The 57,671-nt window shown below is 35.1% G+C and carries 54 protein-coding genes (1 of these 54 running past the window's edge); 30 read left to right on the top strand and 24 right to left on the bottom strand.

Going from position 1 to position 57,671, the window contains the following annotated elements:
• Positions 1-221, bottom strand: the start of a protein-coding gene (locus EGH73_RS13315) for a bestrophin family protein (protein WP_123282250.1). Its footprint begins 661 nt before the window's first position; the window shows 221 of its 882 coding nt (coding positions 1-221); the start codon lies at positions 219-221; its stop codon lies beyond the left edge, outside the window.
• 100 nt (positions 222-321) lie between these two features.
• Here EGH73_RS13315 and EGH73_RS13310 point away from each other — a divergent pair, with 100 nt between their 5' ends.
• From EGH73_RS13310 to EGH73_RS13295, 4 genes are all read left to right on the top strand, one after another.
• A complete protein-coding gene (locus EGH73_RS13310) occupies positions 322-1,854 on the top strand; it encodes a helicase HerA-like domain-containing protein (protein WP_123282249.1) in 1,533 nt (510 codons plus the stop codon).
• Between the two features lie 60 nt (positions 1,855-1,914).
• Complete coding sequence (locus tag EGH73_RS13305) at positions 1,915-3,138, top strand: 3'-5' exonuclease (RefSeq protein ID WP_123282248.1); 1,224 nt, start codon at positions 1,915-1,917, stop codon at positions 3,136-3,138.
• 220 nt (positions 3,139-3,358) lie between these two features.
• On the top strand, positions 3,359-4,558 hold the full coding sequence (lysA, locus tag EGH73_RS13300) for a diaminopimelate decarboxylase (protein ID WP_123282271.1): 1,200 nt from the start codon (positions 3,359-3,361) through the stop codon (positions 4,556-4,558).
• Positions 4,559-4,613: 55 nt separating this feature from the next.
• Complete coding sequence (locus tag EGH73_RS13295; RefSeq protein ID WP_089770962.1) at positions 4,614-5,114, top strand: energy transducer TonB; 501 nt, start codon at positions 4,614-4,616, stop codon at positions 5,112-5,114.
• A 176-nt stretch (positions 5,115-5,290) separates the two neighbouring features.
• Here EGH73_RS13295 and EGH73_RS13290 read toward each other — a convergent pair whose 3' ends face one another.
• Together EGH73_RS13290 and surE are read right to left on the bottom strand one after the other, a co-directional pair.
• A complete protein-coding gene (locus EGH73_RS13290; RefSeq protein WP_123282247.1) occupies positions 5,291-5,860 on the bottom strand; it encodes a Crp/Fnr family transcriptional regulator in 570 nt (189 codons plus the stop codon).
• 12 nt (positions 5,861-5,872) lie between these two features.
• Positions 5,873-6,637 carry a 5'/3'-nucleotidase SurE gene (gene surE, locus EGH73_RS13285; protein ID WP_123282246.1) on the bottom strand — a complete coding sequence of 255 codons (765 nt, stop codon included), beginning with the start codon at positions 6,635-6,637 and terminating at the stop codon, positions 5,873-5,875.
• Between the two features lie 172 nt (positions 6,638-6,809).
• Here surE and EGH73_RS13280 point away from each other — a divergent pair, with 172 nt between their 5' ends.
• Positions 6,810-8,930: a carboxy terminal-processing peptidase gene (locus EGH73_RS13280; protein ID WP_123282245.1), complete on the top strand. Its 2,121-nt coding sequence runs from the start codon at positions 6,810-6,812 to the stop codon at positions 8,928-8,930.
• Positions 8,931-8,984: 54 nt separating this feature from the next.
• Here the strand turns inward: EGH73_RS13280 and htpG are convergent, their stop codons facing one another.
• Positions 8,985-10,874 carry a molecular chaperone HtpG gene (gene htpG, locus EGH73_RS13275; RefSeq protein ID WP_123282270.1) on the bottom strand — a complete coding sequence of 630 codons (1,890 nt, stop codon included), beginning with the start codon at positions 10,872-10,874 and terminating at the stop codon, positions 8,985-8,987.
• Positions 10,875-11,186: 312 nt separating this feature from the next.
• Between htpG and scpA the strand changes: the two genes are divergently transcribed.
• Entirely contained in the window at positions 11,187-13,313 is a 2,127-nt protein-coding gene (gene scpA / locus EGH73_RS13270) for a methylmalonyl-CoA mutase (protein ID WP_089770203.1), read from the top strand.
• A gap of 3 nt (positions 13,314-13,316) precedes the next feature.
• Here scpA and EGH73_RS13265 read toward each other — a convergent pair whose 3' ends face one another.
• A complete protein-coding gene (locus tag EGH73_RS13265) occupies positions 13,317-13,607 on the bottom strand; it encodes a c-type cytochrome (protein ID WP_089770243.1) in 291 nt (96 codons plus the stop codon).
• Positions 13,608-13,695: 88 nt separating this feature from the next.
• Between EGH73_RS13265 and meaB the strand changes: the two genes are divergently transcribed.
• On the top strand, positions 13,696-14,682 hold the full coding sequence (gene meaB / locus EGH73_RS13260; RefSeq protein ID WP_123282269.1) for a methylmalonyl Co-A mutase-associated GTPase MeaB: 987 nt from the start codon (positions 13,696-13,698) through the stop codon (positions 14,680-14,682).
• Here the strand turns inward: meaB and EGH73_RS13255 are convergent, their stop codons facing one another.
• Entirely contained in the window at positions 14,683-15,198 is a 516-nt protein-coding gene (locus tag EGH73_RS13255; RefSeq protein WP_089770205.1) for a DUF4251 domain-containing protein, read from the bottom strand.
• Between the two features lie 82 nt (positions 15,199-15,280).
• Positions 15,281-16,378: a glycosyltransferase gene (locus tag EGH73_RS13250; RefSeq protein WP_123282244.1), complete on the bottom strand. Its 1,098-nt coding sequence runs from the start codon at positions 16,376-16,378 to the stop codon at positions 15,281-15,283.
• 391 nt (positions 16,379-16,769) lie between these two features.
• Here EGH73_RS13250 and EGH73_RS13240 point away from each other — a divergent pair, with 391 nt between their 5' ends.
• Positions 16,770-19,304 carry an ATP-dependent Clp protease ATP-binding subunit gene (locus EGH73_RS13240; RefSeq protein ID WP_123282243.1) on the top strand — a complete coding sequence of 845 codons (2,535 nt, stop codon included), beginning with the start codon at positions 16,770-16,772 and terminating at the stop codon, positions 19,302-19,304.
• Positions 19,305-19,337: 33 nt separating this feature from the next.
• On the opposite strand, the gene EGH73_RS13235 is transcribed toward EGH73_RS13240, so the two are convergent.
• The gene (locus tag EGH73_RS13235; protein WP_123282242.1) at positions 19,338-19,862 is read right to left on the bottom strand and encodes a hypothetical protein; all 525 of its coding nucleotides are present in this window, start codon (positions 19,860-19,862) and stop codon (positions 19,338-19,340) included.
• A 112-nt stretch (positions 19,863-19,974) separates the two neighbouring features.
• Between EGH73_RS13235 and mnmA the strand changes: the two genes are divergently transcribed.
• Together mnmA and EGH73_RS13225 are read left to right on the top strand one after the other, a co-directional pair.
• Positions 19,975-21,162: a tRNA 2-thiouridine(34) synthase MnmA gene (mnmA, locus tag EGH73_RS13230; protein WP_123282241.1), complete on the top strand. Its 1,188-nt coding sequence runs from the start codon at positions 19,975-19,977 to the stop codon at positions 21,160-21,162.
• Between the two features lie 209 nt (positions 21,163-21,371).
• On the top strand, positions 21,372-21,632 hold the full coding sequence (locus EGH73_RS13225; protein WP_148041712.1) for a hypothetical protein: 261 nt from the start codon (positions 21,372-21,374) through the stop codon (positions 21,630-21,632).
• A gap of 109 nt (positions 21,633-21,741) precedes the next feature.
• Here the strand turns inward: EGH73_RS13225 and EGH73_RS13220 are convergent, their stop codons facing one another.
• From EGH73_RS13220 to EGH73_RS13205, 4 genes are all read right to left on the bottom strand, one after another.
• On the bottom strand, positions 21,742-22,488 hold the full coding sequence (locus EGH73_RS13220; protein ID WP_123282239.1) for a LytR/AlgR family response regulator transcription factor: 747 nt from the start codon (positions 22,486-22,488) through the stop codon (positions 21,742-21,744).
• A 103-nt stretch (positions 22,489-22,591) separates the two neighbouring features.
• The gene (locus EGH73_RS13215; protein WP_123282238.1) at positions 22,592-22,894 is read right to left on the bottom strand and encodes a 2TM domain-containing protein; all 303 of its coding nucleotides are present in this window, start codon (positions 22,892-22,894) and stop codon (positions 22,592-22,594) included.
• Positions 22,881-23,180 (bottom strand): 2TM domain-containing protein, encoded by a 300-nt coding sequence (locus EGH73_RS13210; RefSeq protein WP_123282237.1) that lies wholly within the window; start codon positions 23,178-23,180, stop codon positions 22,881-22,883. Before EGH73_RS13210 ends, EGH73_RS13215 begins: the two co-directional genes overlap by 14 nt.
• A gap of 12 nt (positions 23,181-23,192) precedes the next feature.
• Entirely contained in the window at positions 23,193-24,518 is a 1,326-nt protein-coding gene (locus EGH73_RS13205; RefSeq protein WP_123282236.1) for a 2TM domain-containing protein, read from the bottom strand.
• A 157-nt stretch (positions 24,519-24,675) separates the two neighbouring features.
• Here EGH73_RS13205 and EGH73_RS13200 point away from each other — a divergent pair, with 157 nt between their 5' ends.
• The 3 genes from EGH73_RS13200 to menD all read left to right on the top strand — a co-directional run bounded on the left by EGH73_RS13200 (position 24,676) and on the right by menD (position 27,964).
• Positions 24,676-24,870: a hypothetical protein gene (locus EGH73_RS13200; protein WP_123282235.1), complete on the top strand. Its 195-nt coding sequence runs from the start codon at positions 24,676-24,678 to the stop codon at positions 24,868-24,870.
• Between the two features lie 203 nt (positions 24,871-25,073).
• Complete coding sequence (locus tag EGH73_RS13195) at positions 25,074-26,114, top strand: PA0069 family radical SAM protein (protein ID WP_089770220.1); 1,041 nt, start codon at positions 25,074-25,076, stop codon at positions 26,112-26,114.
• 185 nt (positions 26,115-26,299) lie between these two features.
• A complete protein-coding gene (gene menD, locus EGH73_RS13190; RefSeq protein ID WP_123282234.1) occupies positions 26,300-27,964 on the top strand; it encodes a 2-succinyl-5-enolpyruvyl-6-hydroxy-3-cyclohexene-1-carboxylic-acid synthase in 1,665 nt (554 codons plus the stop codon).
• A gap of 93 nt (positions 27,965-28,057) precedes the next feature.
• Here menD and EGH73_RS13185 read toward each other — a convergent pair whose 3' ends face one another.
• Positions 28,058-28,684: an aminotransferase class IV gene (locus tag EGH73_RS13185; protein WP_123282233.1), complete on the bottom strand. Its 627-nt coding sequence runs from the start codon at positions 28,682-28,684 to the stop codon at positions 28,058-28,060.
• Positions 28,668-29,642, bottom strand: a complete 975-nt coding sequence (locus EGH73_RS13180; protein ID WP_123282232.1) for an aminodeoxychorismate synthase component I — start codon at positions 29,640-29,642, stop codon at positions 28,668-28,670. Before EGH73_RS13180 ends, EGH73_RS13185 begins: the two co-directional genes overlap by 17 nt.
• Positions 29,643-29,739: 97 nt before the next feature.
• Between EGH73_RS13180 and EGH73_RS13175 the strand changes: the two genes are divergently transcribed.
• From EGH73_RS13175 to EGH73_RS13160, 4 genes are all read left to right on the top strand, one after another.
• Positions 29,740-30,447 (top strand): DUF2189 domain-containing protein, encoded by a 708-nt coding sequence (locus tag EGH73_RS13175; RefSeq protein WP_123282231.1) that lies wholly within the window; start codon positions 29,740-29,742, stop codon positions 30,445-30,447.
• Positions 30,448-30,517: 70 nt separating this feature from the next.
• Positions 30,518-31,261, top strand: coding sequence for a beta-carotene 15,15'-monooxygenase (locus EGH73_RS13170; RefSeq protein WP_123282230.1), 744 nt, complete (start codon positions 30,518-30,520; stop codon positions 31,259-31,261).
• A gap of 17 nt (positions 31,262-31,278) precedes the next feature.
• On the top strand, positions 31,279-32,367 hold the full coding sequence (locus tag EGH73_RS13165; protein ID WP_123282229.1) for an AI-2E family transporter: 1,089 nt from the start codon (positions 31,279-31,281) through the stop codon (positions 32,365-32,367).
• A 9-nt stretch (positions 32,368-32,376) separates the two neighbouring features.
• Entirely contained in the window at positions 32,377-32,631 is a 255-nt protein-coding gene (locus EGH73_RS13160) for a DUF3820 family protein (protein WP_123282268.1), read from the top strand.
• Between the two features lie 36 nt (positions 32,632-32,667).
• Here the strand turns inward: EGH73_RS13160 and uvrB are convergent, their stop codons facing one another.
• Entirely contained in the window at positions 32,668-34,659 is a 1,992-nt protein-coding gene (gene uvrB, locus EGH73_RS13155; RefSeq protein ID WP_123282228.1) for an excinuclease ABC subunit UvrB, read from the bottom strand.
• Positions 34,660-34,860: 201 nt separating this feature from the next.
• On the opposite strand from uvrB, the gene EGH73_RS13150 reads away from it, so the two are divergent.
• Together EGH73_RS13150 and EGH73_RS13145 are read left to right on the top strand one after the other, a co-directional pair.
• Positions 34,861-35,901 (top strand): GMP reductase, encoded by a 1,041-nt coding sequence (locus EGH73_RS13150; RefSeq protein ID WP_123282227.1) that lies wholly within the window; start codon positions 34,861-34,863, stop codon positions 35,899-35,901.
• Between the two features lie 22 nt (positions 35,902-35,923).
• Positions 35,924-36,598, top strand: coding sequence for a DUF6843 domain-containing protein (locus EGH73_RS13145; RefSeq protein WP_123282226.1), 675 nt, complete (start codon positions 35,924-35,926; stop codon positions 36,596-36,598).
• A gap of 31 nt (positions 36,599-36,629) precedes the next feature.
• Here EGH73_RS13145 and EGH73_RS13140 read toward each other — a convergent pair whose 3' ends face one another.
• From EGH73_RS13140 to EGH73_RS13110, 7 genes are all read right to left on the bottom strand, one after another.
• The gene (locus EGH73_RS13140) at positions 36,630-37,202 is read right to left on the bottom strand and encodes a 5'-methylthioadenosine/S-adenosylhomocysteine nucleosidase family protein (RefSeq protein WP_123282225.1); all 573 of its coding nucleotides are present in this window, start codon (positions 37,200-37,202) and stop codon (positions 36,630-36,632) included.
• Positions 37,203-37,271: 69 nt separating this feature from the next.
• Positions 37,272-38,015 (bottom strand): 3-oxoacyl-[acyl-carrier-protein] reductase, encoded by a 744-nt coding sequence (gene fabG, locus EGH73_RS13135; protein WP_089770232.1) that lies wholly within the window; start codon positions 38,013-38,015, stop codon positions 37,272-37,274.
• 46 nt (positions 38,016-38,061) lie between these two features.
• A complete protein-coding gene (locus EGH73_RS13130; protein WP_089770233.1) occupies positions 38,062-38,727 on the bottom strand; it encodes a hypothetical protein in 666 nt (221 codons plus the stop codon).
• A 37-nt stretch (positions 38,728-38,764) separates the two neighbouring features.
• Positions 38,765-39,088 (bottom strand): hypothetical protein, encoded by a 324-nt coding sequence (locus tag EGH73_RS13125; protein ID WP_089770234.1) that lies wholly within the window; start codon positions 39,086-39,088, stop codon positions 38,765-38,767.
• The gene (locus EGH73_RS13120) at positions 39,076-39,297 is read right to left on the bottom strand and encodes a DUF2683 family protein (protein WP_089770235.1); all 222 of its coding nucleotides are present in this window, start codon (positions 39,295-39,297) and stop codon (positions 39,076-39,078) included. Before EGH73_RS13120 ends, EGH73_RS13125 begins: the two co-directional genes overlap by 13 nt.
• A 47-nt stretch (positions 39,298-39,344) precedes the next feature.
• On the bottom strand, positions 39,345-40,019 hold the full coding sequence (gene rsmI, locus EGH73_RS13115) for a 16S rRNA (cytidine(1402)-2'-O)-methyltransferase (protein ID WP_123282224.1): 675 nt from the start codon (positions 40,017-40,019) through the stop codon (positions 39,345-39,347).
• Positions 40,020-41,231 carry a hypothetical protein gene (locus EGH73_RS13110; protein ID WP_123282223.1) on the bottom strand — a complete coding sequence of 404 codons (1,212 nt, stop codon included), beginning with the start codon at positions 41,229-41,231 and terminating at the stop codon, positions 40,020-40,022.
• A 123-nt stretch (positions 41,232-41,354) separates the two neighbouring features.
• Here EGH73_RS13110 and EGH73_RS13105 point away from each other — a divergent pair, with 123 nt between their 5' ends.
• The 6 genes from EGH73_RS13105 (at position 41,355) to EGH73_RS13080 (ending at position 49,960) form a co-directional block, all read left to right on the top strand.
• Positions 41,355-41,951: a thymidine kinase gene (locus tag EGH73_RS13105; RefSeq protein WP_123282222.1), complete on the top strand. Its 597-nt coding sequence runs from the start codon at positions 41,355-41,357 to the stop codon at positions 41,949-41,951.
• Positions 41,952-41,968: 17 nt separating this feature from the next.
• On the top strand, positions 41,969-44,413 hold the full coding sequence (locus EGH73_RS13100; protein WP_123282221.1) for a bifunctional UDP-N-acetylmuramoyl-tripeptide:D-alanyl-D-alanine ligase/alanine racemase: 2,445 nt from the start codon (positions 41,969-41,971) through the stop codon (positions 44,411-44,413).
• Positions 44,414-44,416: 3 nt separating this feature from the next.
• Positions 44,417-46,576, top strand: a complete 2,160-nt coding sequence (locus EGH73_RS13095) for a patatin-like phospholipase family protein (RefSeq protein ID WP_123282220.1) — start codon at positions 44,417-44,419, stop codon at positions 46,574-46,576.
• Between the two features lie 4 nt (positions 46,577-46,580).
• Positions 46,581-46,997 (top strand): rRNA maturation RNase YbeY, encoded by a 417-nt coding sequence (ybeY, locus tag EGH73_RS13090; RefSeq protein WP_123282219.1) that lies wholly within the window; start codon positions 46,581-46,583, stop codon positions 46,995-46,997.
• A gap of 196 nt (positions 46,998-47,193) precedes the next feature.
• Positions 47,194-49,056, top strand: a complete 1,863-nt coding sequence (gene mnmG, locus EGH73_RS13085) for a tRNA uridine-5-carboxymethylaminomethyl(34) synthesis enzyme MnmG (protein WP_123282267.1) — start codon at positions 47,194-47,196, stop codon at positions 49,054-49,056.
• A gap of 82 nt (positions 49,057-49,138) precedes the next feature.
• The gene (locus EGH73_RS13080; RefSeq protein WP_123282218.1) at positions 49,139-49,960 is read left to right on the top strand and encodes a class I SAM-dependent methyltransferase; all 822 of its coding nucleotides are present in this window, start codon (positions 49,139-49,141) and stop codon (positions 49,958-49,960) included.
• A gap of 222 nt (positions 49,961-50,182) precedes the next feature.
• Here the strand turns inward: EGH73_RS13080 and EGH73_RS13075 are convergent, their stop codons facing one another.
• Positions 50,183-51,373: a phosphoglycerate kinase gene (locus tag EGH73_RS13075; RefSeq protein WP_123282217.1), complete on the bottom strand. Its 1,191-nt coding sequence runs from the start codon at positions 51,371-51,373 to the stop codon at positions 50,183-50,185.
• An 821-nt stretch (positions 51,374-52,194) separates the two neighbouring features.
• Between EGH73_RS13075 and rpiB the strand changes: the two genes are divergently transcribed.
• From rpiB to EGH73_RS13050, 5 genes are all read left to right on the top strand, one after another.
• On the top strand, positions 52,195-52,626 hold the full coding sequence (gene rpiB, locus EGH73_RS13070) for a ribose 5-phosphate isomerase B (protein ID WP_123282216.1): 432 nt from the start codon (positions 52,195-52,197) through the stop codon (positions 52,624-52,626).
• Positions 52,627-52,848: 222 nt separating this feature from the next.
• Positions 52,849-54,999 (top strand): ribonuclease R, encoded by a 2,151-nt coding sequence (gene rnr, locus EGH73_RS13065; protein WP_123282215.1) that lies wholly within the window; start codon positions 52,849-52,851, stop codon positions 54,997-54,999.
• 169 nt (positions 55,000-55,168) lie between these two features.
• Positions 55,169-55,846, top strand: coding sequence for a LysE family translocator (locus EGH73_RS13060; RefSeq protein WP_123282214.1), 678 nt, complete (start codon positions 55,169-55,171; stop codon positions 55,844-55,846).
• A 265-nt stretch (positions 55,847-56,111) separates the two neighbouring features.
• On the top strand, positions 56,112-57,044 hold the full coding sequence (locus EGH73_RS13055) for a S66 peptidase family protein (protein ID WP_123282213.1): 933 nt from the start codon (positions 56,112-56,114) through the stop codon (positions 57,042-57,044).
• Between the two features lie 12 nt (positions 57,045-57,056).
• Positions 57,057-57,425 carry a YraN family protein gene (locus EGH73_RS13050; RefSeq protein WP_089769892.1) on the top strand — a complete coding sequence of 123 codons (369 nt, stop codon included), beginning with the start codon at positions 57,057-57,059 and terminating at the stop codon, positions 57,423-57,425.
• A 65-nt stretch (positions 57,426-57,490) separates the two neighbouring features.
• Here the strand turns inward: EGH73_RS13050 and EGH73_RS13045 are convergent.
• Positions 57,491-57,671, bottom strand: a 181-nt coding sequence (locus tag EGH73_RS13045) for a superoxide dismutase family protein (protein ID WP_148041711.1), incomplete at its 5' end; no start/stop codon positions are given.

Here is a 57,671-nt window from a genome sequence, read left to right as displayed (position 1 = left end):
ACCAACAACAAAGACAAAACGAATCCGAGCAAGGAATGAATCATTCCGATATTACTGATGGACGATTTAGAATTCAGATGCAGATATTCTACTTCCAAATAATAAACCCCATAACAATAGATACCAACCAACAATATCGTTGGGAACAGGATTTTCAAGGTGTCAGTTTTGTGAAGACTGACGAGGATTTTTAGAAAATTTTTGGTGTTGTAAGCTCGCATAGATGAGAATCTTATTTGCAAAGATAAGTGTTAGAAATTTTAATTTCCGGATAGATTTCAAGGAATTATTTTTAAATTTAAGCGTTAAAAAAACCAATCGATGTCCAATAAAGAGAAATTCATCACCGACCTCAACGCAAAATACAATCCAAAAGGAGAACATATTATTCTGGGAAAAGGAATGCTTGACGGCGAAGTTGTTCCGGAAGTTAATGTTTCGATTCCGTTGAAAACTGTTAACAGACACGGATTAATAGCAGGAGCAACAGGAACTGGAAAAACCAAAACACTTCAGGTTTTTGTAGAGCAATTATCACACGCAGGAATCCCGACTTTGGTAATGGATATCAAAGGTGACCTTTCTGGAATTGCGGAAGCCGGAACTGAAAATGACAATATCAAAGACCGTTACGCGAAAACGCAATTGCCCTATTCACCACAGAATTTTCCGGTAGAATTGATGACCATTTCCGGCGCAAAAGGCGTGAAACTTCGAGCAACAGTTTTGGAATTTGGACCGATTTTGTTGAGTAAAATTCTTGATTTGAATGACACTCAGCAAAGCATTATGTCGATTGTTTTCAAATATTGCGATGACAAAGCTTTACCGCTTGTTGACTTGCAGGATTTGAAAAAAGTTTTGCAATATGTAACTGATAATCCGATTGGCAAGAAAGAATTAGCAGACAATTACGGCTCGATTGCTCCCGCATCTTTGGGAGCCATTCTCAGAAGTATTGTCGCAATGGAACAACAAGGCGCTTCTACTTTCTTTGGAGAACCAAGTTTTGATGTTGAAGATTTGCTAAAAACCAGAGACGGAAAAGGCGTTGTTAATATTTTCCGAGTGGATGATATTCAAAACAAACCTAATCTTTTCTCGACCTTTATTTTATCATTGTTTGCCGAGATTTATATGACTTTTCCCGAAGAAGGCGACAGTGGAAAACCGAAGTTAGTTTTATTTATTGATGAAGCGCATTTACTTTTTAACGAAGCTTCGAAAACCTTGCTTTCTCAAATCGAAACGATGGTAAAACTGATTCGTTCCAAAGGAATCGGAATTTATTTTATTACTCAAATTCCTGGCGATGTTCCGGAAAATATTTTGAGCCAGTTAGGGTTGAAAATCCAACACGCTTTAAGAGGTTTTACTGCGAAAGACAGAAAAGAAATTGACAAAGCGGTAGAAAATTATCCAACGACAGAGTTTTACAAAGCCAACGAACTCATTCAAAATCTTGGAATTGGAGAAGCTTTTGTAACCGCATTGGATGAGAAAGGAATTCCAACACCTTTGGTTCAAACGTATTTGATTTCGCCGGAAAGTAGAATGGATATTTTAACTGCATCAGAAATTGATGAACTGACAAGAAATTCTGACCTTGTCAAAAAATACGAACAAGACCTCGATAAAGAAAGTGCTTACGAAATTCTGACCAAAAGAATCGAAGAACATACACAAACTGCCATTCCAACGCCGACAAGAGGAAGAACAGCGCAACCAAAAGAAGAGGCAGGAATGTTTGAGCAAGTCATCGAAAGCCGAGCCGGAAAAACTTTCCTGAATACTTTAGCAAGAGAAGGTGCGAAGTTTATTTTGGGAATGTTCAGTATGAAAAAAAGAAGGTAATAATACCAGCTGAAATTTTAAAAATGAAGTTTCTTAAATTTGTAGAACGAAAAAATGTAGATGTACACGGTAATAGACATAGAAAGTAACGGAGCGCCTTTTCGGAAAGAAAGCATTATAGAAATTGCCATCTATCGATTTGACGGTCACGAGATTACAGACCAATTTATCTCACTCGTGAATCCCGAAAGTGATATTTCTGCTTTTGTTCAAAAGTTGACAGGAATCACTTCGAAAATGGTTTTGACGGCTCCGAAATTTCACGAAATAGCAAAACGTGTGGTTGAAATCACGCAGGATTCTATCTTGGTTGGACATAATATTGATTTCGATTACAGGATGCTTCGCCAATCGTTCAAGCGCCTTGGTTACGAATTTAAAATCAACACTTTAGACACAATTCCTTTGGCTAAAAAATTGATTCCGGATGAGAAAAGCTATTCGTTGAGTAAACTTTGCAAATCGATTGGAATTCCTTTGAGTGAAGCGCATCGTGCGAGTGGCGATGCAAGAGCGACTTTGGATTTGTTCAAATTATTGATGATTAAAGACCAAAACAACGAAATCATCCAATCTCAACAAGAGGAAAATCACGCCAAGAATTATATTAATAAAATTCAGGTTCTGACAGAAGACCTCCCTAACGAACGCGGAATCCTGTATTTCCAAAACTCGGAGGGAAAAATCATTAGTTCCGATGTTGTAGAAGACTTATATAAATCTGCCAAGAAAATTTTCGATTCTGATAAAGCGAAGTATAAAAAAATCCAGGAAGAGACAGAAAAAATCTCCTACGAACTGACTGGAACTGATTTGATTGCCAAACTAATGATGCAAAACAAAGGCTTCCACAAAAGGCAACAACTGACTTTCGGGTTGTTTTACAGAAAGGACAAATATATTCTTGAGAAAATTAAGCTTCAGGAAGATAAACCTTTACTGAGATTCAAGAGTTTTACGCAAGGATTGAAGGCTATCAATTACATCAAATCCCGAGAAGAATTGAAAGATTTGGTAGAATTTACTCAGAAAATTAATATCAAGGGAAGAAATGAAATCTGGTTTTCATCCGGAAGAACTTTGGGCGAAAAATCGTTTTTGGTTTTGGAAAAAGGCAAATTAATTGGATTTGGTTTTTACGAATTGTATCATCAGATTCAGTCTTTGGAGAAAATTAAAAAGCTGATGTTGCCTGTGCCTAGATTCACTCAGGATTTGCAAAATGATTTGCAGTTGGCTCTTTTGAGGAATGAATATGAGGTTTCTGCGCTTCCTAAAAAATAAAAACCAACACAAAACATTGCAGGATTTACAGATAAACTCTAATTTTGCAAAAAATTTTAACAAAAGCAATGCAATATTTTAAACAAAGCAAAATCGGAAAAAAGGGAGCTGTAAGGTTCTCTAAGGTTTGGAATGTATAAAGAGTTGCGTGCATAAGATATCTATTGCGGCAGACTCTTTTGATAAAGAATCTGCCTTTTTATTTTTAAAAATCTACCTTATGACAAATCAGGATTTGCTAAGTATAGCAAAAGAATTCGGGACACCCGTTTATGTGTATGACGTTAATTCGATACGCGAACAATACGAAAAACTGACTTCTTCTTTCTCGAAGAACACAAGATTTTTCTACGCAGCAAAAGCTTTAACCAATATCAATATCCTGAAATATGTCGAAAAATTGGGCGCTTCTCTGGATTGTGTTTCTATCAACGAAGTTAAACTAGGTTTGAAAGCGGGTTTCTCCAATGACAGAATCCTTTTTACTCCAAACTGTGTTGACCTTGTAGAAATCGAGGAAGCCATGTCTCTGAATGTTCATATCAATATCGATAATATTTCGATTTTGGAACAATTTGGAAATAAATTCGGAGGTTCTTATCCGATTTTTGTGAGAATCAATCCACATATTTTTGCCGGAGGAAATTATAAAATCTCAACCGGTCACATCGATTCCAAATTCGGAATTTCTATTCATCAGCTTCGTCACATCGAGCGTGTTATGAAATCGACCAACATCAATGTTGAAGGTCTTCATATGCATACGGGGAGCGAAATTAAAGATCCAGATGTTTTCCTACAAGGTCTGGAAATTATGTTTGAATTGGCAGAACATTTCCCAAATCTGAAATATCTGGATATGGGAAGCGGTTTCAAAGTTCCTTATCAAGATGGCGATTTGGAGACAGACGTGAAATCTCTTGGGAAAAAAGTTAATGCTGCGATCAAAAAACACGAAGAATCTACAGGAAAAAAATTCCAACTTTGGTTTGAACCGGGGAAATTCTTGGTAAGTAAAAGCGGACATTTCTTGGTAAAATCGAATGTTATCAAACAAACAACAGCGACTGTTTTTGTGGGTGTTAATTCTGGTTTTAATCATTTGATTCGTCCAATGTTTTACGATTCTTATCACATTATTGAAAATCTTTCTAATCCAAAAGGTCCCGAAAGAATCTACACGGTTGTTGGAAACATCTGTGAGACAGACACTTTTGCTTGGGACAGAAAAATTAATGAAGTGAGAGAAGGCGATATTATTGTTTTCAGAAATGCCGGAGCTTATGGTTTTGAAATGAGTTCGAACTTTAACTCAAGATTAAAACCAGCAGAAGTAATGTTCCTAGACGGAAAAGCGCATCTTATCAGAAAAAGAGATGAGTTTGAAGATTTATTAAAAAATCAGATTGAAGTTTTGTAAAAAGGCTGCTACGATAGGGTACAGATTGTCTCAAATTTAGATTAAAATCTACTATATGAAATCATTACTATTCTCATTGTGTTTATTAACCAGTGCTTTAGCTCTCGCACAAGTTGATATTGAAGAAGGTATGGACAATATTCCGATGATCGAGAATACTTCCAGTGCCGTAGTTTATAATGTTAGAGGAATCTATCAAGTAAGTGATAAAAACTGCAATGCATCTCAGTTTAAAAGTCTGGTTTATCCCGGAGGTTCTGCTGCTTATATAAAAGATCTAAAGGAAAAACTTCAGCAAAATGTTAACTGGAATACCTACGTCATCAACGGATTATTTTTTGTAAAGTTAGACATCAATAAAAACGGTGTACTTACAAATGCAGAAGCCGGTCCTAAAGTAGCAAACGGTGATCTGTTTCTCAAAGATCTGAAAAATGCCGCCATGAAAGCCAATAAAATCTGGAAACCTGCCACATGCAACGGAAATCCTGTAGATTCTAAAGCTATTCTGAAAATCGATTTTTCATCAATGACTTATGACAATGCTTTTAATTAATATAAAAACAGAAACCGCTAAATTAATTTAGCGGTCTTTTTTAGTTTATACCCATCTTCCATTAAAAAAAGCATCTAGATTTCGCCAGACGCTTTCTTCCATCATTCGGATTTTTTAATCAGAATTGATTTTAGGCAAAAGTATAGTTTAAATAGTTCAAATAAAATGAACCATGGTTAAGAAATACGCTTTCTTATTCTGCTAAGTGCCTGTGGCGTAATCCCCATATAAGAAGCAATATGCTTAAGTGGAAGCCGTTGAAAAAGATCGGGTTGTTCTTTCATAATTTTAAGATATCGCTCTTCTGCAGTTTCACTTAGTAAAGAAAACTCTCTGTTAAGTTTTTCTACATATAATTTTTCTACAGTAAGTCTTCCGATCAGATTTCCAACAGAATGTGTTTTGTAAAGCATTTGTAAATCATCATAATGCACTCTCCACACCACCATATCCGTAAGAGCCTCCACATCACATCTGGATGGAGTTCTTTGCGTAAAAGAATCGTAAACTGTAAGATACTGATATTCAAAGACAAATCGGATTGTCAAATCTTTATTCTCTTTTTCAATAAAAAGTCGGGCAATACCATTTTCTACAAAAGATAGATAATTTTCTACTTCACCTGCTTTTAATATAAGATCTTTCTTTTTAAACTCTGTCCGAATATTTTTTTGGGCAAATTCTCCCCACTTTTTTTCGTCCAGAGGAATGTTTTTGGAAAGCAGATACTGTTTAACAAACTCCATTCATTAACACTTTTATTGATAAACAGAATTCAGCTCGTTTATATATTCATAAGCTGTCAAATCAAATTTCACAGGTACAATACTGATATAACCATTTGTCAAAGCCGTTTCGTCTGCATCTTCAGATTCATCCATATTGTTGAAATAACCAGTCAGCCAATAATATTTTCTGCCGTGCGGATTAGTCCTTTCGTCAAAACTTTCTTCCCATTTGGCGTTGGCTTGTTTACAAACTTTGATTCCTTTTATATCTTCTTTAGGTAGTTTAGGAATGTTTACATTTAGCACTACTCCTTTGGGCATTGGATTTTCGAGCGTTTTAAGAATGATATCTTTGATAAACTCTTCCGCTTGGTCAAAATCAGCATCCCATTTCAAATCAGAAAGTGAAAACCCAATCGCTTGCAAACCTTCTACTCCAGCTTCCACAGCCGCAGACATTGTTCCGGAATAGATAACATTAATGGAAGAATTTGCACCGTGATTAATTCCCGAAACTACCAAATCCGGTTTTCTTGGAAGAATTTTATCTAATGCCATTTTCACACAATCTACAGGTGTTCCGGAGCAAGAAAAATCTCTCTGAGGACCATCCAAGTTGAGTTCTTCGAAGCTTAAAGTTGAGTTAATGGTAATAGCGTGGCCTTTTCCACTTTGAGGCGAATTAGGTGCTACAACAATTACGTCTCCAATTTCGTTTACAATGCTGATTAATTTTCTGATGCCAGGCGCAGTAATTCCGTCGTCATTGGTTACCAGTATCAATGGTTTACTCATAAAATTTTCTTTATTTTTTGTCGCTTTTTGCTATATTTTCATAATTCTTTCAAAAATAACCAATTTATAATACTTTAATTAAAATAAGGTGTTAAATTTGGTTTCGTTTTTGAATATCATCGTAACTTTCAAAACAGAAAAAATACTAATCAAAGTACAGATTTAAAAATATATGTTTAAAAAAATCAAGTTCAAGAAACTTCTGATGTTTGCGCCTTTGATGACGCTGATGTTCTGTTTCAACGCTCCACAAAATGATGATGAAAAAATGCAAACCATTATGGTAAGCGTAAAAAACACTCTTTCTTATCTTCATTATAGTCCCAAACCAATCAATGATGCTTATTCTCAGGATGTTTATGACAAATATTTTGAAAGCGTAGATGCGTCCAAAAGATACTTTCTACAGTCCGATATGGATGAGTTCAAAAAGCATTACACAAAACTGGATGATTATCTTAATCAAGGAAATCTTGTTTTCTACAAATTGACGATTGACAGACTTTATCAGCGTGTAGATGAGATTGATAAAATGACTCACGATATTCTTTCCAAACCAATTAATTTGGATGAAAATGACGAATTGATTCTTGAACCAAAGAAGAGAGTGAACCCAATTGATTCTAAACAACAGCGCGAAGAATGGAAAAAATACATCAAGTACAATATCCTTCAGGAAATTGAAACATTGACCAGCAAGGAAGAGGCTCAGAAAAAGAAGAAAGACTCTGTCGTGAACAACAAACTTCCAGACACGATAAAATACGCACCAACAACAGCGGAACAGAAGCGTGTCAAAGCGACGGCAGAAGTTAAAGATCTGATTACAGATTCTTTCAGAAGATTCAAAAAGAGAAAGAAAATGGACTGGTTCACAGTTTATATGAATGCTTATACCGAAGTTTTTGACCCGCATACCAATTATTTCTCTCCGAAAAACAAAGAGGAATTTGATATGCAATTCACTGGAAAAGTGATTGGCATAGGGGCTTTGATTCAGGAAAAGAAAGGTTATTTATATCTTGGTGAATTGACCATTGGTGCACCAGCTTGGAAATCAAAACAATTAACTGCAGGTGACAAAATCCTGAAAGTAAAATCCAAACCAAACGAAGAACCTGTGAACGTTGTCGGAATGTTGTCTGACGAGGCTGTTAGATTGATTCGTGGGGAAAAAGGAACTCCCGTAACTTTGACCGTTGAGAAAAAAGATAAAACCATCAAAGAAGTAACAATGATTCGTGAGGAAGTGGCTATAGAAGACACTTTTGCAAGAAGTATTGTTGTTAATTCTAAAAATGGTAAGAAATACGGATTCATTTACCTTCCAAGTTTCAACGTCGATTTTGAAGACCCGAAAGGAAGAAATGCTTCTGACGATATCAAAGCAGAATTAATCAAACTTAAGAAAGAAAATGTAGAAGGAATCATCCTTGACCTTAGAAGCAATGGTGGAGGTTCTTTGACCGAAGTTGGCGATATTATGGGATTATTTATGAATGCTGGTCCTTATGTTCAGGTAAAAGACAGCCAAGGAAAAATCCAGGTTCTAAGTAATAAATCGAATGAACCAATTTGGACAGGTCCGCTTGTGGTGATGCAAAACGAATTATCTGCTTCCGCATCAGAAATCCTTGCAGGTGCGTTCCAAGATTATGGAAGAGCGGCTGTAATTGGTTCTCCAAATTCTTTCGGAAAAGGAACAGTTCAGACTTTTGTGGAATTGAACAGATTCCTAAATACGAATGACGATTTTGGAGCTTTGAAATTGACGATTCAAAAATTCTACAGAGTTTCCGGAGAATCGACTCAGAGAAAAGGAATCGAGGCAGATATCAAAATGAAAGACTTCTTCTCATACGCAGAAGTGGGCGAAAGATTTGACCAATATGCTTTGCCTTGGGACAAAATCGAAGCAACTTCTTACAAAAAAATGAACGGGCTCAACATTCCTCAATTAAAGGCAGAAGTAGAAAAACAAATTGCTGAAAGCCCGAGCTATAAGCTATTGCAACAATCTGCGGAATGGAAAGAAGCTTTGGATAAAGAAGAAACAATTACATTGAATCAAGCTAAATTCAATGAGTTGATGAAAGCCCGTAAAGCTCAGATTGACAAGTTCAAAGGTTTGGACAAATTCAATAACGGATTGAAATTTACCCTTCATACAGACGAAGCGGAAAGAATCAAAAAAGACGAAGCATTTGCTAAGAAAACCGAAAACTGGAGAAAAAATCTTGAACGAGATTTCTATCTGGAAGAAACGGTAGATGTACTTTCGAAAATTAAATAACAAAAAAGGAACTCAAAATTGAGTTCCTTTTTTGTTTTCATTAATATCTAAATTTTACTTCAAACTTTCAAAACTACGCTTGATAAAATCCGTCAGTTCTTTTCCTTTCAAAAGATTCTGAGACAATTTTGCCAAATCTAAAGCTTGATTTATCATCGCTTTTTTCTCTTCAGCATTTTCTTTTTTCAGTAATTCACCAGCGAAATCAGAATTAGAGTTCACAACCAAATTATACATCTCAGGGAAACCGCCCATTGCGAACATTCCGCCTCCGCCAGTTGCCTGCATATCTTTCATTCTTCTGAAAAACTCCGGCTGAGTCAAAGTAAATGGCGCATCTGTAGAATCCAGATCTTCCAACTGAACGGTGAACTTCTGGTCGTTAATCGATTCTTCGATTTGTTTCTTCAAAACTTCTTTATCCGAATCATTTAGTTTAGCAATTTTTGGCTCATCTTTTTTGATTAAGTTATTGATGTGGTCTGCATCCACTCTCGCAAAAGAAACATTCTCTTTGGAAGCTTCCAATTTCTGAATGAGATGCGGAACAATCGGCGAATCCAACAAAAGAACTTCGTAGCCTTTTTCTTTTGCAGACTCAATGTAGCTGTGTTGTTCATCAGCATTGTTAGCATAAAGAATCACCGTTTTTCCGTCTTTGTCGGTTTGAGTTGGTTTGATTTTATCAATCAGTTCATTCCAAAGATAATAATTGTTATCCGTCGTTGGGTAAAGCGCAAATTTGTCCGATTTTTCATAAAATTTATCTTCCGAAATCATTCCGTACTCGATAACGATTTTGATGTCATTCCATTTTTTATCGTAATCTTCTCGGTTTTCATTAATCAAAGAAACCATTTTGTCCGCCACTTTTTTCGTGATGTAAGAAGAGATTTTCTTCACCGCACCGTCTGCCTGCAAATACGAACGGGAAACGTTCAAAGGAATATCCGGAGAATCAATAACTCCACGAAGCAGCATCAAGAAATCAGGAACAATTCCCTTAACCTCATCCGTTACAAAGACTTGATTTTGATAAAGCTGAATCTTATCTTTCTCAATATTCAGGTTATTTCCCAATTTCGGAAAGAACAAAACACCTGTCAAGTTGAACGGATAATCCACATTTAAATGAATGTGAAACAATGGGTCTTCAAACTGCATCGGATACAATTCTCTGTAGAAATTGTTATAATCTTCGTCTTTCAATTCAGATGGTGATTTTGTCCAAGCCGGATTGGTGTTATTGATGATATTATCAACCTCAACCGTTTCTGGTTTTGCGTCTTCCGCAGAACCTTCCGGTAAAGGCAAAGTCTCAGTTTTCGTCCCGAATTTGATCGGAATTTGATTAAACTTATTATACTTCGTCAAAAGTTCACGAATTTTAGATTCCTCCAAAAACTCCGTAGAATCTTCCGCAATATGAAGCACGATTTCCGTTCCTCTGTCAGATTTTTCCGTTTCCTCAAGTGTATATTCTGGACTTCCGTCGCAAATCCAACGAACTGCTTTTGCATCTTCTTTGTAAGATTTAGTCAAGATTTCAACTTTTTCCGCCACCATAAACGCAGAATAAAATCCAAGACCAAAATGTCCGATTATCCCCGCATCTTTTGCAGAATCTTTATATTTTTCTAGGAATTCTTCGGCGCCAGAAAAAGCCACTTGGTTAATATATTTCTCAACTTCCTCACCAGTCATCCCGATTCCTTGATCTTTGATAGTGAGCGTTTTTGCATCCTTATCAATTTTCACTTCAATCATCGGATTGCCGTATTCAACTTTCGCTTCACCGATTGTTGTGAGGTGTTTCAACTTCGTCGTTGCATCAGTCGCGTTAGAAATGAGCTCACGCAAAAAAATCTCGTGATCGCTGTAAAGAAACTTTTTAATCAGCGGAAAAATATTCTCCACCGATACATTAATACTTCCTGTTGCCATATTTATATTATTTTTTGTTTTAAATTTTGAAACACAAATCTCAAAAAAAAGACCATCCAAAAATTAATGACAAATTGTCGCTTCAAGTAAAAAGTCTTCGACTCCGCTCAGACTGACACTTTTAAATTCTCAAGAGTAAATTAGAGTTGTCACATTGAGCGAAGTCGAAGTGCTCCAATAAAAAACTTTTGTGTTCTTAATAACCATTTAGTATTAACTCAACCTAACTTAAGTGTAAAAAACTTTTGTGCCTTTTGTGGTTCACCACATTTTCAAAATTTATTACATTTACTTTAATAAGATAAAAGGAAAATGCGCCACAAAATAAAAAACCAAAACCCTGATTTTCAAAATATTGACTTCAATTCGAATTCAGAAAATTACATTTTTGAAAAAGACGGTTTGGAACTAAAATCGAAATACACAGCAGAAGACGTCAAAAACAAAAGGATTTTGAACGGTTCCGCAGGAATTGCGCCTTTTCTCCGCGGTCCATATTCCACGATGTATGTTCAGAAACCTTGGACCATCCGTCAATACGCAGGGTTTTCAACAGCCGAAGAATCAAATGCCTTTTACAGACGAAATCTGCAAGCGGGGCAAAAAGGTCTTTCCGTAGCTTTTGATTTGGCAACTCATAGAGGCTATGATTCCGATCACGCAAGAGTGGTTGGTGATGTTGGAAAAGCGGGCGTTGCAATTGATTCGGTTGAGGATATGAAAATCCTTTTTGATCAAATTCCGTTGGATGAGATTTCGGTTTCTATGACGATGAATGGCGCCGTTTTACCAATTTTATCTTTCTATATTGTTGCTGCAGAAGAGCAAGGTGTTTCTCAGGATAAATTGTCCGGAACCATTCAGAATGACATTCTGAAAGAATTTATGGTTAGGAACACATATATCTATCCGCCAACGCCATCAATGAAAATCATCGCAGATATTTTCGAATACACTTCCAAGAATATTCCGAAATTCAATTCCATTTCTATTTCCGGCTATCATATGCAGGAGGCCGGAGCAACGCCAGTTTTAGAAATGGCTTATACGCTTGCAGACGGATTAGAATATGTAAGAACGGGAATCAAAGCCGGGATGAACGTCGATGATTTTGCTCCAAGATTATCATTTTTCTGGGCCATAGGAATGAATCACTTTATGGAAATCGCAAAAATGCGTGCCGCTCGATATATTTGGGCCAATCTACTGACACAATTTAATCCTCAGAATCAAAAATCTTTAGCTCTCAGAACACACTCTCAAACTTCTGGCTGGTCTTTAACAGAGCAAGAACCGTTCAATAATATCACAAGAACTGCTATTGAAGCATTGTCATCAGCTTTAGGTGGAACTCAGTCTCTTCACACGAATGCTTTGGATGAAGCGATTGCTCTTCCAACAGATTATTCTGCAAAAATTGCCAGAAATACCCAAATCATTCTTCAACAGGAAAGCGGAATTTGTAATGTGGTCGATCCAATGGGCGGAAGCCATTTAGTGGAATCATTAACACAACAAATGATTGATGAAGCAATGAAATACATCGATGAAGTAGAAAAAGAAGGAGGTATGACAAAAGCCATCGAAGCCGGAATCCCAAAAATGAGAATCGAGGAAGCTGCTGCAAGGAAACAAGCCAAAATCGATAGTGGAGAAGAGTTCATCATCGGTGTTAATTCCTTCAAATCCAATCTAAAACAAACCGACATCGACATTCTTGACATTGATAATACAGAGGTTCGCAGAAAACAAATCGAAAGATTAGACTCGATTAAATCAAATCGTAATGCAGAATCTGTCGAAGAAATTTTAAATAGAATCCGCGAAACCGCGAAAACTGGCAACGGAAACCTTCTGGAACTTTGTATAGAAGCGGCAAGAAGAAGAGTAACACTTGGCGAAATGAGCGATGCGATGGAAGAAAGTTTCGGACGTTATAAAGCTAATATCAGAACCATATCAGGAGTTTATGCTATGAATGCAGGAAAAAATGAATACTTTGAAAAAGCAGTTTCTTTAAGTCAGAAATTTGAAGATGCGGAAGGAAGGCGACCAAGAATTATGGTGGCGAAAATGGGACAAGATGGTCACGACCGAGGTGCAAAAGTCGTTGCGACAGCTTTTGCTGATATGGGATTTGATGTCGATGTTGCGCCATTGTTCCAAACGCCGGAAGAGGTGGCGAAACAAGCTGTGGAAAATGACATTCATATTTTAGGCGTTTCTTCTTTGGCTGCTGGTCACAAAACACTTGTTCCACAAGTTGTGGAAGAACTTAAAAAACTCGGAGAAGACGATATCACTATTGTTGTTGGCGGCGTTATTCCGCAACAGGATTATGAGTTTTTATATGCCAATGGCGCCGATTTTATTTTCGGTCCTGGAACCAATTTGCCAAAATGTGCTGTGGAGATTTTGGAGAAATTTTTAGAGAATTAATTATTATTTCTTAGCATTAGCATTCACGTAAGCCAAAACCCAATTGGTTTCTTCCGCATTTAGTTTAGCTTTTGGTGCCATTCTTGCGATGATTTTGCTCCATTGTTCTGCGGTGTGGTCAGAAGCGTCCGGAAGACCGTGGCATCTGCCACAACTTTCATCAAATACGGTTTTACCTTTAGTTTCATATTCTTCGCTAGTGTTGCTAGAAGCTGTGGAAGTTGCAACGGTTTTTGTAGTACACGAGTAGATAATTGCACCTACAAAACACAAGGCATATATCGTTTTTTTCATATTTTTGGATTTTTTTCTTATCAAAAATAGAAAATATAAGAATCCGAAAATTACCTTAAGCCCAATTTGTAACAATTCCAAATTCCCAATGACAAAACGACTCAGCTTGCAGGATTACATCTCCGGAATCAAATCTTCTGACAAAAGGATTTTGGGAAAAGCCATTACACTTATCGAAAGCAAAAAGCCTGAACATCGGGTAATTGCGGATCAATTATTAAAAGAAATTTTACCTTTTTCAGGAAAATCAGTTCGGATTGGAATTACGGGAGTTCCGGGTGCGGGAAAATCGACATTTATTGAAAGTTTTGGAAAATATGCAATCGAGCAAGGAAAAAAAGTCGCTGTTCTGGCAATTGACCCCAGTTCCTCGATCAACAAAGGAAGTATTCTTGGCGATAAAACACGGATGGAAGAATTGGCAAAAGACCCAAATGCGTTTATCCGCCCTAGTCCAAGTTCTGGATTTCTCGGTGGCATTGCGAATACCACTTTCGAAAGTCTTTTGATTTGTGAAGCCGCTGGTTTTGATTATATTTTGATAGAAACCGTTGGTGTAGGGCAAAGTGAAACTTTAGTCAATGATATCACGGACGTTTTTCTTTTTCTGAAAGTCATCGGAACTGGCGACGAATTGCAAGGTATCAAACGCGGCATTATGGAAATGGCAGATTTGATTTTCATTAATAAAGTTAATTCTGAGAATCTTTCAAAAGCTAAAATGACAAAAACTGAACTTTCGAGAGCATTGCAATTCATCACACCAAAGGAAAAAAACTGGAAAATCCCTGTGATTCTTGGCTCAGCCTTGGAAAAATCTGGATTGGACGAAGTTTTTAATAAAATAGATGATTATATTTCGTTGAAAATTAAGAATGGAACTTTCCTCGAAACCAGAAAAAATCAGGCTCAGAAACGATTTGAATTTTGGGTAAGTGAATACATTCTCGAAAAAGCAAAGAATAACCATCATTTGGAAAACTCTTTTCTGGCGCATAAAAAAAAGGCTTCAGAACTGTTGTCTAATCCAAGTTCTGAAGCAAGTGATTTTGTTAATAAGCTCTTCCGGAAATAATTACTGATCTACCGAGATGTTACCATCAAAGCTTATTGGCTGCCTGTTGTTAGACTGAACAGAAAGAAATGCACTGCCGTTTTTGAAAATCTCAAGATTAAAAATATAGTTTTCCTTCGTATCTCTCGGTGTGATAATCAACAGTGTGTTTCCTTTTTTAGTTGAAGACTTTTTTATATCAAACACTTTTGATTCAAATCTGACGCCTCCATTATTAGCATCACCCGGAACAGCATTATATGCACGCCCGAAATAAGGCAAACCTACACTGAGAATGTCTTTTTTCAGATTAAACCCATAGCCAGGATCAAGGTTCAGAATTCTGCTGGAAGAAGTGTTTGGTAATGAGTTTAGAACATTGTTGACATCACCATTCATCGGGAATGCTCTGGTTGCATTATAATTAAACTCTTTATTGGTAATAGCAGATTCAAGCGTAGAAGGATCTAAATAAATCTGACTGCTGCAACTAACAACTGAAAAAAAAGCAGCTACTAAAACGATGAAAGTTCTCATTTTTTTTAATTATTTATTTGATTATAATACAAAAATCATACAATTACTTATTAGATAATTAAAGCCTAGAAAAGTTAACCTTCTACAGAATTTCTTTTGCAGCGTCGGAGAATATTTTCAGGATTTTGTCTTCTTCATTTTCCCAGCAAAGCTCATCTGCAGCTACATTTAAATTGTGAAGATATGAAGCTTTTCCTTTTTCCAGAACAATTTTCAATTTTTCTGCAAGATGTTCATTAGAATGATTTTCGATAATTTCTCCAACACCAAAAGTATTCACAATATTTTTCATTTCCGGAAAATCGGATACAACAACAGGAACCCTGGACTGGATATAGTCCGAAATTTTGTTTGGTAGAGAATAATAATAACTCAACCCATTATTTTCTTCTATGCTGATTCCCACATCTGCTTGCGGCGTAACCTTCCGCAGATCATCCGGTGTAAGCTTTCCGATAAATTTGACTTTATCTTTCAAATGATTCTCAACAGAAACTGCACGGTAAAAATCTTCCGCCGGTCCGCATCCTGCAATCCAAAGCTCAGCATCGTCTATCCCTTTCATAGCAAGAATGGCCTTGTCCACCCCGCGGGAATAGTTTAGCCACCCTTGATAAAGTATGATTTTTGTGTCATTATCATTGATACCGGAAAAATGAGATCTCCTTGGCAGATTCCTGACAACAGTAGGTCTCTTTATCCCATATTCTTTCACAAACCAATTGGCATAGGAATCACTAGCAGTGATCATTCTTTTTATTTTAGGCACCAATTTCTTTTCAACTGCTTTCCATATTTTTTTCACCCATCTGCCTTGTATTGTTGGCATTTCGGTGAAAATTTCGTGGCTGTCAAAAACCAGAGGGATGCCTAATTTTTTAGAAATGAGATAATTTGGCACTATTGTTTCCAAATCATTGGCCAACAAAATGGTCTTATTGTCAGCATTTTTCTTCAGCTCACGGTAGAGTTTCTTCTGGAACTCTATGTATGCGAAACGAGCTTTCTTTGAATTTAGTTTAATTCTGTAAAATGGGTAAGGTCTTTCCATTTCGGGCGCGCCCAACCAATCATTACCAATCAGATGTGGGTGATAACCATTATCATAAAGTGTCTTGCAAACCTTTTCTACTCGCTGGTCAGTCTGCAGATTGTTAAAAACACTTACAATGATTTTCACGATTTAATAGTTCTTACCAAATGATAAATTTGAACCAAAGCCAATATAACGTTTGGAATAATAATAGGCCAAAGCATCCCGCTGTAGACGCCGTAGATAACAAAGCAAATACAGCCTATCAGATTGACAAGACGGATCGTCTTAATCTCTTTTAATAAAAAGCTCCCGACCACAAATGCCGATGCTACATAACCTACATATTCTGCCCAATTATTCATAGTTTAATTTTGAGAACTACAAACCTAAACATTTTTGAGTGGATAAAAAAATATGGTCAGAAAGTCCCGTTTTTCTGATTGGCCATTAATTTGCAAAACAAATTTTACAAATTTTACAATTAATAATTGTAGGATTATTTATAAAAAACATAACTTAGTGAATATTTTTAATTATGGATTATAAATTTTCAGACGGTTTGAACCGCGTGTTCAAGCAAAGCAAAAATGAAGCAAGGCGTTTGCAGAGTGAGTTTCTGAATACTGAACATTTCCTTTTAGGAATTATCAAAACTGAAAATTCTGCAAAAGAAATCCTCGAAAATCTGAATGCCGACCTTACCCAGATAAAGAGAAAAATCGAAACCCTGAGCGCTGTAAACTCTAACCCGTTCACATCCAATATGGGTAGTATTTCTTTTACAAAAATGGCGGATCAGGCCGTAAAACGTTCCGAGCTGGAGTGCAGACAGTATCAGTCTGCAGATATCAATACGGTTCATCTTTTATTAGGTGTACTATACAAACAGGAAGATCCTACTTCGAGCATTCTTCAGGCTTATGATATTGATTACGATGCCGTGCAGAAAGCGTATAGAACGATGTTGAAAAACACCGATCAATTACCTCAAAACAGCGCTTATGATGACGATGAGGAAAAGGACGAGCCTTACAGCCAAATGAAAAAACCGACAGGAAATCTTGGCGCCCAGAAAAGCAAAACCCCTACTCTAGATAATTTTGGCAGAGATTTGACTGCTTTGGCAAGAGACGGAAAACTAGATCCTGTTATCGGGCGTGAGAAGGAAATTGAAAGAGTTTCTCAGATTCTATCAAGAAGAAAGAAAAACAATCCGCTTTTGATTGGTGAGCCAGGTGTTGGTAAATCTGCTATCGCAGAAGGTTTGGCTTTGAGAATTCAGCAGAAAAAAGTATCAAGAGTTCTTTATGGAAAACGTGTCATCACACTTGACCTTGCAAGTCTGGTTGCAGGAACCAAGTATCGTGGACAATTTGAAGAAAGAATGAAAGCGATAATGACTGAATTGGAGAAAAACCGTGATGTCATTCTTTTCATCGATGAGTTACACACAATAGTTGGCGCAGGAAGTTCTACTGGAAGTCTGGATGCGTCCAATATGTTCAAACCGGCTTTGGCAAGAGGCGAAATTCAATGCATTGGTGCTACAACCTTGGACGAATATCGACAGTACATCGAGAAAGATGGCGCTTTAGAAAGACGATTCCAGAAAGTAATGGTAGAGCCTACGTCTATAGAAGAAACCATCCAAATTCTGAATCAGATTAAAGACAAATACGAGGATCATCATAACGTTGTTTATTCAGACGAGGCTATTGCAGCATGCGTTAATCTCACATCAAGATATATAACAGACCGATTCCTGCCGGATAAAGCAATTGATGCGATGGACGAAGCTGGTTCCAGAGTTTACATCAAGAATATGAAAGTTCCTACGGAAATCATCGACCACGAATCTCGTATCGAAGAAGTGAAGGAATTGAAACAAAAAGCAGTGAAAGCTCAGGATTATCTTGAGGCTAGAAAGCTGAAAGACGAAGAAGAAAGACTTCAAATCGAATTAAATCTTGCCCAAGAACAATGGGATAAGGATGTGAAGGAGAGAAAAGAAGAAGTAACAGAGGAAAATGTGGCGGAAGTGGTTTCTATGATGAGTGGCGTGCCGGTAACCAAAGTTGGTAAAAACGAAATGGATAAACTGGCACAGATGGACGAAAAACTGAACGGAAAAGTAATTGGTCAGGAGGATGCTGTTAAGAAAGTGGTGAAAGCCATTCAGAGAAATAGAGCTGGTCTGAAAGATCCTAACCGTCCAATCGGGACATTTATTTTCTTGGGGACAACGGGTGTCGGTAAAACCGAGCTTGCAAAAGTCATGGCCCGCGAATTATTTGATTCTGATGAAGCACTAATCAGGATTGATATGAGTGAGTATATGGAGAAATTTGCGGTTTCTAGATTGGTGGGTGCGCCTCCAGGATACGTTGGTTACGAAGAAGGCGGACAATTGACGGAAGCGGTTAGAAGAAAACCTTATGCTGTAGTTCTTTTAGACGAGATAGAAAAAGCGCATCCTGATGTCTTCAACATTCTTTTACAAATTTTGGATGAAGGTCACGTAACGGATTCTCTTGGAAGAAAAATCGATTTCAGAAATACAATCATCATTTTAACATCCAACATCGGAACTAGAGACCTTAAAGATTTCGGTGATGGTGTCGGCTTCGGAACCTCTGCTAAGAAAACCAATTCTGATGCAAGAGCAAGATCTACTATTGAAAGTGCATTGAAAAAGGCATTCGCACCGGAATTCCTGAATAGGATCGATGACATCATTATCTTTAATTCTCTGGAACAAGCGGACATCAGAAGAATCATAGACTTGGAGTTAAACAAACTTTACAGCAGATTGGAAAAATTAGGTTACAAAGTAGAGTTGACAGATGAAGCCAAAGATTTCATTGCAGAAAAAGGTTGGGACAAAGATTTTGGAGCAAGACCTCTAAAACGAGCTATCCAAAAATATATAGAAGATTTATTAGCAGAAATGTTGGTTAACAAACAATTTGGTGAAGGCGAAACGGTTATCTTAAAACTTAATGAAGCTAAAGATGCTTTGGAAGGTTCTTCCCAAAAAGAGAAAAACAATAAAGAAAGTATCAAATCTTAAACAAAAAACCGCCTTTTTTCTAGGCGGTTTTTTTTATAATCCTACAACAACACCAACACTGGGTACAAATCCTGTGCTGAAAATGCTGTCGCGATCCTGCCACAATACGTTATACATTATCCCGAATTGTATAAAAGCATTATTGCCAATATTCTGCATATAACCACCACCAAGATAAAGCGCAGTTTCATCTGTATTGTATTTATAACCTGAGAATTTTTCTTTCGAATTGATAAAATATTGCTGAAGATTAGCACCTACGAAAAACGAACGGGCAAAATAATAATTTGCGAAAGGACCCACTCCAACCATTGTTGATTTATAATAATTGGAACTTTGCCAAGAAACGTTTCCGATAATCCCACCTTCTAATTGGTCTGTGATTTTATAACCCACTCTCGGTGAAAGCTGCAAATTGAAATAAGAATTACTCCCAAATCCGATTCCTAAACCTCCACCAAAAGTCCAACGGTTGGTTTGAGTTCCGGAACTCATCGCGATTTGAGAAAAGCAAAAAACATTACATACAATTAAACTTAAAGTAAATATTTTCTTCATAAGATTGTTTTTATCGATGCTTAAAATTATGGTTTTTTGGCGAATATTTTAATTGTATTTTTGCAGCTCAAACTAAGAACTCCCGTCAAGAGTTTCGTAAAATTGAAATTAAATGAAAATAGTAGTAGGCCTTTCCGGAGGTGTAGATTCTAGCGTGACCGCTTATCTTTTGCAACAGCAGGGTCACGAGGTTATCGGACTTTTTATGCGCAATTGGAATGATGCGTCGGTAACTTTGGAGGACGAGTGTCCTTGGATTGAAGACAGCAATGATGCGCTTCTCGTCGCACAAAAATTAGGAATTCCGTTCCAGGTAATTGATATGAGTGAGCTCTACAAAGAAAGAATTGTAGATTATATGTTCGATGAGTATCATAAAGGCAGAACGCCAAATCCTGATGTGCTTTGTAACCGCGAAGTGAAATTCGATGTGTTTATGAAAACAGCCTTATCGCTTGGTGCTGAGAAAGTGGCGACAGGACATTATGCGCGAGTAAATTCAACAATTGATGAAAATGGAAAAGAGATTTTTCATCTTTTAGCAGGGAAAGATAATAACAAAGACCAAAGTTATTTCCTTTGTCAGTTGAGTCAAGATCAGTTATCAAAAGCCTTATTTCCAATTGGAGAATTAACAAAACCTGAAGTTCGTGAAATTGCAAAAGAACAAGAGTTGGTAACGGCAGATAAGAAAGATTCGCAAGGGCTTTGTTTCATTGGGAAAGTGAGTTTACCGACTTTTCTTCAGCAACAGTTGGTTCCGAAAGAAGGTGAAATTGTAGAAATCTTTAATGATTTTGCTGAATATCATAAACCTCAACCCAGCTTCAATTCAAAACAAGAAGAAGTAGAATATCTGTCGGCTAAAATCAATTATAAAAAAGAAGATGGAAAAGTGATTGGCAAACATCAAGGTGCGCAATTTTTTACCATCGGACAAAGTAAAGGTTTGGGAATCGGCGGACACAAAGAGAGCTGTTTCATCATCTCCAGAGAAATGGAAAGCAATATTATTTTTGTTGGTGAAGGAAGAAATTTTCCTGGTCTTTTCAGAAAAGCTTTAAAAATTGATAATTCTGAAGTTCATTGGGTTCGTGAGGATTTGAAATTGAAAAACGGAGAATCTATGGATGTTATGGCAAGAATCCGTTACAGACAAACTTTGGAAAAAGCAACGATTTATCAATTCGAAGAAGGTTTTTTTATGGAATTTGAAAACCCACAATCGGCAATTGCTGAAGGACAATTTGCTGCTTGGTATATCGATGATGAATTGATTGGAAGTGGAGTGATCAGCTAGATTAAAAACGTGTTTAAATATAAAACCATTCAAAATTTTCAATGGTTTTTTTATTCAATTTGCTCAAATAAAACCGTTCATCTATACTTTTGATTTTTTTGTCGGTAAATAATCATCGTTCATCTATAATGCACTATTTAAGGCGCTTTCAGGCATCAATATTGAATCTAATTAAACAAGAACGCCAATTAACATTAAAATTAGAAATTATGAAAAAGTTAGTTTTAGCAGCAAGTTTATTTATCGCATTCGCTGCTAGTGCACAGAAAAGAGACAATGGAATGAGAAACGTAAAAGTAGAATCTCATCAATATCAAAAAGATTTTGCAGGAATCAGATTGAATCCGGCTCAGCAAAAGAAAATCGATATGGTTGTCAAGAGAAAGATTGAGCGAAAGAGAATACGACGCAAGAATCAAAAAAATCCTGAACAAACAACAATACGAGAATTATATGGCTTACCAACATAAAGACTGGAAAAAAGACAGAGACTTTGCAATGAATGGTCCTAGAAGATAACCCAATTTCACACTCATAATATTTTAAGTAGAACGCTCGAGAATCTCGGGCGTTTTTATTTTAGTTTCCCGCCAGCCAATCTTTAAAATCTTTCACTCGCTCTCTACTTACCGTAATTTCTTCATCAGGCTGAAACTCCAAATCAACTTTGTAATTCGGGGAAGTGTGGATGTTTTTGATATGATCTGAACTGATGATGAATTGCCTATTTACCCGAAAAAATTTAGTGCTGTCCAAAACATTTTCCAGCTCATCCAAAGTGAAATCTGTTGGATAAGTTCGTTCTTTGGTTTGGAGGTAAACGATTTTATTTTCGCTGAAGAAACAACTCACTTCATTTATGGAAACCACTTTCAGATTGTATCCGATTTTTACCAAAATTCTGGAAAGAGTTGATTTTTCTTTCCGAACAATTTGTCTGATTTCCTGCGAATCAACCGTTCCTTCTTCTGGCAAGAACGATTTGAATTTTTCAATAGCTTTTGCCAAATCTTCTTCTTCAATTGGTTTCAGAAGATAATCAATGCTATTAAGCTTGAAAGCTTTCAAAGTGTATTGGTCAAAAGCCGTCGTATAAATGATAAAAGCCTTGGTTGAAACTTTATCAAAAATATCAAACGATAATCCGTCGCCTAAAACTATGTCTGAAAAAATCAATTGCGGATGTTCATTTTCTTGAAACCAATCCACTGCTTCTTCCACAGAATTAAGGCTCGCAACTACCTCTAAATCAGAAAATAAGCCTAATAATTTTTCAAGTCTTCTGACTGCTGGTTTTTCGTCTTCGATGATTATCGTTCTTATCATTTTTATAGTTTAATTATTATCGCAAAGGTGCAAATACTCACTGCTTAAAACTTTGCGCTCAATTTTTTTTCGATATAAATATTTATAGCGTCTTAGCGATAAACTATTTATATTTCTCTGTTAATTCTTTAATTTTCTTGTCTTCCCAATCTTTTCCAAAGAAAAATCCTGGACAAAAAACACCTACTGCTTGTGCTACCAATCCGATTCCCCAAAATAATGGAACTGCCCAAATCTGCCAAGTCCAAATACTATGTTCTTCTCGGATTTCACTCCAATTAGCAAAAATAAGAAACAGATTTACTAAAACATAGATTGTCAAATGTGTATAAAAGCTTTTTAGACGTTTCACTTTTCTCACCGCTTCGCGATACTGGATGTCATTTTTATCGTTAATAATTTCCATTGCTCTGTTTTTTAATTTCTTTGTTAATCATATCATTTTCCCAATCGGAATTGAAGAAAAATAACTTCACGCCTTTAATTGCTAGAATCAGTCCCCAGATGATGAAAATCCAAGAAACCTGCGTCTCACCAAGTTTTTGAGGAAATCCGTATTTAAAGAACTTCACACCATAAACCACTGCGAATACAATGGCGAAAACAAGCAATCCAGAATAGAAATTTTTGATTTTTTTCACTCTTTCCACCGCTAGTTCGTAACGTGGATTTTCTTTATTAACATTTTCCATTTTTATTGATTTTTAAATTGATTTATGATTGTTCATGATTTCTTGGATCTTCTTTTCTTCCCAGTTTCTACCGATTGCGAGGACGTTCATCCCGTGAGCCAGAAGTCCGATTCCCCAGCCTAACATTGGCCAATAAAACCAAAGCTGTCCTGGCGATGTCAATAGATTAATGATAACCAAAAACGGAATCACAATGCAATATGAGATTAAATTTCCGTAGAATCCTTTCAATTCCTTTACTCTTTTTACCGCTCTTTCGTAAGCGATATTTTCTGCTGTTTCTGAGGTGTAAGTTGTCATTGTTTGAGATTTTATTTCTGTTAATATTGGAATTTTTACTTTAAAATTGTGTTCTGATTTTTCTATAAAAACGTTTTCTTTCGTAAGTAATGCATAACGCTGAACGATGTTGGCCAAACCTATTCCTGCACTTTCTTTCAGTTGTTCTCTTACCTGGAGATTATTTTCGATGCAGAGAAATTTCCCCTCTGTAAAGATTCTGATGTTCAAAGGTTTGTTGGATGTTGCATAGTTATGTTTGATGCAGTTTTCTAATAATAATTGTAACGAAAGCGGAACAACTAACTTTTGCAAATCATCGACATTAACATCAAAAATAAAATTAACACTGTCTTCGAATCTGGTTTTCAGAAGATTGCAATAGATTTTAGCAAATTCTATCTCATCTTCCACTTTTACCATTTCCTTATCTTTCTGTTCCAAAACGTAACGGTAAATCTTTGACATCGATGTCGTGAATTTCTGTGCCTGTTCCGGATTTTCATCAATCAAAGCTGTTAAAACATTCAAAGAATTGAAAAGAAAATGTGGATCCAGTTGATTCTTCAACGATTCGAATTGCGCGTTGGCAGATTTTGCGATTAACTTCTGTTCTACAACTTCTTTTTTGGTATTCTTTTTAAGCTCCTCCATAAAACCTTTGGCGTGAAGGAAAGCTGAAATCATCAAGGCAAAATTGACCATAAACCAATTGGTAAAATTATATTTGCCAGAAAAGAATTCATCAGGTGTGGATACTTTTTGAATGATAACAAAATTGATAAAATTACATCCGTAAACCACTATAAAATTGACAATAACGGTTAGTACAATTCCTAAGATGGTTCTTAGTCGGGTTTGTTCAGTCCAAGAAAGTTTTTTATTAAGGAAATCATTTAGAAAACCATTGGTCAAGCCTAATCCAAAAGCGTACATTCCCGAAATGACTAAATTATAGCCAAAACTTTCCAACGTTTTTTCATCTGAGAAAAAAGTAAAGAAAAAAATGGATGAGCCTAGTGTAATCCACGTGAGTGTAATTAATGGTTTCTTATTCATATTTTAATTTCTTGAGTCAAAATTATTTCAATAACAGAAGTTAAGCAATAAATATTGACCGAACTGTAGAAAAAACCCACTGAATTGCAAAAACTGTTATTTTGGATAAAATAAAAAGGAACACTATTTGCTTTTGAGAACTGAAATTAATATTGGTATGAAGAGAAATATCGAAATAATATTTGCAGGATTATTTGGTACAGCCGCGGTCCTGAGCGCAATTGCAGTAAGAAAATATTTAAAAAACAGAATTTATAAAAGTGATTATTCTGATCATCATTTGCTATTTGGATCGCCAAAGAAATGTTATGCTTCTCCAAATGATGGTGTAGAGTTGGACGCATTCCTTTAAACACACACTATTTTAATTATACAAATTTCCGGTTCTTTATGTGCCGGATTTTTTGTGGAAAACTTTCAAGAATTTTAAGATATTTTTCATTTTCCAAGTGATAATTTTGAACTCATTCTCTCGCTGATTTTCCAGGTTGCGCAAATTATTTCTCATTGTAAATCTGCTAAAATCAATTAAATCTGCGAGAAAATTAGATTCTAATGTCAGATTTAATTCCAAAAGGTCAAGGTGCGCAACGCAATGTCATCAACCGGTTCGACAGATATACTTTCGAGCCGGAAGATTATGAATTGGACAAAATCAAGACGCAGGTTACAGAAGTTTTTCCAAAGACGATTATCAATGTTTTGAAAAGTCCAGATCTGGCTATGGATTATTCGATGAATCCATATCAAGGCTGCGAACACGGTTGTTCTTATTGTTTTGCAAGGCCAACTCACGAATTTTGGGGTTACAGCGCTGGAATCGATTTTGAAAGAAAACTGATGGTCAAGAAGAATGCACCTCAACTTTTGGAGAAGACTTTCCAAAAGAAATCATACGTTCCAAAACCGATTATGCTTTCCGGAAATACGGATTGCTATCAACCCATTGAAAGACAATTCGAAATCACAAGAAAATTGCTTCAGGTTTGTTTGGATTACAGACATCCGGTTTCCATTATTACCAAAAACGCTTTGATTCTGAGAGATTTGGACATCCTAGAAAAAATGGCAGAGAAAAATCTGATTTCTGTGAATATGAGCATTCCAACTTTGAATGAAGATTTGAGACGAGTTATGGAACCCAGAACTTCGACAGCTAAGAATAAACTGAAAGCGATTGAAGTTTTATCTGAGAAAAATATTCCTGTGAATGTGATGATAGCGCCCGTGATTCCGGCTTTGACAAGTGACGAAAGTTTATCCATTATGAAATCTGTTTCCCAAGCTGGTGCAAGAAGTTGCGGTTATACTTTGGTAAGACTAAATGACACTGTTGAACCCGTTTTCGTTCAATGGTTGGAAGCGCATTTCCCAGACAGAAAAGACAAAGTCCTGAATCTCATCCGCTCCATGCGTGGCGGAAATCTTGGTGAAAAACGATTTTTCCAACGGTATCAAGGCGAAGGAAACATCGCAGAAATGATTCATAAAACTTTTGAAATTGGGAAGAAGAAATTTTTTAATAATCAGGAAAGAGCGGTTCTCACAACCGAACATTTTACAGGAAGCAGAACTCAACAATTGCGATTTTTTTAGTATTTACCGCAAAGTCACAAATTATTCTTAATTGCAATTCGTTAAAAGTCGCAAAATTAAAATCACAATATAACCTTGCGACTTAAAATCGATAGTGTGTCTATAATTTTCCGCCTTTGCGATAAAATAAAACAAGTCTTTTCATTAAATTTGCAAACTGATTTATTTCTCAGTAATTTTTCCAAATGAAGCAATATTCCGCAAAACGCAGCATCCAGATTCTCGCACATATTCTTGAGCAATACGGCATCGATAAAATCATCATTTCCCCAGGTTCCAGAAACGCACCTTTGGCGATTCATTTTTCTGAGATTGATGCGTTCCAATGTTATAGTATTGTGGACGAAAGAGCGGCTGCATTTGTAGGTTTGGGAATGTCAAAATCGATTAAAAAACCTGTTGCAATTACTTGCACAAGCGGTTCTGCGGCGACCAATTATTATCCGGCTGTTGTGGAAGCATTTTATCAAAATGTACCACTTTTAGTTTTAACGGCGGACAGACCGGCAGATTTTGTGGATATTTTTGACGGGCAAACGATTCGTCAAAAAAATATTTTCCAACAGCATTCTTATGGCGATTTCGAATTGCTGGAAGATGAGAAAGATGGTTCTGATGATTACAATTTCGAAACCATCAAAAAGGCGGTTGAACTTTGTATCGAAAAAAACGGGCCGGTTCACATCAATATTCCTTTGACAGAACCTCTTTACAATTTGTTGGAAGAATTGCCTGTAATGCCTGCGGTTGAGAAAACAATTCAGAAAAAGAATTATGAGATTCCGTCCAATCTTGTTGCAGATTGGCATACTTCGAAAAGAATTATGATTTTGGCTGGAACATTGCCTCCCAATCCGGAATTGGAAGCTCAACTCTCACAATTGGTTAAAAATCACACGGTTGTTGTTTTAACAGAAATGAATTCCAATCTTCAGCACGATAAATTTTTCGCTCATATCGACCGATACATCACTGATTTTACTGAGGAAGATTATCATACTTATGCGCCGGATTTGCTGATTACAATAGGTCAAAACGTCGTTTCTAAAAGAGTGAAACAATTCCTGAGAAAAGCAAAACCAAAGCAACATTGGCATATCGATGAATATTGGCAGCCTGATACCTATTATGTTTTAAGTCAAAAGATTGAAACTAAACCAGAAGTTTTCTTTTCCAAACTATTGAAATCTATCAATCTGGAACCAAGACCTTATTTCAATCTTTGGGATGTTCTGAAAGATAAAAAAGACGCCAAACACGGAGAATATCTTAACAAAGCACCTTTTTCGGATTTCTATCTTTTTAAACAATTATCGAATCAAATTCCTGAAAATTACAGAATTCATTTTTCCAATTCTTCGGCAATTCGATATGCACAATTATTTGAATATCAGAAATATGATGTGTATTGCAACCGTGGAACCAGCGGAATCGACGGTTGTACTTCTACGGCAATGGGGTTTGCAATGATGGAAGATGAACCCACGATTCTGATTACCGGCGATCTGTCGTTTTTCTATGATATCAATGGACTTTGGAATCAGTACATCCCGCCTTATACGAGAATTGTGATCTTCAATAATGGTGAAGGTAACATTTTCAAAATCATTTCCGGACCGAGTGGAACTAATGCTTTGGACGAGTTCATTGCAACGCAACATCATAGAAATGCCGAATTATTAGCCAAGAATTTTGGATTCGATTATACACGAGTTGAAGACGAAATTTCTCTTGACCGCGTTTTACCAAATTATTTCAAGCCAGCTTCTAAACCGAAAATCTTGGAAGTAATGACTTCAGGATGTAATAATGCGGATATTTTGAAACAGTATTTTGAATCTTTAAAGTAAGAACACTTCGACTCCGCTCAGTGTGACAGCTAATAATAACGCTTTATTTTAAGGTCGTCAGTCTGAGCGGAGTCGAAGACTTTTTGATTTTAATTAAAACTCCAAATCCGATTCCTCTTTCGGGAGATTAATGATTTTCTCAATCGGATAAATGAACATATCATCGAAGTCATTCAAGGCATTGATTAACTGAAAATGTGTGAATTCTTTAATATTATCTAAAGTAATTTCGGTTTCTTTGATTTCTTTTGACTGTAAAAGATTCTGCCTCATCACACCATTCAGAAGATAACTTTTCGGCGTGAACCAAGTTTTATCTTTCAAGAACAAAATATTAGAATAAGAAGTATCTGTAATCTGATTATTCTTCACAATAATGACTTCGTCAGCGTGACTTTTATCTTTCAATTTTTGTAATTGAGTTCTGTCAGCAGACTTAAAGTTATAGTCAATTTCATTATCAATAACCAATTCAAAATCATCTAATTCTGAAATCACATAAGGAATCATCTGCGTTTTGAAATTGTTCTCCAAATCATATTCGATTCGGAATTTGTAAAGCCCGTCTTCGTCGTGTTCCAGATTGAGAAATAAACTGTAAATATTGATTTTACATACTTTTCCAAAGTGTGAAAAAGTGTCGTTCATTCTTTTCTGATGAAGTTCTTTCAGGAAAATTTTCTGGTCTTCAACTTTGATGCTTTCAATAAATCGGGACATAGATTTTGTTTTTCATTTCTTCATATTCGCTGGCAAGGTCACTTTGATGGGTAATTCCACCTCCGCTTTTGAAAAACAGCCTTTCGTTCTCTTTTTCAATAAAACGTATCATCACGCAGGAATCCAGATTTTGGCCGTCAAAATAACCTGCAATACCTGTATAAAATCCTCTTTCATATGGCTCGGCTTCCAAAATGATTTCCAAAGTTTTGGGTTTTGGAGCGCCTAAAATAGAACCAGCCGGCAACAGTTTTTGAAGAATTGTCCCGATTTTATTTTGATATTCTGGTTTGATTTCGCCTTCGATTTCGGAACTCATTGTCAAGAGATTTTTCTGCTTGGTTTTGATATAATCGATTCTTTGAAATTCTTTCACCTGAACGTTATCCGCAACCATACTCAAATCATTTCGAAGTAAATCCACAACGGTATAATGTTCCGCTTTTTCTTTCGGGTCATTTTTCAGGATATTTTCTGCATTTTCGATTTCTGCATCAATTGTCCCCTTCATCGGATGTGTAAAAATTTTGTTGTCAATAATCTCCACGAAAGTTTCCGGCGAGAAAAAAACGAATTCATCTTTAAACAGAACTTTATATTTTGCCTTTGAAAATCTGAAAATATCTTCCAAACTAAGATTGGTTTCGATTTCAGTTTTTGTGGTATAATTTGTCAGATAAGAATTTCCTTTTCTGAGGTTTTCCTGAACGATTTCGAATCCTTTTTGATATTCTTCCAAAGTTTCAGGAAATGATTTCCATTCAACACTTCGACTCCGCTCAGTGTGATAATCTACATCGTTTGTAATGTTCGGAAAATTAATCAACAAAGCTTTATTTTCAATTTCATTTTTTGTGAAAATTCTTACTTCATCCATCAAAAAATTAATGAGAAAAAAGAAGGGTTCTTTTCTCTCTGAAAACTCGTCCATCTTTTGAAAATTCGGATTCTGAAACATAAAAACAAAAATATAAAAAAGATGATAGAGAAAAGATAAAAGACTTAAAATGTGATTTATCAATTTCAATCCTTTACTTTTGCAAAAAGTTTGAAAAATGACGACACCAAAACCTGAAATCGGAAATATTATCTCAGAAGCTTATCAATATTGGATGAGAACGCTGCCTTTTCAGCTGCTGTTTTCTGTGCTTTATTTTACCATTTTTATGTTCTCATCGATGTATGCATTTCGCTATTACGGATTATTCGAAGAAATTTTAAAGATACAGGATTTGTTTTACTCTGATACAAAAGTATTTGTGGAAAAGTATTCTGAAATTATGAAAACTGAAAACGCCCAATATTTTGCGATGGTGGTTATGGTCATAAAGTCTGTGATTTTCCCTCTTAATATAGGTTTTTTGAAGATCTACAGAAAACTGGATCTTGGTGAGCCGCCACATATTTCTGACCTTTTTGCGGGATTCCGAGGGCATTATTTCTTCTTATTCGTGATCTATGCATTGTTCTGGAATATCATCAATAATTATCTGCTGATTCTTTTTTTCATCTGGATTCCAATGCTGCTGCTGACGCCTTCTCTGGTTTTCTTCAAAAACTACAATTTTTTTCAGGCTTTCCAGATCAGTGTAAAGGTTTTTCGCAATAACATCTTGTTGTTTATCATGGCAACTCTGGCATCAATTATCATTTCTTACAGTGGAGTATTGATGTTTTTTTTCGGAATCTTCGTGACGTTTCCGTTTTGGAACGCTGTAATCTATGTGCTTTATAAGCATTTTGTCGCTGATTTTCAGGAATAATTTTTATTGAGTTCACCCGTTTAAGATTTTTTTTGTGTAGATTTGATAATCAACTACAAAATAAACTTTTATGGACAATTTCAGTGAATTTGACACCAGAGGTGTTTCGCCAATTAAAGAAACCGGTGCAATAATCTCTCACGCTTTTGAGAATTATAAAACAATTATTCTTTATTCTATTGTAACTTTGATTGGGGTTGCAATCGTTTCATCTATCGTATCATCTATTTTGCAAAGCCTTGTTGGGTATGATTCTTTGGAGGCTCAGGAAATAATTAATGATTCTTTAAGAAATGGTGATTATTCTGCGATATCTCACATTCCTGGATTTCGGGCGACAATGGGACTTTCATTCTTTGTAGGAGTTTTATTCTATCCTATTTACCCAGGCATTTTAAACGTTTTGAATAAAGCTAATTATAAGCAAAAAATTGAATTCTCTGACTTATTTATCGGATATAAACAAAATACTGGTAACATTATTTTGTTTTTAGTAATTGCCAATATTGCGATTTCTATTTTGTTTGTTATGTGTATTTTACCTGCTATTTTTATCGCTCCATTTTTCTTTTTGGGTCTTCCAATTGTATTTTTTGAGAATAAAAGCGTGGGTGATACTCTTAGCAAATCCTTCGAATTGACTAAAGAAAACTACGGTGTTCTCTTGGGTGCTTCTTTTTTAGGCATTCTAATTTCGTTTTGTGGCGTATTTCTTTGTGGGGTTGGCATTATTTTTACTGGATTTTTCTTTATAGCAGTTATGTATTCTGCATATTGCGCTATTTGTGGCGCACCAAGACAATTAACATCATAAAAATTTTAAAATAAACTATGTCAGATTCTGGTAAACCAATAGATTCTGTTATTATTAAACAGATTGCATTAATTCTTGTTATATGTGTTTTAGTTGGGTTAATTTGCTGGAATCTGGCATTATTTATTCCTTCTTTTTTAGGAGCCGTTACGCTTTACATTATTTGTAGAAAATTCAATTTTTATTTGATTGAGGAAAAAAACTGGAAACCCTGGCTTGCATCAACAGTTCTGATGTTAGGCTCTCTTGTTATTCTGATTTTACCCGTTTATTTTACGGTTGACCAATTGGTTTCCAAAATGGAAAATGCTCAGGTTTATATGCAGAAATTCAATGTGTTTTTGGAGAAGATTCATCACTTTGTTTATCAGAAAGTAGGGTTTGATATCCTCAGCAAAGAGAATATTACTAAAGTTACCAATTTTGCTGGAACATTTTCTACTAAAGCCCTGAGCACGACGTTCAATACTTTTACAGTGATTGTTTCAATGTATTTTATATTGTATTTTATGTTTGTAAAAGCCAGACTTTTTGAAAAAATTATTGCCAAAGCAATGCCTTTCAAGAGAACAAATACGCAAATGCTGGGAGATAAATTTGTAAAGTTAGTAATGGCAAATGCGATCGGAATTCCTGTAGTTGCTCTTGGACAAGGTATTGTCGCTACGATTGGTTATTATATTTTTGGAGCTCCAAGTCCGATGCTTTTATTTGCCTTAACTGCGCTTGCATCTATGTTGCCCGTTGTCGGCGCTGCGATTATTTATCTTCCTGTAGGGATTTTTATGATTGCCGAAGGACAGACAGGCCCGGGCGTTGGAGTTTTAATCTATGGTCTTGTGGTAGTCGGTTTGACCGATAATCTTCTGCGATTTACATTATTGAAGAAATTAGAAGACATCCATCCCTTAATCACCGTTTTTGGAATTATAATGGGTATGAACATTTTTGGATTTATGGGACTTATTTTTGGACCAATTCTGATGTCTATAACCGTTTTATTGATACAGGTTTACAGGGATGAATTTTCGGAAGAAGATACTCCTCCGCCATTGAAAATTCCTAATCAAGATGATGATGTAGATGTGACTAAGATTATAATTTAAATGGAAGAAATAAACCCTGAAATCCTTGTAGAAATTTGTACTGTGAAGATGCCTTTCGGAAAGTATCAAAATACAATTCTAGCAGACCTGCCCATTTCTTATCTAGAATGGTTTATCAGAAACGGAGGTTTCCCAAAAGGAAAATTGGGAATGCAACTCTCAACAATTTACGAGATCAAACTCAATGGTTTGATGGATCTATTAATTCCAATCCGTGGAAAAGTGGATTATCAAAAACCTAAGACTACGACTTACAGGTTTTAAATAAAAAATGTTGGAAACTGATTCCAACATTTTTATTTATGCTTTCAGAGCAGCAATCTCATCTCTTAATTTCGCAGCTTTTATAAAATCAAGATTTTTCGCTGCAGCTTCCATTTCTTTTTGTTTAGCTTCTACAATCTTCTCGATGTCATCGCTTCCATAACTGGCTTTGGTTTCCGCAACTTCCTGTAATATTTGTTTTTGAGTATATTTTTCATCTGGGAAATCTTTGCTTCTTCCCACAAGGTTTTCACTGATTTTTTTATTCAAAGCTTGTGGAACTTTGCCGTTGTCAGCGTTATATTTCATCTGCTTTTCACGACGATAATTAGTTTCATCTATCGTTGCCTGCATAGATTTCGTCATTTTATCAGCGTACATTATGGCTCGTCCATTTAGGTTTCTCGCAGCTCTACCAACCGTTTGAATCATCGACCTTCTAGAACGTAACATTCCTTCTTTATCCGCATCCAGAATCGCAACTAAGGAAACTTCTGGTAAATCCAATCCTTCTCTCAAAAGATTGACACCAACCAAAACATCGAACAATCCTAGACGCAAATCCTGCATAATCTGAATCCTTTCCAAAGTTTCAACATCAGAATGAATATATCTTGTTCGGATTCCAACTTTTGTAAAATACTTCGTCAGTTCTTCCGCCATTTTTTTGGTCAAAGTCGTCACAAGAACTCTTTCGTCCAGCTCTACCCTTTTATGGATTTCTTCAATTAAATCATCAATCTGATTCATTGTTGGACGGACTTCTATAACTGGGTCAAGAAGTCCTGTTGGTCGAATAATCTGTTCAATATAAGTTCCTCCGGTTTTTTCCAATTCATAATCTGCAGGCGTTGCCGAAACATAAATCACCTGATTCTGCATATCTTCAAATTCATTGAACTTTAGCGGGCGGTTGTCCATCGCAGCAGGCAAACGGAATCCGTGTTCTACCAAAACTTCTTTTCTACTTCGGTCACCTCCATACATTGCGTGAACCTGAGGAATGGTAACATGACTTTCGTCTATCACCATCAGATAATCTTTCGGAAAATAATCGAGTAGGCAGAAAGGCCTTGATCCGGGCAAACGTCCGTCCATATACCGGGAATAATTTTCTATTCCGGAGCAGTAGCCCAATTCACGAATCATTTCTAAGTCGAGTTCGGTACGCTCTTCCAAACGTTTAGCTTCTAAAGGTTTTTCAATTTCCTGGAAAAAATCAACCTGCTTAACCAAATCATCTTGGATCTGGCGAATCGCACTCTGCATGGTCTCAGGAGTTGTCACGAAAAGATTGGCTGGGTAAATATTAATAGAATCGAAGTCTGATAAAACGTTACCGGAAATAGGATCAAAACTCTGGATCTTTTCTATCTCATCACCAAAAAACTGAATTCTGATCGCCGTATCTGCATAAGCCGGATAAATATCAATCACATCACCTTTTACCCGGAAAGTTCCACGCTGAAATTCATTTAAAGCCCGGGAATATAACGCACTAACCAGCGAATGAAGCAACCTTGTTCTGGATATTTTTTCATTTTTATCTAATGTAATCAATGATTTATGAAATTCCGTTGGGTTACCGATACCATAAATACACGAAACTGAAGCCACAATGAGAACATCACGCCTTCCGGAAAGTAAACTTGCCGTTGCAGATAATCTCAATTTTTCGACTTCTTCATTGATGCTCAGGTCTTTCTCGATATAAGTATTGGTGGACGCAATGAAAGCTTCGGGCTGATAATAATCGTAATAGCTGACAAAATATTCCACCGCATTGTCCGGAAAAAATTCTTTAAACTCCATAAAAAGCTGTGCTGCCAAAGTTTTATTATGCGCAAGAACCAAAGTCGGTTTCTGAACCTGCTGGACAACATTGGCTACAGTAAACGTTTTCCCGGAACCTGTAACACCGAGTAGCGTTTGATATTTTTCACCGATTTGGATGCCATCTACCAGTTTTTCAATGGCTTGCGGCTGATCTCCCGTCGGCTGATATTCTGAATGAAGTTTGAATTGCATATGACAAATTTACGAAATAAAATATGGTTTCCTGTAAACCAAAAACCGTGTCAAATTATCTCATATTACAATAATTGATAAGGATTTTGCCTGCTTACTATCCTTATAAGTTTTATTTCTACTTTTAAAATATTCTTTGACGTCAAAATAAAGACCTTGCAGGCAGTCGGTCATTCAAAATTATTATGTTAATTTTGATGTATGCGAATAGAAAACGAAATCAAGTTAGGGTTCAAAGATGTGATGTTTCGTCCGAAGCGTTCCACACTCAAATCCCGTAGCGAAGTGACAATAGAGAGGGAATTCACTTTTCTTCATACTCAAAAAAAATGGAGCGGCGTTCCGCTGATTGCTGCCAATATGGACACGGTCGGAACTTTCGAAATGGCGGAAGCACTTTACAAAGAGAAAATTATTACTGCCATTCATAAGCATTATTCTGTTCAGGAATGGTCTGATTTTCTGAAAGATAAAAACGATGACTTCTACCAATACATTGCCTTGAGTACAGGAACCGGAAAAGCGGATGAAGAGAAAATCAAAACAATCTTAGATACCAATCCGAAAATTCAGTTTTTGTGTATCGATGTTGCCAATGGCTATTCTGAACATTTTGTAGAGTTTGTGAAAAAAGCACGTCAAAACTTCCCTGATAAAATCATTATGGCTGGCAATGTCGTAACTGGCGAAATGGTGGAAGAATTGATTTTGGCTGGCGCGGATATTATCAAAGTTGGAATTGGTCCTGGTTCGGTTTGTACAACTCGTATAAAAACGGGCGTTGGTTATCCTCAACTTTCCGCAATTATAGAATGTGCTGATGCGGCGCATGGTTTAGGCGGTCAAATCATCGGCGACGGCGGCTGTAAAGTTCCAGGAGATGTTGCTAAAGCTTTTGGTGGTGGCGCTGATTTCGTGATGATCGGCGGAATGTTTGCTGGACACGACGAAAGTGGTGGCGAACTGATTACAGAAAATGGAAAAACTTACCGATTATTCTACGGAATGAGTTCTCAAACAGCAATGGACAAACATTCCGGTGGCGTTGCAGAATATCGTGCTTCCGAAGGAAAAACTGTGAAAGTTCCATATAAAGGTCCAGTTGCTGATACAGTGAAAGATATCTTAGGAGGTGTTCGTTCAACGTGTACTTATGTTGGTGCATCTAAATTGAAAGAATTATCTAAAAGAACAACTTTTATCCGTGTTCAAGAGCAGGAAAATCAAGTTTTTAACGGATAATTTCTTTAGAATTATTTAAATTTTGATTTTCACAAAATTCAATATTGGTTTAAGTTTAATTATCATAAGCTTTATTGCTTGTGTAATAAGCTTTTACTTAGTTGTTTATCTTGGATTTATATTTATCCTTGGCTGTCATTTTATTTTGATTTCTGATTCTAAAAATAAATTTAAAATAATAAGTATTGTAGTTCCAATAGTTTTATATCTTCCGTCTACTATTTTATTTTTAAAGGCTTGCAATTACACAAGTCCAAAAATATTTCTTTTTCCTAAAAATTATATTGGGAAATTAAGAATTGTTTATGAAGAAAAATATGGACAAAAGATAAGAAAAGAAAATGGAAAAGAAATTTTTGAGTTTTATAAAAATGGAATTTTAATTCTTTCTGAAAAATTTAACGGAAGAATTAATCATCAATATTATTATGTTGACGAAAAAGGCATTAAAATCGAAATTCCTCAAGCAAATATCGATAAACAAAATCTTAGATTACGAAATGTTTCAATTCTAGGTTCGGGAACAATGAGTAATAAAGAAGTTAAAATTGGTGTATCATCAGATAATGATGTTGATGCAATAAAATATTCTGACTTCTATGTCAATAATAATAAAACGGAAGGCTTTGATTATAAATTGGAACAAAAGTTTGACTCATTAACCTTTACTGTCGTTGATAATTGCAGAAATAAATAACAAAAACCAGCCAAATTCGGCTGGTTTTTTATCAAAAATTATCTAGTTCTCTTCTCAATGCGACTGAAGCTTTTTTAACCTCTTGAATCCAATCATCAGCAGCATTTCCGTCTGCTCCGTCAGAAATATATTTCAAACATAGAAAATCGATTTTTTCCTGCTCAGACACTTTCGCCAATGCAAAAGCTTCCATATCGATGACATTGTATTCCGGATTGATATGTTCCATTTCGAATTGGTCTCCGGAACCGCAGATTCCGTTGGGGAGGTTTTTAATATTTAATCCATATTCCAGAAGAACTGGTTCGCCGGAAAGCGGTGTTTCAAATTTTTCAAAACCTAAAGCTCTAACATCCATATCTCTCTGAATAAAACGACTGCAGTTCACAACATTTCCTCGGTCAAAAGTTGTACTTCCAGCTGTTCCTAGATTGATAATCAAATCTGGTTTAATTTTTTGAATGGCTTTTGTAAGATTGTAAGTCGCTTTAACCTTCCCTATTCCTACAAAGATTTTATTATAGTTATCAAATTGGTTCCCCGCTTCAGATTCCAGTGCAAAAACCAATAAAATATTGTTGTAATTCTTTCCGTTGATTGTCATAATTTCTTTATAAAAAAAGCTTTTTGCGTGTTGCACAAAAAGCTTTATAATTAATTGATATTCTATTAATTAAGTCAACATTCCTCCGTCAACATTTAAAACTTGACCAGAAATGTAAGAAGACATTTGGCTTCCTAAGAACACACAAGCATTAGCTACATCTTCTGGTTGTCCTCCTCTCTTCAATGGAATTCCCTCTCTCCAGCTCTGAACTGTTTTTTCGTCCAATGCAGCAGTCATTTCAGTTTCGATAAAACCTGGTGCGATGGCGTTGCAACGGATATTTCTGGAACCTAATTCCAAAGCGATAGATTTAGTAAAACCAATAACGCCCGCTTTTGAAGCCGCGTAATTAGCCTGACCAGCATTTCCTTTCACACCAACAACCGAAGTCATATTGATGATTGAACCAGATTTTGCTTTCATCATTGGTTTGATAACCGCTTTCGTCAAGTTGAAAACCGAATCCAGATTAACTTTGATAATCGTATCCCAATCTTCTTTTGACATTCTCAACATCAAATTATCTCTTGTGATTCCTGCGTTATTTACCAAAATATCAATTGTTCCGAATTCTGCCAAAACATCTTCAACCAACTTTTGGGCAGCATCATAATCCGACGCATCGGACTGATAGCCTTTGATTTCTGTAATATTACTTAATTCTGATTCTAATGCTTTTGCTTTGTCTACAGAACCAGCATAAGTGAATGCTATTTTTGCACCTTCTTTGGCAAAAACTTCTGCAATTCCTCTTCCGATTCCACGCGTTGCACCTGTGATGATGGCAACTTTACCTTGTAGTAATCCCATATTTTTTTATAATGTTTTCTAATTTTATTATGGCAAAAATAATGCTTTAAATGAATTTTGCAGAGTTTAGTTCTTTTTTATCCATATCCATTCTGTCAGAAAACCATTCTAAAACTACTTTTTTAAATTCAATTTTATTAATTGTGTTTGAAGATCTTCTAGCTTTAAAATAATTTTCCAAAACCATTTTATTTGCCAATTCTCCTACTGTGAAAGTTTTAAATTCTTTTCCATTTTTAAAAAGAAATTCAAAAACACAATACAAAGAAATTCCTAAAATCAACGCATAAAAAAAGTTGTAAAAAGCAAGTATTATTGTTGATAACGAAAGAAATATTGATAAGTACAACACAATGTTTTTTGCTCGAAGAACATCCAGTTTGAATCCTAATTCTGTTTCAAGTTCTTTTACTTTCTGAATTCGATTTTTTCTTGGAATTAATTCTCTCAATTTTAAATCTGGTTTGATATTCTGATTTCCAATATTCAATTTATTCAAAACATTTCTCAATTTGTAAAAAGCTTGTTGACTTGTACAATCACTAGAACTTTCGTAATCAAATTTATTTGAAATAGCTTCGGTTAATTGTTCAATACTTTCAATAGAATTCAATTCATCTTGATTAAAATGAATTCCGTATTGCTTCTCAAAATCTGATAAAGCAAATTCTAAATCTTCAATTTCATATCTATCTAACGTATTATTTTTCATATCGAATTATTCACAATCAGAACAATTTATAATTTATTTAAAGATATTTTGCATCTTTTGAATGGTTATTTGTAATGTGTTTGATGAGGAATTTATTATCAAATCTTTCAAAGAAAATATACCAAGTTGTTTTTTGATTTGATTTGTAGAAAACATATTGACTTCCATAGGATTTCAATTTTTTAGGAGTTCTTTTAGCTGGAAATAGATTAATAGAATTTTTTATAGATGAAATCAATTTTTCTTTGTATTCTATTGCATTTTCCAAATTCGAAAAATAATCCTTTTCGAAAAGTTCAAGAACCAATGCATTAAAGAAATCCTCAACTTCCTTTTTGAAGAAGATTTCTATCTTTTCCATTTGAGATTTTGTAAAAATTGAGTTGTTTTCTGCGAAAATTCATCGATAGAATAACTATTCTCCAATTCCTTTTCAAATTGTTCTTTTGTTATTGTATTGATTGAAATATCTTCTTTACTTTCATTATAAGGCAAATCCAGAGCTTTGATAAAATGTTTCAAAGCACTAAGTTCTTTTTTATTTCTGGGTGTTATAATAATGGAAGTCATAACTATAATGATTATAGACAAATATACAATTTTTAATCTCTCAAATTTTAAAGACTATTATTCACAATCAGAACAATTTCACCCTTTAAAGTTTTGCTTTTCGAGAATTCAATTAACTCATTGATTGTCCCACGTTTAGTTTCCTCAAATTTTTTCGAAATTTCCCGACTCAAACTCGCTTTTGTTTCTTCCCCAAAGAATTCTTTGATCTGCTCAAGCGTTGTATTGATTTTATGCGGACTTTCGTAAAGAACAATTGTCTTTTTTTCTTCGGCCAATTGTTTCAATTTAGTTTGTCTTCCTTTTTTTTGAGGAAGAAATCCGGCAAAAAGAAACTCATTATTTGGTAATCCGGAAACCACAAGCGCAGGGATCAAAGCTGTTGCTCCGGGAAGGCAAATCATTTCCAAATTATCATCCGCACAAGCCTTTGACAAAAGATAACCTGGGTCTGAAATTCCCGGAGTTCCTGCATCGGTAATGATGGCAATGTTTTGACCATTTTTGAGGTCATCAATCACTTTTTGTGTAGCTTGATGTTCGTTATGTAAATGATAGGATTTCAGAGGTTTAGATATTTCGTAATGTTTTAGAAGAACGCCAGAAGTTCTTGTATCTTCACACAAAATATAATCCACATCTTTCAGAACTTTCACAGCTCGGAAAGTCATATCTTCCAGATTTCCAACAGGTGTTGGAACAAAATATAAAATACCGCTCATCTACAAAAACCTATTTTCAACCAAAGTCCACAATCTTTGTGCGTAAGAATCCACCTTTTTCCAATCTCTCTCGTAATAGATATCACTTAAAAATTCCTTAGCTTTTTCCAGAGAATTGAAAGAATTCAGAATGGAAACGACTTGGTTAAGTTCACTTTGGCTTCCATTAAATAAATACTGAGAAAAAGCAATCCGGTCATTCAAATCCAGCTTGAATTCTGGCTTTGGCTTCGGCGCTTCCATATAATCTGTCGGAACATTATTCTTTAAAAGACTTCCAGAATTTTGAACTGGAGAAGGTTTTTCGAGCTCTTCCAAATGATCATCCTCGAATAAAGATTTCGCCACTTTCAACCCTTTGATGTTTGCCAATTTGAATTTTTTATCGTGATGCGTTTCTTGATTTGGAGATTCGTAAACTTCCTGAGATTTTTCCTTCGGCTCCGTATCTTCTTTAGAAAACTCTACAATTTTTCTTCTGTTTTCTTCAAGTTCTTTCAGTTTAGCCTCTTTCTCTGCCAATCTTGCTTCATAATCATCATTTGAAGTTTCTTCTGCAACAAGCTTTTCTTTTGTCATTGCAAAAGAAAATTGGCTATCTTGCATCGGTTCCAGTTTTTCTGCTGGTTCTTCTAAAAGTTTTTCTTCCTCAGCTTTAATTTCCTCAATGGCTTCAACTATTTCTTCGTGATAATTTTGAGCTTCAATTTCATTGACAATTTCCGTTTCTGAAATTGATTCAACCAATTCTTCGTTCGAAGTTTCAAATTCTTCTTCGATGATTTCTTCCGGCTGGTGAATTTCTTCAGTTTTATCTTCCGAAATAATTTCTTCGACTAAATTCTCCTGAGAATCAATCTCAGCAAAAGAATGAACTTCTTCCACTTCAGGAACATTCGCAAAAATATCTTGTGTTTCTATCTCTTCTACAATAATTTCTGCAACCTTATTTTCATCTTCAAATTCTTCAACTGACAACAAATCCGAATTAGTATTTATTATTTGATTTTCAATTGATTGCAAAGGCTCACCTTCCGCTGACGAAAATTCAACATTCTGAGAAATTTTTAGAAAAGAAAACTTTTGATATAGTTGATTGATTTCATTTTCTTTTGCCAAAATATCTTCATAAGTATCAGATTTTGATAATTCTGACAAAAGATTCTTCATCTCTCCGAAAATTTTCTCGTATGATTCCCGCCAATTTTGCATAATATATCTTATTAATTTTTACTTAAATTTGATGAATATAAATTTAAGAACAATTTTGTTCCTAAAAAGGTTTCGTCAAGTTTTTCTTTTATAATTTTAAAACAATTTTTTGCTAAATTAATAATGTTTTTAGAAAATACAATTAATCATTCCAAACAAAGCGGTTGGATGGAAGTTATCTGCGGTTCTATGTTCTCTGGAAAAACGGAGGAACTCATCAGAAGGCTCCGTCGTGCGGAAATGGCAGGCCAAAACGTGGAGATTTTCAAGCCAAGAATTGACACTCGATATTCTGAAGAAGATGTAGTTTCCCACAACCAGACCAAAATCCGAAGTACAGCCGTAGAAAGCCCTTCCGAGATTCTTTTGTTGGGTTCTAATTGTGATGTGGTTGCGATAGATGAAGCACAGTTTTTCGATGAAAGCATTGTTGACGTAGCCAATCAATTAGCAAATAATGGAATCCGGGTTGTGATTGCCGGTTTGGATATGGATTTTCTTGGTCGTCCGTTTGGTCCCATGCCGAACCTAATGGCAACTGCAGAATATGTCACCAAAGTTCACGCAATTTGTAGAAGAACAGGAAATCTTGCCAACTATTCTATGCGGACTTCTGCAGGAAAAGAGTTAGTGGAATTGGGAGAAACCGAAGCTTATGATGCTGTGAGCAGAAGAATTTTTGTGGAGGAAGTTCTTAATAAAAATAAAGAAAATAATTAGTATATTTTTAGTATTCAATGAATTACACAGCTAAAGAAATTGCACAAATTACCAATTCCGAAATCATAGGAAAGGGCGAGATCAAAATCAAAAATTTGGCGTTTGACAGCCGGACAATTTATTCTACAAAAAACACCGCATTTCTTGCTATCAATACCAAAAAGAATTCTGGTCAGAAATATATCGAGACTGTCATAGAAAAGGGAATTGACACCATTATCACAGAACATAAGATTGACAATCATTCTGTCAATCAAATCATTACAGAAAATTCGGTTGAGTTTTTACAGACTCTTGCCAAATATCATTTCGAGCATTCTCACATCAATTCGATTGGAATTACTGGAAGTAACGGAAAAACTATTCTGAAAGAGTGGCTTTATCAATGTCTTTCTAATGAGTTTGTTACAGTTAAAAGTCCCAAGAGTTTTAATTCGCAAATCGGTTTGCCATTGTCATTATTACAAATCGATAAAAAACACGAATTGGGAATCTTCGAAGTTGGAATTTCGAAGCCCGGCGAAATGGAAAAACAAGAAAATGTTTTTCACCCAAAGATTGGATTATTGACTCATATTGGAACCGCTCATTCAGCAAACTTCAGTTCTGAAGAAGAATTAATTAATGAAAAATTAAAGCTATTCAAACAATCAGAAATTATATTTTTTAATTCTGATAACGAATTGACAGGCAATTTAATCAATCAATTATATTCAAGTAAAAAATTAATATCATACGGATTAAAAAGTAATAATGATATTACGATAATTTCTGATGTTAATGACCGAACTCAGGATATTAAAATCAAATATTTTGAGGAAGAATTTTCTTTACCAATTAATCAAAGAGATGAAGCGACTTTAACCAATGTTTTGGCTTTGATTGGAATTTTGAAACAGTTCAATTTATCAAATCTTAAAATCAAAGAAAAAATCGATGCGCTCAAAGCCATTGAAATGCGTCTAGAAAGCATTGAAGGAATTAGAAATAATCTGATTATCAATGATTCATACAATCTGGATTTGGATTCTTTGAAAATTGCTTTTCAGTTTATCGGCGAATATAACAAACCTAAAAAATCTCTGATTCTGACAGATATTTTGGATTCTAATGAGAATTCGGAAGAACTATATTCTGAAGTTTCTGAGCTGGTTAACGAACAAAAATTCGATAAAGTTTTTCTTATTGGCGAGGAAATTAGCTCGTTTTATAAATTATTTAATTCTGAAACTTTTACTTTTAATAATACCAATCAATTTATTGAAAGTAAAGTCATTAATGATTTAGAAAATCAATTAATTCTTCTGAAAGGTGCACGAAAATTCGAGATTGAAAAAATCAAGGAAATTCTTGAACTCAGAAAGCACGATACAGTTCTTGAAATCAATCTCAACGCCATTCTTCATAACATTAATTTCCATAAATCTCTGCTAAAACCTGAAACCAAAATGATGGCAATGGTAAAAGCAAATGCTTATGGATTAGGAAGTTATGAAATTTCTGAATTTCTTCAACATCATCATATAGACTATCTTGGCGTTGCATTTGCCGACGAAGGTGTTGAATTAAGGAAAAAAGGAATCACAACGCCAATTATCGTTATGAATCCTGAACAACACAGCTACGACAGTATTATCGAATATAATTTGGAGCCTGAGATTTATAGTTTGAGGGTTTTAGAATTATTCAATGAGCAGTTTATAAAGTCTGGAAATCAACAAAAATACCCGATTCATATCAAATTGGAAACGGGCATGCATCGTCTTGGTTTTAAGGATTTTGAATTGGATGAATTAACTAAAAAATTGAATACGATGAATGTAAAAGTTCAGAGTATTTTCAGTCACTTATCTTCTTCTGATATGCCGGAAGAAAAAGAATTCACTTTGAATCAATTAAAAACTTTTGAGAAAAATTCAACTTATTTAATTGATAAATTGGGGTATCAGCCAATAAGACACATTCTTAATTCTTCCGGAATTACCAATTTTACTGATCATCAATACAATATGGTAAGAATTGGAATTGGAATGATTGGAGAAACTTCGAATCCTGAAATTAAAAAACAACTTCAGCATTCGGTTAGTTTTAAAACTGTAATTTCTCAAATTTCGGAAGTCAAAACGGGAGCATCTGTTGGTTATAGCAGGAGATTCAAAGCTGAACACGATACAAAAATTGCTACAATACCTGTTGGTTATGCAGACGGAATTCCGCGCTTGATTGGAAACAAAGTCGGAAATATAGGTGTTAATAATAAACTCTGCCCAATTGTCGGAAGCATTTGCATGGATATGATGATGATTGATGTGGATAATGTTGTTGCAAAAGAAGGCGATTCTGTAACGATTTTTAATTCAAATCCAACTCTTGAAGAATTTTCAAAATATTGTGGTACAATTACTTATGAAGTATTAACTTCCATTTCTCCAAGAGTCAAAAGAATATATATAAAAAATTAGCAAATGATTAAGAAACTCTTTTATCTGGTTACTTTTCTAACTTATCTGATGAGTTATTCTCAGGTAAAAGAAAATCTTGTTATTCCCAAAAATCCAAAAATAGGGTTATCACTTTCTGGAGGTGGTGCAAAGGGATTTACGCACGTTGGTGTTCTGAAAGTTTTAGATTCTCTGGGCGTTAAAATCGATTATATTTCCGGAACCAGTATGGGAGCGATTGTTGGTGGACTTTACGCTTCGGGTTATACTGGAAAAGATATTGAGAAAATTGTAATGGATACTGATTTCTACTCATTAATTACCGATCCCAAAAGCCGACGAGAAGCTAGTTTCTTCAATAAAAGTGTTGATAAATATCTTTTTACAGTTCCTCTAAAAAATGGAAAAATTACCCTTCCTTCTTCAATTAGTACCGGTCAAAGAAATGTTTACCTGCTAAAAGAATTGCTAAGAAATGTTTCTAATATTGATGATTTTTCTAAGCTTCCTATTCCTTTTATGTGTATTGGAACTAATATAGAAAGTGGTCAAATGAAAATTTTTGAGAAAGGAGATTTAGTTTCATCTATTATGGCGAGTTCAGCTTTCCCTTCTCTTTTGGATCCTGTAAAAGTTGGTGACAGCATCTATGTAGATGGTGCTATGAGCGTAAATTTCCCTTCTAAACCCTTAAAAGATAAGGGAATCGATATTGTTATTGGGGTAGATCTCAATCAGCCTTTAGCTAAAAGGGAAAACTTGAATAGTGTTATTTCACTCATGAATCAAGTCATTGATTTTGGAATCAAAAAAGAAACAATAAATCAATATAAATACACCGATATCAATATAAAACCCGCTCTGTCAGGTATTACCGCTACCAGTTACGATAACAAAAGGCAAATCTTAGACAGTGGCTATGTGGAAGCTGTAAAGTACGTCGATATTCTAAAAGAATTGCCACAGCGTAATTTTGAGCGTATTAGATCATCTATTAATCCTGTTTATTCCAGTGTATACAAAATAGATAGTCTGGCTGTAGAAAACGCAAAAATCTATAAATCCAACTACATTCGGGGTAAAATGGGATTGACTCTCCCTTCTATGCAAACTTATGGAAGTGTCAATAAAATGATAGATAAACTGTACGCAACTAACAATTATAAGTTTATTAACTATGACATCGTTCAGCAAGATAACAGGAATTATCTAAAGTTATATGTTACAGAGGATGAAGCCAGACATTTTTTGAAATTCGGGTTGCATTATGACGAGATTTTTAAAACAGGTTTGCTATTGAATTATTCAGCGAAACGACTGCTTTTTAGAAACTCAAATTTATCTATGGACATAGTTATTGGTGATAATCCAAGATACTACTTTAACTATTTTATAGATAACGGCTATATTCCAGGTTTTGGACTTTATTCTTCCGGAATGAGCTTCGATATAAAAAACTTTTCTAATTATGCCATAGATAGCTGGAAATGGTTCCGTAACGAGGTTTTTATACAATCTATATGGAAAGACCGTTTCGCACTAGGAGGTGGTTTCAGTCACGATTATTTTGAAAGTGAAAAAAATGGACAAAATGATAAGGTTGAAAGATATCTTAATCCTTACGTTTTTCTGAAGAGCGATACTCAAAATGACAAAGATTTTCCAACAAAAGGATTTTACCTAAATGCAGAAGGAAAAATTATAGACCTTTTCAATTCAGAGTTGGAGAAAAAACCAATTACCATAAAAGCTGATATCAAGATGAATTTCTTTATTTCAAAGATGTTCACTTACCGTTTGAATCTTTATGGAGGAATCACGATAGGGGAAGAAACTTTACCATCCTTTTATCAATATAGAGTCGGTGGAATTTTTGAACAATCTATAGCCAATTATAAACAATTTGGAGGTTACCAATTCGCATCTTTGAACGACAACAACATTTTCATTGCATCCAATGATTTTCAGTTGAGATTTGGTAAAAACTATTTCTTAGTTGGTAATTTCAGTCTGGCAAATATGTTCAGTTCAATAAAATTTGATGAAGCCGTCAAACTCAATTACACTTCAATTGGTCTAACGGCAGGCTACAAATCTCCATTTGGGCAAATCAAACTCAACGTTAGTAAATCACTTAACAAACATAAAGGCGTATTCAGTGTCATTTTAGGACATTGGTTTTAACAAAATGATAAACTATTTTTTCGAAAATATCGATTCTCGAGATATTCATCCAGACACTTCAAAATGGTTGGAAAACCTTATTATTTCAGAAAACAAAAAGCCTGGAGAAATCAATTACATCTTTTGTGATGACGATTATCTTCTTAAGGTTAATCAGGATTATCTCGACCACGATTATTACACAGACATCATCACATTTGACTATGTGAAGGGAAAAACCATTTCGGGAGATATTTTCGTATCTTTGCCGCGCATTTTGGACAACGCTTCTACCCTATCACAAAACTTTGAATCAGAATTCAATCGCGTTTTGGCTCATGGGATTCTTCATCTTTGTGGGTACAAGGATAAAACAGAAGAAGAACAAACCCAGATGCGAGCAAAAGAAGATTTTTATATCAATCAATTTAAAACTTTTTAGGAGCTATTTCCCGCTTTCCGCTCATACTCCTCACGCCAATGCTTTTCCGAAAGCTAGTTGCGGGGTAACCGCTACAAAGGGAAGAATGAGCTTCGACGATTCAATAAAATAAATAAATAATATTGAGTCACTCGGGGCTAGTTCCAATATTATGGTTAATGTTCCACGTGAAACATTACCTTTAAAACATAGAAATATGATAAGCGAAATATACGACGTAATTGTAGTTGGAGCTGGTCACGCAGGTTGCGAGGCTGCTGCTGCTGCTGCCAATCTTGGTTCAAAAACACTCCTTGTTACAATGAATATGCAAACCATTGGACAAATGAGCTGTAATCCTGCAATGGGAGGAATTGCAAAAGGACAAATTGTAAGAGAAATAGATGCAATGGGAGGTTATTCTGGCATTGTAGCGGATAAATCTGCAATCCAGTTCAAGATGCTAAATCTTTCCAAAGGTCCTGCAATGTGGTCTCCAAGAACACAGAATGACAGAATGATGTTTGCAGAAGAATGGCGTTTAGCACTTGAAAACACACCTAATCTTGACTTTTTCCAAGATATGGTAAAGCAACTCATCATCGAAAATAACAAAGTTGCAGGTGTTATAACTTCTCTTGGAATCGAAATTAAAGCTAAATCTGTTGTTTTAACGAACGGAACTTTCCTGAATGGATTGATTCACGTTGGAGACAAACAATTAGGCGGTGGAAGAATGGGAGAACCAAGAGCCTTTGGAATCACAGAACAATTAGTCTCTTTAGGTTTTGAAGCTGGTAGAATGAAAACTGGAACTCCTCCACGTGTAGATGGAAGAAGCTTGGATTATTCTAAAATGGAAGAACAAAAAGGCGACGAAAAACCTCAAAAATTCAGTTATTTAGATACACCTAAGTTAACTAAACAATTAAGCTGTCATATTGTATATACCAACGAAACTGTACACGATATTTTACGCGAAGGATTTGACAGAAGTCCTATGTTTAACGGAACTATCCAGAGTTTAGGCCCAAGATATTGTCCAAGTATTGAGGATAAAATCAATCGTTTTGCTGAGAGAAACAGACATCAATTATTTGTGGAGCCAGAAGGCTGGAAAACTGTAGAAATCTACGTAAATGGATTCAGTTCTTCTCTTCCAGAAGATGTTCAAATAAAAGCAATGAGACATATTCCAGGTTTCGAAAATGTAAAAGTTTTCCGTCCCGGCTATGCAATAGAATACGACTACTTCCCTCCTACCCAACTGAACCACACCTTAGAAACAAAACTGGTTGAAAACCTTTATTTCGCTGGTCAAATCAATGGAACAACGGGTTATGAAGAAGCTGCAGGACAAGGTTTAATTGCAGGAATCAATGCGCATAATAAAGTTCACGACAAAGGAGAATTTATTTTGAATAGAGATGAAGCTTATATAGGTGTTTTAATTGATGATTTAATTACAAAAGGAACTGAAGAACCTTACAGAATGTTCACTTCCAGAGCTGAATATAGATTACTTCTTAGACAAGATAATGCTGATATTAGATTAACTGAAAAGGCTTATAATCTTGGTTTAGCTAAAGAAAACAGACTTAGAAAAGTTGAAGAAAAAATCGCTAAAAGCGATGAATTAGAGATTTTCCTTAGAGAAACTTCTCTTAAACCAGGTATCATCAATCCTATTCTTGAAACAATAGATTCATCGCCTGTTGACCAAGCTTACAGAGCAGCTCAAATCCTGACTCGTCCAAATATGACTTTGGAAAAATTAGAAGCTGTTGAAGCTATAAAAGAAATTGCTTCCACATATGCAGATGAAGTTAGAGAACAAGCTGAGATTAATATCAAATATAAAGGTTATATCGAGAAAGAAAAGGAAAATGTTGCTAAATTAAATAGATTAGAAACTATCAGAATTCCTGAAGATTTTGATTATTCAAAAATTACTTCTCTTTCTGCTGAAGCTAAACAAAAAATGAGTAAAGTAAAACCCAAAACTATTGCTCAGGCAGGTAGAATTAGTGGTGTTTCTCCAGCAGATATTAATGTACTTTTAATATATTTGGGAAGATAAAACTATTAATGTTCCACGTGAAACATTCCAAAGAACAATGTCATTTTTCATTGTTATTTTTGTTTAAAAACTTTTATTAAGAATGAAAATTAAAGACCTTTTTCTTACACAAGAAGAATTTGAAATTGTAGAAACGGAAACAAAAGGTGTTTTCAAAACCTCTCCTATTCCATCTAATATTTCAAGATATTATGAAAGTGAAGATTATATTTCACATCATCAGGATTCGGGAAGTTTGAAAGAAAAGCTATATAAATTTCTTCAGTCTTTTAATCTTAAATACAAGAAAAATATCCTGGTGGACAGAATTAAAAAAGACGCTAAGGTTTTAGATTATGGATGCGGCGCTGGAGAATTTGTAAAATATATTGAAAATGATTTCCAGACTTTTGGGTTTGAACCAAATTCCGATGCTAGAAATGCAGCAATCAATAAATCTCAAAAGGCAAAAATTATTGATGATTTAAACTCAATTGAAAATCAGAGTTTAGATGCAATTACGCTTTGGCATGTTTTCGAGCATATCGAAAATCAAAATGAGATATTAAAAGCTTTTCACCAGAAATTAAATGAAAAAGGATTATTAATTATTGCTGTTCCAAATCCAACTTCTTACGACGCGAGACATTATAAAGAATATTGGGCAGCTTATGATGTCCCAAGACACATCTATCATTTTTCAAAAAATGGAATGGAAAATCTGATTTCAAAAAATCCAAATTGGAAATTAAGAAAAATCAAACCTCTCCTACTCGACTCATTTTATATCTCGATGTTGAGTGAAAAATATAAGAAATCACCACTTTTTTGGTTAAAATCAATCTTTCATGGAACGATTTCCAACGTAAAAGCACTTTTTTCGAACGAATTTTCAAGTTTGATATATATTATCGAAAAAAAATAGAAAATCGATTTTTGATATATTAATGACGGTCAATTTTCGGCCAATTTTGTTCAAAATTTGTTAATAATTACAAAAATTAGACAATCTCAGTTATTTTTGATGTTTAATTAAAGTGGCTGAGAATCGTTTAAAAATTTTTATTTGAAACTTAGTCAAATATAAGCAAAATAAAAACCGACAATATTTTTGTCGATTTTTATTTTTATATGGAAAAGTAAATTTCTATTTGTTAATTGCAGCAACTCCTGGAAGTTCTAAGCCTTCCAAACTTTCCAACATTGCTCCTCCCCCAGTTGAAACATAACTTACTTTATCAGAATAACCAAATTGTTTTACGAAAGCAACACTGTCTCCTCCTCCAACTAATGAGAAGGCTCCTAATTTAGTCGCTTCTGCAATACTATCACCTAAAGCTATAGTTCCAGCAGCAAAATTTGACATTTCGAAAACACCAATTGGACCATTCCAAAGAATGGTTTTAGAATTGAGCAAAACGTCATTGAAAATTTCTCTTGATTTCATACCTGCATCCAAACCTTGCCAATCTTCAGGAATTTCCATTATCCTGCATTCTTGTCTATTGGCTTCATTATTGAAATCATCAGCAATAATTACATCTGTTGGAAGATATACTTCTACATTATGTTGCTTAGCTTTTTGTAAAATTTCTAAAGCTAAAGATAATTTATCATCCTCTACAATTGATTTGCCTATTTTACCACCAAGAGCTTTAATAAATGTAAACGACATTCCTCCTCCAATAATTAAATTGTCAACAACAGGAAGGATATTTTCTATAATCGTGATTTTAGTAGAAACTTTAGAACCTCCAAGTATCGCAGTTACAGGCTTTTCACCAGATTTTAGAACTTTATCAATCGCTACAAGTTCTTTTTCCATTAGTAAACCGAAAAATTTAGTAGAAGGAAAGAATTGAGCAATTACCGCTGTAGAAGCGTGTGCTCTATGTGCAGTTCCAAATGCATCATTAACATAAGCATCTCCTAATTTTGAAAGTTGCTCAGCAAAAGATTCATCACCTTTTTCTTCTTCATTATGAAAACGTAGATTTTCTAATAATAAGATTTCTCCTGGCTGAAGTTCAGCAGCAGCTTGTTCCCCCTTCTCCCCTATTGATTCTTCAACAAACTTAACTTCTTGCCCAAGAACTTTAGAAACCTCGCTTAAAATGTGTTTAAGAGAATATTTATCATTCACTTCTCCTTTTGGTCTACCGAGGTGCGTCATTAATATAACAGAACCCCCGTCAGCCAAGATTTTATCAACTGTAGGTTTTACAGCAACGATTCTTGTATTATCGGTCACATTAAGATTCTCATCCTGAGGCACGTTGAAATCAACTCTCACCAAAGCTTTCTTATTTTTGAAATCGAAATCTTTTATTGTTTTCATATTTAAATTTATATTGTTTTTTAATTGTAATATGCAATCGCTTCATTTTTAATAATCTATTTGTTTCCGAATTACAGCGATTTCATTAAATTTTAATTTAAGGTTTTTAAATAGGGATTCAAAAGTGCTCCTCTCTTTGTTTCACAAATTTAAAACTTATTCCCTCCTTTCGGAAATTTTATTCTCAAAAAAAATCCACAAAGTCATTTTACATTCATAAACAACTTTCTTTTTCTTTTTATAAAAAAATAAGATTGTAGTATATTGTTGTAGGCGAGAGTATGCGGATAAATAAATCTTGAATATTTTATCACAAGAAATGTAGATTAATTAAGATTTTTTTAACATTATTAAGGTTCTTTAAATCAATAAATTATTGATGTTATCAACAATTGTTGATAAATATAAAATCAACTCATTCTTCAAAACCATCTTGCGGATAAATGAAGGGAATCTCCAATAAAAGTTTTCTAAAAATTTTGTTAAAAAATTAGTTGGTAGTTTTCATTACAAAATTTGTTTAAAAACTAAAAGAAATATTTGACAGAAGTTATCCACAGGTTTTCTAACAATTTCTAACAATCTATTATCTTGTTATTAATGATTATAAATTTTGTTTATTTAATTATCATTATTAATTTTACATCGTTGATGTTTAGATAACTAATTTGAATTATTTTTGATAATTGTATTAAAATACTATGCCAACAATTACAAAATATGTAGTAATTTTATACTGAAATAAAAGAATAATATAAAATAGCAATGAAATAGCAGACCAGCTATTCCATTTTACCTTTAAAAATAATAAGTAAATAAAAATGAAAAAGATAGCAATAGCCGCAGACCACGCTGGTTTTGAATACAAAGAATTAATAAAAAAATACCTCGAAGGTAAGTATGAAGTTCAGGATTTTGGAACCTACTCTACTGATTCTGTAGATTACCCAGATTTTGTACATCCTGCAGCAACTTCTATAGAAAACGGAGAAAACGAATTAGGAATCTTGATTTGTGGAAGCGGAAATGGCGTACAAATCACAGCCAACAAACATCAGAAAATACGTTGTGCACTTTGCTGGATGCCGGGAATTGCAGCATTGGCAAGACAACACAACGATGCGAATATGATTTCTATTCCAGCGAGATTTATTTCAAAAGAATTGGCTATAGAAATTGTAGATAAGTTTCTGACCACAGATTTCGAAGGTGGCAGACACCAGAACAGAGTAGATAAAATAGCATTTTGCTAAAACAATAAAAGCCCTGAAGTGATCTCACTTCAGGCTTTATTTTAAAAGTTATATCTTTGCAATGCATTTCACAGAGAAAGTTCTTTCTCACGAAACCATAAAATTAATACAAAGGTTTCCAAAACTCCCCTATTTTACTTTATCTTTATTAAACAAAATTAGTCCGATTGTGGGATTATTTTTGTTGTTTGATAAAATGAAGTTGCATTATACTTAGAAAAAATGAAAAACAAAAAACATACATCTCATAAAAACGAACAGAAACTTCAGGATATTGGAAGAAAAATTCTGCGTTTTATGAATCAGAAAACTTCCAAAATCTACAATTACAAACAGATTGCGGAAGGTATAGATTATAAAAATCCAAGACAAAGAGAGCTTGTGATTCAGGCACTTCATAGACTTTTGGCAACTCAGAAAATCAAAGAAACCGAGAAAGGAAAATATATTGTCAATCTCAATATAGAAGGTACTTTGACAGGTGTTATCGATTTCAACCAATCCGGAAATGCTTATGTAAAAGTTGAAGGAATCAATGATGATATTTTCGTACATCAGAAAAATGTAAAAGACGCTCTACAAGGCGATAAAGTCCTGATTGTAACTTACAATTTCAAAGGTAAAAAGCTGGAAGGTTCTGTAGTAGAAGTTTTGGAACGAGCAAAAGAGGTTTTTGTCGGAACATTTCAGAAAATTGCAGACAAAGATTTTGGTTTTGTGGTTTTGGATAAGAAGAAATTGAATACCGATATTTTCATTTCCAAAAATCATTTCAATGGCGCAGAAGATGGTGACAAAGTCATCGCCAAAATGTGCGAATGGCGACCAGGAAGCAAGAATCCCGAAGGAGAAATAATTACCGTTTTAGGCGCACCTGGCGAACATGAAACCGAGATTCATTCTATTTTAGCCGAATATGGTTTGCCTTATAATTTTCCACCGGAAGTGGAACACGATGCAGACCAAATCGATAGAAGTATCAATGCTGATGAAGTGGCGAAACGTTGGGATATGCGTGATATTCTGACATTTACGATTGACCCGAAAGATGCTAAAGATTTTGATGATGCCTTATCTATTCAGAAATTGGAAAACGGACTTTGGCAGATTGGTGTTCACATTGCGGACGTATCTCATTACGTAAAACCAGGAACTATCCTAGACGACGAAGCTTACGCCAGAGCGACTTCCGTTTACTTGGTAGATAGAGTAGTGCCGATGCTTCCAGAGGTTCTAAGTAACGATGTCTGTTCACTGCGTCCGCACGAAGATAAATTCACCTTTTCAGCCGTTTTTGAAATGGATGAGGATGCAAAAGTTCATAAAGAGTGGTTTGGAAGAACAGTCATTCATTCTGATAGAAGATTCACTTATGAAGAAGCCCAGGAAAGAATCGAAACCAAGCAAGGCGACCTGACAGAAGAAATTTTGCAATTGGATAAATTAGCCAAAATAATGCGTAACGAACGCATCAGAAACGGCGCCATTACCTTTGATAGGAGCGAGGTTAGATTTAATCTGGATGACGAGAGCAATCCAATCGGTGTTTATTTCAAAGTCAGCAAAGATTCTAACCATTTAATTGAAGAATTTATGCTTTTGGCGAATAAAAAAGTATCAGAATTTATATCTTTAAATAAACGAAAAGAGCCGACAGGTAATACGTTCATTTATCGTATTCACGATGATCCAGATCCAGCGAAATTAAAATCACTCCAAGAATTTGTTTTTTCTTTCGGATACAAAATGGACTTGGCGAATACCAAAAAAGTAGCAGAATCACTTAACAGGTTATTGAGCGATGTCAAAGGAAAAGGTGAAGAAAATATGATTGAAACATTGGCAATGCGAAGTATGAGTAAAGCGGTGTATTCTACCGACCCAATTGGACATTACGGACTTGGCTTCGACTATTATTCTCATTTCACATCCCCAATCCGTCGTTATCCGGATCTGATAGCACATAGATTGCTTCAGCATTATCTAGACGGTGGAAAATCACCTAATAAAGAAGAAGTGGAAGAGAAGGCGAAACATTGTTCAGCGATGGAACGTCTGGCCGCAGATGCAGAAAGAGATTCCATCAAATATATGCAGGTTAAGTTTATGGAACAGCATATTGGCGAAGTTTTTACAGGTGTGATTTCCGGTGTTGCAGAGTATGGTTTCTGGGTAGAGATTCCGGAAAACGGCGCAGAGGGAATGATAAAACTCCGTGATTTGGTAGACGATTCTTATTCCCTAGATGCTAAAAATTATGCAATTGTCGGGTCCAGAACAGGAAATACCTATCAGTTGGGAGACGAAGTAAAAATCAAAGTAGTAAAAGCTAACTTGATTGCTAAGCAACTCGATTTTAAAATTATTGATTAAAATAAATCCTTAGAAAGCTCGCAGATTATTTTTGTAGACATTTTAATTAACCCAAAATAAGTTAAGTGGACAAAAATCTGCGAGATAAATCTAACTTAGTATAAGTTTATCAGGATTTCTTAAATTTTAAATCTCTATTTTTACAGCCGGTTCCGAAATTAAAAAACGAATGCTCGAACTCATTTTATACGCTGTCGGATTAGGAATAATGCTTAGCCTGGTCTTTATAGGACCTATATTTTTCCTATTGATAGAAACCAGCTTCTCTCGTGGTCCAAAACATGCTCTGGCTCTGGATTTTGGGGTAGTTTCGGCAGATATTCTCTGTATTATCGTCAGTTATTACGCCAGTGCAGACTTGGTGTACCTCATAGACAAGCATCCCGGATTTTACAAGATTTCTGCATTTCTCATCTTTATCTATGCACTTTATATGCTGATTTCCAAGACTAAAATGCATATGGAAGGCGAAGAAAAACTGATTAGCCAAAATTATTTGAAGACTTATCTCAACGGATTTTTACTTAACCTTCTTAACATTGGAGTGGTTCTTTTTTGGCTTGTAACCGTCATTTCGGTTCGGAATGCTTATCCCAAAGTTCAGGATTTTGTGCTTTACATCGGCATTGTTATCGGGACGTACTTACTCATAGATTTGTTCAAAATCATCCTGGCAAAACAGTTTCATGACAAACTGAATCAGCGTGTGGCTAACAAAATAAGAAAAGGTGTAGGAATTATTCTACTGATTTTCAGCATATTTATCTTCCTGCAAAGTTTCAAAAAATTCAACAGTTTCGAAGAGAAACTGGAGAAAGCAGAGAAACAACAGCCAAAAATCAGATAAAATGTTTTGGGCATCTTTGGACTCCGTTGTATAATAAAATTATTAATTTTTATGGCAGCTATCTCCGCCCTCCGCTATTATCTTTTTGCTCGGCATAGCCTCTCGCAAAAAGGATAACCGCTCAGGTCGGGCTGCAGATACGATGTAAAACAATTGAGGTCTTTAACACAAAATTTTGCACGGTTACAATCATCGAAATAGTTTCAATAATTCAAAAAATCGTCGCGACCTTTGCTTTAAAATTCTGAATTCAAAATCCAACACAATGCAAAACATTACTTTCCCCAAACCGTTAAAAAAAGGTTCTAAGATTGCCATTATTTCCCCAGCAGGTTCTGTAGAGATTCCACAATTGGATAAAACTTTAAGATTAATCAAATCCAAAGGTTACGAACCAGTTTTAGGCGAAAATCTCTACTCAAAATACCAAAACGGTTATTCATACGCTGGAACAGAAAAACAGCGAATAAACGATGTTAATTGGGCATTGAACGACCCAGAAATTTCTGCAGTCTGGGCTTCGAGAGGTGGTTACGGTTGTCAGCATCTCATTCAGCATTTGGATTTGACAGAATTCAAGAAGAATCCAAAATGGTATATCGGCTATTCGGATAACACGGTTATTCAGAGTTATTTACTGAGAAAAGGGTTTGCGTCTATCCACGGACAAACAGTCAAAACATCCAGTTTTGGTGTTACAGACCAAAGCTATGAATTGATTTTTGATATTCTGAAAGGTAAAAATCTTGCATACAAAATCAATTCGAATCCCAGTAATAGAGTAGGAGAGGCTTCGGGAATTTTAGTGGGCGGTAATCTCGCCTTGATTTATGCACTTCTAGGGACACCATATTCCTTCGATTTTAAAGATAAAATCCTATTTATAGAAGATATTGGTGAAAATTTTTATGCCCTGGACCGGATGATTATGAGTCTTGAATTAGCAGGTGTTTTCAAAAAAATCAAAGGATTAATTGTTGGCGGGATGACCAATATGGGAAAAGAAACAGAGAATAAAGAATACGAAGAATCCTATGATTCTTTTACATATCAACTGATTGCTGACCGAGTTTCAAAATATGATTTTCCAACAGTTTTTGCATTCCCGAATGGTCATATTTACGACAACAGACCATTGATTATTGGTTCAGAAGTCAAAATGAAAGTAGATAAAAAAGTACGTATGGAGTTTCATTAATAATAGTCCAAAATGGCAGACCATAATGAATTTGGAAAGATTGCCGAAGATCTTGCGGCTGATTTTTTAGTCAAAGCAGAATATAAGATTCTCGCTCGCAATTTCCGTTATCTGAAAGCGGAGATTGACATCATTGCTGAAAAGGAAAATCAAATCATCATTATCGAAGTTAAAGCCAGAAATACAGATGCTTTTCTTGAACCGCAGGAAGCGGTTAATAAAAAGAAAATCAAGTTATTAATATCAGCAGCCAACTATTTTATTGAAGAAAATAATATTAATAAAGAAGTGCGGTTTGATATTATTTCTGTGCTTCCAAACCAACAAAAAACTTTGGAAATCAATCATATTATTGATGCCTTCCAAAGTTTTGAAATATAATTTTGAGTAGAGGTTTTTAGATAGTAGCAATCTAAAACTAAAACTTCTGACCTATAATCTTAAACCTATTTTATCTCCACACACCCAACTCTTCCTCCTGCATTGCCGGTTGGTTGCGTATGAAAATCATCTACTCCTGCGTGGATTACAATAGCTTTTCCGATAATGTTTTTCATTGGATCATCGCATCCAAGGCACCATTTGTCCGTTGAAAATATCAGACGAGACTTTGGATTAGTTTCAAAA

This window comes from Epilithonimonas hominis (assembly GCF_003730015.1).
Taxonomy (GTDB): domain Bacteria; phylum Bacteroidota; class Bacteroidia; order Flavobacteriales; family Weeksellaceae; genus Epilithonimonas; species Epilithonimonas hominis.
Note: the sequence above shows the minus strand (reverse complement) of the source record. Positions and strands in the feature narration are given on the sequence as shown.

Bases quoted from the DNA above. Each gene is read 5' to 3' on its own strand.
- EGH73_RS13310 (WP_123282249.1), top strand. From the start codon at position 322: ATGTCCAATAAAGAGAAATTCATCACCGACCTCAACGCAAAATACAAT.
- EGH73_RS13305 (WP_123282248.1), top strand. From the start codon at position 1,915: ATGTACACGGTAATAGACATAGAAAGTAACGGAGCGCCTTTTCGGAAA.
- lysA (WP_123282271.1), top strand. From the start codon at position 3,359: ATGACAAATCAGGATTTGCTAAGTATAGCAAAAGAATTCGGGACACCC.
- EGH73_RS13295 (WP_089770962.1), top strand. From the start codon at position 4,614: ATGAAATCATTACTATTCTCATTGTGTTTATTAACCAGTGCTTTAGCT.
- EGH73_RS13290 (WP_123282247.1), bottom strand. From the start codon at position 5,860: ATGGAGTTTGTTAAACAGTATCTGCTTTCCAAAAACATTCCTCTGGAC.
- surE (WP_123282246.1), bottom strand. From the start codon at position 6,637: ATGAGTAAACCATTGATACTGGTAACCAATGACGACGGAATTACTGCG.
- EGH73_RS13280 (WP_123282245.1), top strand. From the start codon at position 6,810: ATGTTTAAAAAAATCAAGTTCAAGAAACTTCTGATGTTTGCGCCTTTG.
- htpG (WP_123282270.1), bottom strand. From the start codon at position 10,874: ATGGCAACAGGAAGTATTAATGTATCGGTGGAGAATATTTTTCCGCTG.
- scpA (WP_089770203.1), top strand. From the start codon at position 11,187: ATGCGCCACAAAATAAAAAACCAAAACCCTGATTTTCAAAATATTGAC.
- EGH73_RS13265 (WP_089770243.1), bottom strand. From the start codon at position 13,607: ATGAAAAAAACGATATATGCCTTGTGTTTTGTAGGTGCAATTATCTAC.
- meaB (WP_123282269.1), top strand. From the start codon at position 13,696: ATGACAAAACGACTCAGCTTGCAGGATTACATCTCCGGAATCAAATCT.
- EGH73_RS13255 (WP_089770205.1), bottom strand. From the start codon at position 15,198: ATGAGAACTTTCATCGTTTTAGTAGCTGCTTTTTTTTCAGTTGTTAGT.
- EGH73_RS13240 (WP_123282243.1), top strand. From the start codon at position 16,770: ATGGATTATAAATTTTCAGACGGTTTGAACCGCGTGTTCAAGCAAAGC.
- EGH73_RS13235 (WP_123282242.1), bottom strand. From the start codon at position 19,862: ATGAAGAAAATATTTACTTTAAGTTTAATTGTATGTAATGTTTTTTGC.
- mnmA (WP_123282241.1), top strand. From the start codon at position 19,975: ATGAAAATAGTAGTAGGCCTTTCCGGAGGTGTAGATTCTAGCGTGACC.
- EGH73_RS13225 (WP_148041712.1), top strand. From the start codon at position 21,372: ATGAAAAAGTTAGTTTTAGCAGCAAGTTTATTTATCGCATTCGCTGCT.
- EGH73_RS13220 (WP_123282239.1), bottom strand. From the start codon at position 22,488: ATGATAAGAACGATAATCATCGAAGACGAAAAACCAGCAGTCAGAAGA.
- EGH73_RS13215 (WP_123282238.1), bottom strand. From the start codon at position 22,894: ATGGAAATTATTAACGATAAAAATGACATCCAGTATCGCGAAGCGGTG.
- EGH73_RS13210 (WP_123282237.1), bottom strand. From the start codon at position 23,180: ATGGAAAATGTTAATAAAGAAAATCCACGTTACGAACTAGCGGTGGAA.
- EGH73_RS13205 (WP_123282236.1), bottom strand. From the start codon at position 24,518: ATGAATAAGAAACCATTAATTACACTCACGTGGATTACACTAGGCTCA.
- EGH73_RS13200 (WP_123282235.1), top strand. From the start codon at position 24,676: ATGAAGAGAAATATCGAAATAATATTTGCAGGATTATTTGGTACAGCC.
- EGH73_RS13195 (WP_089770220.1), top strand. From the start codon at position 25,074: ATGTCAGATTTAATTCCAAAAGGTCAAGGTGCGCAACGCAATGTCATC.
- menD (WP_123282234.1), top strand. From the start codon at position 26,300: ATGAAGCAATATTCCGCAAAACGCAGCATCCAGATTCTCGCACATATT.
- EGH73_RS13185 (WP_123282233.1), bottom strand. From the start codon at position 28,684: ATGTCCCGATTTATTGAAAGCATCAAAGTTGAAGACCAGAAAATTTTC.
- EGH73_RS13180 (WP_123282232.1), bottom strand. From the start codon at position 29,642: ATGTTTCAGAATCCGAATTTTCAAAAGATGGACGAGTTTTCAGAGAGA.
- EGH73_RS13175 (WP_123282231.1), top strand. From the start codon at position 29,740: ATGACGACACCAAAACCTGAAATCGGAAATATTATCTCAGAAGCTTAT.
- EGH73_RS13170 (WP_123282230.1), top strand. From the start codon at position 30,518: ATGGACAATTTCAGTGAATTTGACACCAGAGGTGTTTCGCCAATTAAA.
- EGH73_RS13165 (WP_123282229.1), top strand. From the start codon at position 31,279: ATGTCAGATTCTGGTAAACCAATAGATTCTGTTATTATTAAACAGATT.
- uvrB (WP_123282228.1), bottom strand. From the start codon at position 34,659: ATGCAATTCAAACTTCATTCAGAATATCAGCCGACGGGAGATCAGCCG.
- EGH73_RS13150 (WP_123282227.1), top strand. From the start codon at position 34,861: ATGCGAATAGAAAACGAAATCAAGTTAGGGTTCAAAGATGTGATGTTT.
- EGH73_RS13140 (WP_123282225.1), bottom strand. From the start codon at position 37,202: ATGACAATCAACGGAAAGAATTACAACAATATTTTATTGGTTTTTGCA.
- fabG (WP_089770232.1), bottom strand. From the start codon at position 38,015: ATGGGATTACTACAAGGTAAAGTTGCCATCATCACAGGTGCAACGCGT.
- EGH73_RS13130 (WP_089770233.1), bottom strand. From the start codon at position 38,727: ATGAAAAATAATACGTTAGATAGATATGAAATTGAAGATTTAGAATTT.
- EGH73_RS13125 (WP_089770234.1), bottom strand. From the start codon at position 39,088: ATGGAAAAGATAGAAATCTTCTTCAAAAAGGAAGTTGAGGATTTCTTT.
- EGH73_RS13120 (WP_089770235.1), bottom strand. From the start codon at position 39,297: ATGACTTCCATTATTATAACACCCAGAAATAAAAAAGAACTTAGTGCT.
- rsmI (WP_123282224.1), bottom strand. From the start codon at position 40,019: ATGAGCGGTATTTTATATTTTGTTCCAACACCTGTTGGAAATCTGGAA.
- EGH73_RS13110 (WP_123282223.1), bottom strand. From the start codon at position 41,231: ATGCAAAATTGGCGGGAATCATACGAGAAAATTTTCGGAGAGATGAAG.
- EGH73_RS13105 (WP_123282222.1), top strand. From the start codon at position 41,355: ATGTTTTTAGAAAATACAATTAATCATTCCAAACAAAGCGGTTGGATG.
- EGH73_RS13100 (WP_123282221.1), top strand. From the start codon at position 41,969: ATGAATTACACAGCTAAAGAAATTGCACAAATTACCAATTCCGAAATC.
- EGH73_RS13095 (WP_123282220.1), top strand. From the start codon at position 44,417: ATGATTAAGAAACTCTTTTATCTGGTTACTTTTCTAACTTATCTGATG.
- ybeY (WP_123282219.1), top strand. From the start codon at position 46,581: ATGATAAACTATTTTTTCGAAAATATCGATTCTCGAGATATTCATCCA.
- mnmG (WP_123282267.1), top strand. From the start codon at position 47,194: ATGATAAGCGAAATATACGACGTAATTGTAGTTGGAGCTGGTCACGCA.
- EGH73_RS13080 (WP_123282218.1), top strand. From the start codon at position 49,139: ATGAAAATTAAAGACCTTTTTCTTACACAAGAAGAATTTGAAATTGTA.
- EGH73_RS13075 (WP_123282217.1), bottom strand. From the start codon at position 51,373: ATGAAAACAATAAAAGATTTCGATTTCAAAAATAAGAAAGCTTTGGTG.
- rpiB (WP_123282216.1), top strand. From the start codon at position 52,195: ATGAAAAAGATAGCAATAGCCGCAGACCACGCTGGTTTTGAATACAAA.
- rnr (WP_123282215.1), top strand. From the start codon at position 52,849: ATGAAAAACAAAAAACATACATCTCATAAAAACGAACAGAAACTTCAG.
- EGH73_RS13060 (WP_123282214.1), top strand. From the start codon at position 55,169: ATGCTCGAACTCATTTTATACGCTGTCGGATTAGGAATAATGCTTAGC.
- EGH73_RS13055 (WP_123282213.1), top strand. From the start codon at position 56,112: ATGCAAAACATTACTTTCCCCAAACCGTTAAAAAAAGGTTCTAAGATT.
- EGH73_RS13050 (WP_089769892.1), top strand. From the start codon at position 57,057: ATGGCAGACCATAATGAATTTGGAAAGATTGCCGAAGATCTTGCGGCT.